Origin of the sequence: Pseudomonas sp. Hp2 (assembly GCF_006386585.1) — a bacterium.
GTDB lineage: Bacteria > Pseudomonadota > Gammaproteobacteria > Xanthomonadales > Xanthomonadaceae > Pseudomonas_S > Pseudomonas_S boreopolis.
Genome location: NZ_VAHJ01000004.1, coordinates 172,552 through 230,222 on the forward strand (window position 1 = coordinate 172,552; position 57,671 = coordinate 230,222).

At 68.5% G+C, this 57,671-nt stretch carries 48 protein-coding genes and 1 CRISPR repeat array (2 of these 49 only partly in view); of the genes, 28 read left to right on the forward strand and 20 right to left on the reverse strand.

All coding sequences use genetic code 11. The features are described 5' to 3' along the window. From FD678_RS13815 to FD678_RS13825, 3 genes are all read right to left on the reverse strand, one after another. Positions 1–975: the 5' portion of a TldD/PmbA family protein gene (locus tag FD678_RS13815; RefSeq protein WP_140724658.1), read on the reverse strand. The gene continues 360 nt to the left of window position 1, outside the view; 975 of the gene's 1,335 nt are visible here — the first part of the coding sequence; its start codon is at positions 973–975; its stop codon lies beyond the left edge, outside the window. A 20-nt stretch (positions 976–995) separates the two neighbouring features. After that, a complete protein-coding gene (locus FD678_RS13820; RefSeq protein WP_177497798.1) occupies positions 996–2,630 on the reverse strand; it encodes a TldD/PmbA family protein in 1,635 nt (544 codons plus the stop codon). Between the two features lie 168 nt (positions 2,631–2,798). Beyond that, positions 2,799–3,746: a LysR family transcriptional regulator gene (locus tag FD678_RS13825; RefSeq protein ID WP_140724661.1), complete on the reverse strand. Its 948-nt coding sequence runs from the start codon at positions 3,744–3,746 to the stop codon at positions 2,799–2,801. 120 nt (positions 3,747–3,866) lie between these two features. Here FD678_RS13825 and FD678_RS13830 point away from each other — a divergent pair, with 120 nt between their 5' ends. After that, positions 3,867–4,640, forward strand: a complete 774-nt coding sequence (locus FD678_RS13830; RefSeq protein WP_140724664.1) for an SDR family oxidoreductase — start codon at positions 3,867–3,869, stop codon at positions 4,638–4,640. A gap of 52 nt (positions 4,641–4,692) precedes the next feature. Here FD678_RS13830 and FD678_RS13835 read toward each other — a convergent pair whose 3' ends face one another. After that, positions 4,693–6,318: a TldD/PmbA family protein gene (locus tag FD678_RS13835; protein WP_177497800.1), complete on the reverse strand. Its 1,626-nt coding sequence runs from the start codon at positions 6,316–6,318 to the stop codon at positions 4,693–4,695. Between the two features lie 473 nt (positions 6,319–6,791). Between FD678_RS13835 and FD678_RS13845 the strand changes: the two genes are divergently transcribed. Beyond that, the gene (locus FD678_RS13845; RefSeq protein ID WP_140724669.1) at positions 6,792–7,427 is read left to right on the forward strand and encodes an XAC0095 family protein; all 636 of its coding nucleotides are present in this window, start codon (positions 6,792–6,794) and stop codon (positions 7,425–7,427) included. 231 nt (positions 7,428–7,658) lie between these two features. Here the strand turns inward: FD678_RS13845 and FD678_RS13850 are convergent, their stop codons facing one another. The 5 genes from FD678_RS13850 to FD678_RS13870 form a co-directional block, all read right to left on the reverse strand. After that, positions 7,659–8,084 (reverse strand): hypothetical protein, encoded by a 426-nt coding sequence (locus tag FD678_RS13850; protein WP_140724671.1) that lies wholly within the window; start codon positions 8,082–8,084, stop codon positions 7,659–7,661. Between the two features lie 58 nt (positions 8,085–8,142). After that, complete coding sequence (locus FD678_RS13855) at positions 8,143–8,601, reverse strand: hypothetical protein (protein ID WP_140724673.1); 459 nt, start codon at positions 8,599–8,601, stop codon at positions 8,143–8,145. A gap of 66 nt (positions 8,602–8,667) precedes the next feature. Next, a complete protein-coding gene (locus FD678_RS13860) occupies positions 8,668–9,411 on the reverse strand; it encodes a hypothetical protein (protein WP_140724675.1) in 744 nt (247 codons plus the stop codon). Positions 9,412–9,647: 236 nt separating this feature from the next. Beyond that, complete coding sequence (locus FD678_RS13865) at positions 9,648–10,658, reverse strand: class 1 fructose-bisphosphatase (RefSeq protein ID WP_140724677.1); 1,011 nt, start codon at positions 10,656–10,658, stop codon at positions 9,648–9,650. Between the two features lie 505 nt (positions 10,659–11,163). Then, positions 11,164–12,366, reverse strand: coding sequence for an amino acid aminotransferase (locus FD678_RS13870; RefSeq protein WP_140724679.1), 1,203 nt, complete (start codon positions 12,364–12,366; stop codon positions 11,164–11,166). Between the two features lie 161 nt (positions 12,367–12,527). Between FD678_RS13870 and FD678_RS13875 the strand changes: the two genes are divergently transcribed. The 3 genes from FD678_RS13875 (at position 12,528) to FD678_RS13885 (ending at position 15,710) form a co-directional block, all read left to right on the forward strand. Then, positions 12,528–14,663 carry a TonB-dependent receptor family protein gene (locus tag FD678_RS13875; RefSeq protein ID WP_140724682.1) on the forward strand — a complete coding sequence of 712 codons (2,136 nt, stop codon included), beginning with the start codon at positions 12,528–12,530 and terminating at the stop codon, positions 14,661–14,663. A gap of 191 nt (positions 14,664–14,854) precedes the next feature. Then, complete coding sequence (locus tag FD678_RS13880) at positions 14,855–15,412, forward strand: flagellar basal body L-ring protein FlgH (protein WP_177497802.1); 558 nt, start codon at positions 14,855–14,857, stop codon at positions 15,410–15,412. A gap of 79 nt (positions 15,413–15,491) precedes the next feature. Continuing rightward, positions 15,492–15,710, forward strand: coding sequence for an SHOCT domain-containing protein (locus FD678_RS13885; RefSeq protein WP_140724688.1), 219 nt, complete (start codon positions 15,492–15,494; stop codon positions 15,708–15,710). Between the two features lie 150 nt (positions 15,711–15,860). On the opposite strand, the gene FD678_RS13890 is transcribed toward FD678_RS13885, so the two are convergent. Continuing rightward, positions 15,861–17,741: a sigma-54-dependent Fis family transcriptional regulator gene (locus FD678_RS13890; RefSeq protein ID WP_140724692.1), complete on the reverse strand. Its 1,881-nt coding sequence runs from the start codon at positions 17,739–17,741 to the stop codon at positions 15,861–15,863. A 237-nt stretch (positions 17,742–17,978) separates the two neighbouring features. Between FD678_RS13890 and adh the strand changes: the two genes are divergently transcribed. The 3 genes from adh (at position 17,979) to FD678_RS13905 (ending at position 21,169) form a co-directional block, all read left to right on the forward strand. After that, a complete protein-coding gene (gene adh, locus FD678_RS13895; RefSeq protein WP_140724695.1) occupies positions 17,979–19,508 on the forward strand; it encodes an aldehyde dehydrogenase in 1,530 nt (509 codons plus the stop codon). Between the two features lie 151 nt (positions 19,509–19,659). Further along, complete coding sequence (adhP, locus tag FD678_RS13900) at positions 19,660–20,688, forward strand: alcohol dehydrogenase AdhP (protein ID WP_140724698.1); 1,029 nt, start codon at positions 19,660–19,662, stop codon at positions 20,686–20,688. A gap of 79 nt (positions 20,689–20,767) precedes the next feature. Further along, positions 20,768–21,169, forward strand: coding sequence for a DUF779 domain-containing protein (locus FD678_RS13905; RefSeq protein WP_140724701.1), 402 nt, complete (start codon positions 20,768–20,770; stop codon positions 21,167–21,169). A 22-nt stretch (positions 21,170–21,191) separates the two neighbouring features. On the opposite strand, the gene FD678_RS13910 is transcribed toward FD678_RS13905, so the two are convergent. Then, entirely contained in the window at positions 21,192–21,587 is a 396-nt protein-coding gene (locus tag FD678_RS13910) for a hypothetical protein (RefSeq protein ID WP_140724704.1), read from the reverse strand. Between the two features lie 147 nt (positions 21,588–21,734). Between FD678_RS13910 and FD678_RS13915 the strand changes: the two genes are divergently transcribed. From FD678_RS13915 to ligD, 3 genes are read left to right on the forward strand one after another with little or no spacing between them, the layout of a single operon-like run. Beyond that, complete coding sequence (locus FD678_RS13915) at positions 21,735–22,130, forward strand: hypothetical protein (protein WP_218569728.1); 396 nt, start codon at positions 21,735–21,737, stop codon at positions 22,128–22,130. Then, positions 22,130–23,038 (forward strand): non-homologous end joining protein Ku, encoded by a 909-nt coding sequence (ku, locus tag FD678_RS13920; protein ID WP_140724707.1) that lies wholly within the window; start codon positions 22,130–22,132, stop codon positions 23,036–23,038. Before FD678_RS13915 ends, ku begins: the two co-directional genes overlap by 1 nt. Before the next feature lie 3 nt (positions 23,039–23,041). Beyond that, positions 23,042–25,585, forward strand: coding sequence for a DNA ligase D (ligD, locus tag FD678_RS13925; protein WP_140724710.1), 2,544 nt, complete (start codon positions 23,042–23,044; stop codon positions 25,583–25,585). A gap of 312 nt (positions 25,586–25,897) precedes the next feature. Here ligD and dld read toward each other — a convergent pair whose 3' ends face one another. The 7 genes from dld to FD678_RS13960 form a co-directional block, all read right to left on the reverse strand. Further along, positions 25,898–27,616 (reverse strand): D-lactate dehydrogenase, encoded by a 1,719-nt coding sequence (gene dld, locus FD678_RS13930; RefSeq protein WP_140724714.1) that lies wholly within the window; start codon positions 27,614–27,616, stop codon positions 25,898–25,900. Between the two features lie 20 nt (positions 27,617–27,636). Next, the gene (lldD, locus tag FD678_RS13935) at positions 27,637–28,797 is read right to left on the reverse strand and encodes an FMN-dependent L-lactate dehydrogenase LldD (RefSeq protein WP_140724717.1); all 1,161 of its coding nucleotides are present in this window, start codon (positions 28,795–28,797) and stop codon (positions 27,637–27,639) included. Further along, complete coding sequence (gene lldR, locus FD678_RS13940) at positions 28,794–29,618, reverse strand: transcriptional regulator LldR (protein ID WP_140724720.1); 825 nt, start codon at positions 29,616–29,618, stop codon at positions 28,794–28,796. The genes lldD and lldR overlap by 4 nt, the downstream gene beginning before the upstream one ends. Positions 29,619–29,729: 111 nt before the next feature. Continuing rightward, positions 29,730–30,185: a DUF2214 family protein gene (locus FD678_RS13945; RefSeq protein ID WP_140724723.1), complete on the reverse strand. Its 456-nt coding sequence runs from the start codon at positions 30,183–30,185 to the stop codon at positions 29,730–29,732. Next, on the reverse strand, positions 30,185–30,760 hold the full coding sequence (locus FD678_RS13950; RefSeq protein ID WP_140724726.1) for a methyltransferase family protein: 576 nt from the start codon (positions 30,758–30,760) through the stop codon (positions 30,185–30,187). Before FD678_RS13950 ends, FD678_RS13945 begins: the two co-directional genes overlap by 1 nt. Before the next feature lie 17 nt (positions 30,761–30,777). Next, positions 30,778–32,304, reverse strand: a complete 1,527-nt coding sequence (locus FD678_RS13955) for a carotenoid oxygenase family protein (RefSeq protein ID WP_140724729.1) — start codon at positions 32,302–32,304, stop codon at positions 30,778–30,780. A 14-nt stretch (positions 32,305–32,318) separates the two neighbouring features. Next, positions 32,319–32,735 (reverse strand): DUF2141 domain-containing protein, encoded by a 417-nt coding sequence (locus FD678_RS13960; RefSeq protein WP_140725313.1) that lies wholly within the window; start codon positions 32,733–32,735, stop codon positions 32,319–32,321. Positions 32,736–32,880: 145 nt separating this feature from the next. On the opposite strand from FD678_RS13960, the gene FD678_RS13965 reads away from it, so the two are divergent. From FD678_RS13965 to FD678_RS14030, 14 genes are all read left to right on the forward strand, one after another. Beyond that, a complete protein-coding gene (locus FD678_RS13965) occupies positions 32,881–33,987 on the forward strand; it encodes a histidine kinase (protein WP_218569729.1) in 1,107 nt (368 codons plus the stop codon). Beyond that, positions 33,984–34,619 (forward strand): response regulator transcription factor, encoded by a 636-nt coding sequence (locus FD678_RS13970; protein ID WP_140724736.1) that lies wholly within the window; start codon positions 33,984–33,986, stop codon positions 34,617–34,619. Before FD678_RS13965 ends, FD678_RS13970 begins: the two co-directional genes overlap by 4 nt. A gap of 167 nt (positions 34,620–34,786) precedes the next feature. Then, positions 34,787–37,513 (forward strand): CRISPR-associated helicase Cas3', encoded by a 2,727-nt coding sequence (gene cas3, locus FD678_RS13975; protein WP_140724739.1) that lies wholly within the window; start codon positions 34,787–34,789, stop codon positions 37,511–37,513. After that, positions 37,510–39,057 (forward strand): type I-E CRISPR-associated protein Cse1/CasA, encoded by a 1,548-nt coding sequence (casA, locus tag FD678_RS13980; protein ID WP_140724742.1) that lies wholly within the window; start codon positions 37,510–37,512, stop codon positions 39,055–39,057. Before cas3 ends, casA begins: the two co-directional genes overlap by 4 nt. Before the next feature lies 1 nt (position 39,058). Then, positions 39,059–39,580: a type I-E CRISPR-associated protein Cse2/CasB gene (gene casB / locus FD678_RS13985; protein WP_140724745.1), complete on the forward strand. Its 522-nt coding sequence runs from the start codon at positions 39,059–39,061 to the stop codon at positions 39,578–39,580. 12 nt (positions 39,581–39,592) lie between these two features. Continuing rightward, a complete protein-coding gene (gene cas7e / locus FD678_RS13990) occupies positions 39,593–40,756 on the forward strand; it encodes a type I-E CRISPR-associated protein Cas7/Cse4/CasC (protein WP_140724748.1) in 1,164 nt (387 codons plus the stop codon). 2 nt (positions 40,757–40,758) lie between these two features. Beyond that, positions 40,759–41,421: a type I-E CRISPR-associated protein Cas5/CasD gene (gene cas5e / locus FD678_RS13995; RefSeq protein WP_140724751.1), complete on the forward strand. Its 663-nt coding sequence runs from the start codon at positions 40,759–40,761 to the stop codon at positions 41,419–41,421. Further along, on the forward strand, positions 41,396–42,007 hold the full coding sequence (gene cas6e, locus FD678_RS14000; RefSeq protein ID WP_140724754.1) for a type I-E CRISPR-associated protein Cas6/Cse3/CasE: 612 nt from the start codon (positions 41,396–41,398) through the stop codon (positions 42,005–42,007). The genes cas5e and cas6e overlap by 26 nt, the downstream gene beginning before the upstream one ends. Positions 42,008–42,038: 31 nt before the next feature. After that, on the forward strand, positions 42,039–42,926 hold the full coding sequence (gene cas1e / locus FD678_RS14005; protein ID WP_140724757.1) for a type I-E CRISPR-associated endonuclease Cas1e: 888 nt from the start codon (positions 42,039–42,041) through the stop codon (positions 42,924–42,926). Next, positions 42,926–43,225: a type I-E CRISPR-associated endoribonuclease Cas2e gene (gene cas2e, locus FD678_RS14010; protein WP_140724760.1), complete on the forward strand. Its 300-nt coding sequence runs from the start codon at positions 42,926–42,928 to the stop codon at positions 43,223–43,225. Before cas1e ends, cas2e begins: the two co-directional genes overlap by 1 nt. 63 nt (positions 43,226–43,288) lie before the next feature. Next, positions 43,289–45,027: a CRISPR direct-repeat array (repeat unit 29 nt; unit sequence GTGTTCCCCGCGCATGCGGGGATGAACCG). 223 nt (positions 45,028–45,250) lie between these two features. Beyond that, the gene (locus tag FD678_RS14015) at positions 45,251–45,994 is read left to right on the forward strand and encodes an endonuclease/exonuclease/phosphatase family protein (RefSeq protein ID WP_140724763.1); all 744 of its coding nucleotides are present in this window, start codon (positions 45,251–45,253) and stop codon (positions 45,992–45,994) included. Beyond that, the gene (clsB, locus tag FD678_RS14020; RefSeq protein ID WP_140724766.1) at positions 45,991–47,205 is read left to right on the forward strand and encodes a cardiolipin synthase ClsB; all 1,215 of its coding nucleotides are present in this window, start codon (positions 45,991–45,993) and stop codon (positions 47,203–47,205) included. The genes FD678_RS14015 and clsB overlap by 4 nt, the downstream gene beginning before the upstream one ends. Then, positions 47,202–48,167, forward strand: coding sequence for a lysylphosphatidylglycerol synthase domain-containing protein (locus FD678_RS14025; protein ID WP_218569730.1), 966 nt, complete (start codon positions 47,202–47,204; stop codon positions 48,165–48,167). Before clsB ends, FD678_RS14025 begins: the two co-directional genes overlap by 4 nt. Before the next feature lie 80 nt (positions 48,168–48,247). Next, positions 48,248–49,900 carry an amidase gene (locus FD678_RS14030; protein ID WP_140724772.1) on the forward strand — a complete coding sequence of 551 codons (1,653 nt, stop codon included), beginning with the start codon at positions 48,248–48,250 and terminating at the stop codon, positions 49,898–49,900. A gap of 3 nt (positions 49,901–49,903) precedes the next feature. Here FD678_RS14030 and FD678_RS14035 read toward each other — a convergent pair whose 3' ends face one another. After that, positions 49,904–50,926 (reverse strand): sugar kinase, encoded by a 1,023-nt coding sequence (locus FD678_RS14035; protein ID WP_140724775.1) that lies wholly within the window; start codon positions 50,924–50,926, stop codon positions 49,904–49,906. Between the two features lie 70 nt (positions 50,927–50,996). Further along, positions 50,997–51,194, reverse strand: a complete 198-nt coding sequence (locus FD678_RS14040) for a hypothetical protein (protein WP_140724778.1) — start codon at positions 51,192–51,194, stop codon at positions 50,997–50,999. 21 nt (positions 51,195–51,215) lie between these two features. On the opposite strand from FD678_RS14040, the gene FD678_RS14045 reads away from it, so the two are divergent. The 3 genes from FD678_RS14045 to FD678_RS14055 form a co-directional block, all read left to right on the forward strand. Beyond that, positions 51,216–53,981 carry a TonB-dependent receptor gene (locus tag FD678_RS14045; protein ID WP_177497804.1) on the forward strand — a complete coding sequence of 922 codons (2,766 nt, stop codon included), beginning with the start codon at positions 51,216–51,218 and terminating at the stop codon, positions 53,979–53,981. Positions 53,982–54,163: 182 nt separating this feature from the next. After that, entirely contained in the window at positions 54,164–57,352 is a 3,189-nt protein-coding gene (locus FD678_RS14050) for a TonB-dependent receptor (RefSeq protein WP_140724781.1), read from the forward strand. A 227-nt stretch (positions 57,353–57,579) separates the two neighbouring features. Next, a protein-coding gene (locus FD678_RS14055; protein WP_218569731.1) for a pectate lyase family protein crosses the window boundary here: on the forward strand, positions 57,580–57,671 show its start. The gene runs 2,041 nt beyond the window's last position; the window shows 92 of its 2,133 coding nt (coding positions 1–92); the start codon lies at positions 57,580–57,582; the stop codon falls past the right edge of the window.

The following is a 57,671-nucleotide window of genomic DNA, read 5'->3' on the forward strand; positions in this document are numbered from 1 at the left end:
GCGCTTGCCGTTCTTCTGCGCCCAGTAGCGCGAGTAGTTGAGGTTGACCACCTTGCCGTTCTCGACGATGGCCATCTTCTCGCGCGGCAGGCCCTCGTTGTCCCACGGCATCACCGGCGCGCGCGGGTCCCATGGGTCGGCGGTGATGTTCACGCGTGGGTCGTAGACCTGCTCGCCGAGCTTGTTGCCGCCGCCCTTCTTCGACAGGAAGCTGCGGCCCTCGTCGGCCATGCGCGCGTCGAAGAAGTTCATCATGAAGCTGATCAGCCCGGCCGCCGCGGCCGGCTCCAGGATCACCGTGTACTTGCCCGGCTCCAGCGCCTTGGCCTCGGCCGATTCGCTGGCCTTGCGCATGGCGATGCGGATGTCCTGCTCGGCCTTGAAGTCGGCCGCGTCCTTCAGGTTGCGCCCGACCCAGCCCGAGCCGCGCCCGTCCTCGGTGCGCACCGTGCAGGTGTAGTCGAAGCGGGAGCCGCGCTGGTAGCCGAAGTTGCCGTTGCTGTTGGCGAAGGCCTCGAAGTTCTGGCCGTCCTCCAGGAAGCCGGCGGCGATCAGGCCGTTGCCCTTGCACGGGCCGATCGAGTCGGCCGCCACCTGGGCGCGGAACTCCGGGGTGATCGCGGCGGTGGACTCGCTGAAGGTCGGGCTGGGGGTGTAGGTCTGCTTCGGCACCGCCGGCACGAACTCCGGGTTCTCCGGCGCCAGCCGCGCCAGGTCCTCGGCGCGGCGCACCACGCGCTCCAGCGAGGCGTCGTCGAACTCGTTGATGGTGGCGGTGCCCACCCGCTTGCCGAACGCCACCTGCACCGCCAGCTCGGTGTTGTCGACGATGCCGCTGGTGGAGACGTTGTTGAGGGCGAAGCGGATGTTGCCGTCGATCGAGCCGGACAGCGAGGCCGTGCACTCGTCGGCCTTGGACAGCGCGACGACCTTGTCGAGGATGGCCTTGGCCTGCGCTTCGGTGAGGATGCTCATGGGATATCTCCTTGCGCCGGTCAGCCCAGCGAACGGGCGGTGTTGATGACGTTGATGCCGTTGAAGCGGGCCGTGGACGAGCCGTGCGAGACCGCCGAGACCTGGCCCGGCTGGCCCTTGCCGTCGAAGAACGAACCGCCCAGGCGGTAGTCGCGCTCGTCGGCCACGGCCACGCAGGCGTTCCAGAACTCCGGCGTGCGGATCTGGTAGGCCACGTCCTCCAGCATGCGGGTGATCTGGCCGTTCTTGATCTCGTAGAACAGCTGGCCGCCGAACTGCGCGTTGTAGCGCTGCTGGTCGATCGAGAACGAGCCGTCGCCGATGATGTAGATGCCGTTCTCCACGTCCTTGATCATCTCGGCCACCGACAGCGGCGTCTTGCCCGGCGCCATCGACACGTTGGCCATGCGCTGGAACTGCACGCTGCTCCAGGAGTCGGCGTAGCAGCAGCCGTCCGACTCGGTCTTGCCGAGGATGTGGGCCTGGTCGCGGATGGTCTGGTAGTCGACCAGCTTGCCGTCGCGGATCAGGTCCCACTGCTTGGTCTTCACGCCCTCGTCGTCGTAGCCGACCGCGCCGAGGCTGCCCGGCTGGGTCTTGTCGGCGAAGACGTGCACCTTGTCGCTGCCGTACTGGAAGTGGGACTTGAGCTTGTCCAGCGTGGCGAAGCTGGTGCCGGCGTAGTTGGCCTCGTAGCCGAGCACGCGGTCCAGCTCCAGCGGATGGCCGATCGACTCGTGGATGGTCAGCCAGGTGTGCGACGGGTCGAGCACCAGGTCGTACTTGCCCGGCTTGACCGAAGGCGCCTTGAGCTTCTCCTGCGCCTGCCGCGCGGCGGCGACGGCGTCTTCCTTCATGTCGTAGGACATGCCGTAGTTGACCACGCCGTTGGGCGTGACGACCTTGCCGGACGCGTCGCCGTCCAGGTACTCGTAGCCCAGGCCCATCGGCGCGGACAGGCCGTCGCGGGTGCGGAACTTGCCGCTGGCCTTGTCGATGGCGGTCACCGTCATCGGCGCCCAGATGCGGTGCACGTCCTGGTCGATGTAGGAACCGTCGGTGCTGGCGAAGTACTTCTGCTCGTTGACCAGGAACAGCATCGAGTTGACGAAGTTGGCGCCGGCGTTGATCGCCGCCGCGTTGACCCCGAGCAGCAGCTCGACCTTGTCCTTGATCGGCACCTCCATCGCGTTCTTCTTGATCGGCGTCTTCCACGACACCTCGCCGTAGCCCGTCGCCTTGGCCAGCTGCACCGGCGCGGTCTGGATCCTGGCGTTGGCCTTGGCGATCGCCGCGGCCTGCTGCGCGGCGCGGGCGATGCCCGCCTCGGTGAGGTCGTTGGTCGCGGCGAAGCCCCATGCGCCGTTGGCGATCACGCGCACGCCGGCACCGGTGGACTCGGTGTTCACCACGTTCTGCACCTTGTCCTCGCGGGTGATCACGAACTGGCGCAGGTAGCGGCCGATGCGCACGTCGCTGTAGCTCGCGCCGGCCTTGCGCGCCGCGTCGAGCGCGGCATCGGCCAGGCGCTTCTTGACCGCCGGGTCCAGCGTGGCCAGCAACTGCTCGGCCGCGATGGCCTTGCCGAAGAAGGACGGCACCATCAAGCCGCCCGCGGTCAGCCCGGTCAGGGCCAGGAAATCACGTCGATGCACGGCGATACTCCCCTTGGTTCCGCACGGACGCGCGGAAGGTTGGTCGGGCGCGCCGCACACGCGGAGCGCGATCCCGATTCTTGCGGTGCGCGGAATCGACCGTCAAATGACTTTAGGCATGGTCCGGCACGATTCCGTTCGACGGATCCGCGCAGCGCACGGTGCGGATCAGGCGCGCGGCGCCATGCGGCGCGTCTTGCGGACGCCGGCCGGCGGCGATGCCGTCTCGCGCTGCAGCAGCGCCTGCAGCCAGTCGATGAAGACCTGCAGCCGCCGGGAGAGATGGCGCCGGTGCGGGTACAGCAACGTCATCGGCAGCGGGTCGGCGCGGTGCCCGGGCATCACCTCCACCAGCCTGCCCTCCTCCAGCTCGCGCCGCACGTCGTAGGCCGGGACCTGGATCAGGCCGAGCCCGGCCAGGCAGCAGGCGATGTAGGCCTCGGCGCTGTTCACCGTCACGCGGCCGTGCAGGGAGCGGGTGCGCAGCTCGCCGTTCTCGCGCCATTCCCACGGCTCGATCCGCCCGCTGCCGGGCGAGGCGTACAGCACGCCCCAGTGCGCATCCAGCATCGACGGATGCGCGGGGGTGCCGTGCCTGCGCAGGTAGTCCGGGCTGGCGACGTTGACCAGCGGCAGCTGGCCCATGCTGCGGCCGACCAGGCGCGAGTCTTCCAGCGGCCCCACCCGCAGCGCGCAGTCCACGCCGTCCTCGACCAGGTCGATGGTCCGGTCGGTCATGCCGAGCTCGATGTCGACCTGCGGGTGCCGGCGCAGGAATTCCGGCAAGGCCGGCGCCACGATCAAGCGCCCGATCCGGCCGGGCACGTCCACCTTCAGCCGCCCGGACAGGGCCTGCGGCGCCTGCCGGAACAACTGCTCGGCCTCGTCCATGTCGACGATCAGCTGCTGGCAGCGCGCATGGAACAGCAGCCCGTCCTGGGTGGGCGACACGCGCCGGGTGGTGCGATGGAGCAGGCGCGTGCCCAGGCGCTGCTCCAGCACGCGCACCGCCTCGGACACGGTCGAGCGCGGGATGTTCAGCTGGTCGGCGGCGCGGGTGAAGCTCGCGCAATCCACCACGCGGACGAAGATGCGGCACAGCTCGATGCGGTCCATGGCGCGGATTATCCGGGCCCGCCGACAAGTGAAGTCAAGGCGGCCGTCTTTATCCGGGATTCCCAGTCGATACGCTGGCCCTCACCACGGCACGCACGCCGTTCCAACAGGAGAACCGTCATGACCGACCACCGCATCCAGGGCAAGACCGTGCTGATCGCCGGCGGCGCCAAGAACCTCGGCGGCCTGCTCGCACGCGACCTGGCCAAGCAGGGCGCGGCCGCCATCGCCATCCACTACAACAGCGACGCCAGCCGCGCCGACGCGGAAGCCACCGCGGCCGCGGTGCGCGAGGCCGGCGCCCAGGCGCACCTGTTCCAGGCCGACCTCACCGCGGCCGCCGCGGTGGAGAAGCTGTTCGCCGACGCCAAGGCCGCGCTGGGCCGCATCGACATCGCGGTCAACACGGTCGGCAGGGTGCTGAAGAAGCCGATGGTGGAGATCGGCGAGGCCGAGTTCGACCGGATGGACGCGGTCAACAACAAGACCGCCTTCTTCTTCCTCAAGGAAGCCGGCCGCCACTTGGCCGACAACGGCAAGGTCTGCACCCTGGTGACCTCGCTGCTGGGCGCGTTCACGCCGTTCTACTCCAGCTACGCCGGCACCAAGGCGCCGGTGGAGCACTACACGCGCGCGGCCGCCAAGGAGTTCGGCGAGCGCGGCATCTCGGTCACCGCGATCGGCCCCGGCCCGATGGACACGCCGTTCTTCTACCCGGCCGAGAGCGACGACGCGGTGGCCTACCACAAGACCGCGGCGGCGCTGTCGCCGTTCTCCAGGACCGGCCTGACCGACATCGAGGACATCGTGCCGTGGATCCGCTTCCTGGTGTCCGAGGGCTGGTGGATGACCGGCCAGACCATCCTGGTCAACGGCGGCTACACCACCCGCTGAGGCGCGAAGGCCTCGCGGCGGGGCACGGGCGCGCGAAGGCGCGCCCGCGTCCTCATCCCAGCGAGCGCGCCGTGTTGATCACGTTCACCCCGTCGAAGCGCGTCGTCGCCGAGCCGTGCGACACCGCCGAGACCTGGCTCGGCTGGCCCTTGCCGTCGAAGAACGAACCGCCCAGCCGGAAATCGCGCTCGTCGCAGATCGCGCTGACCGAGTTCCAGAACTCCGGCGTGCGGATCTGGTACGCGCCGTCCTCGACCAGCCGGGTCACCTTGCCGTGCTCGATCTCGAACAGCAGCTGCCCGCCGAACTGCGCGTTGTAGCGCTGCTGGTCGATCGAGTACGAGGCGCGGCCGTGGATGTACAGGCCCTTCTCCACCCCGGCGATCATCTGCTCGACCGACAGCGGCGCCTTGCCCGGCATCAACGATACGTTGGGCATGCGCTGGAACTGCACGTTCGACCAGGCATCGGCGTAGCTGCAGCCGTCCGAAGCGGTCTTGCCGAGGATGTGCGCCTGGTCGCGCGTGCACTGGTAGTCGACCAGGATGCCGTCCTTCACCAGGTCCCATTGCTTGGTCTTCACGCCCTCGTCGTCGTAGCCGACCGCGCCGAGGCTGCCGGCGCGGGTCTTGTCGGCGACGAAGTTCACCGGCGCGCTGCCCCAGCGGAAGCTGCCGCGCTTGTCGAGCGTGGCGAAGCTGGTGCCGGCGTAGTTGGCCTCGTAGCCGAGCACGCGGTCCAGCTCCAGCGGGTGCCCGACCGACTCGTGGATGGTCAGGAACAGGTTGCTCGGGTCGATCACCAGGTCGTACTTGCCCGGCTTCACCGACGGCGCGGCGAGCTTGGCGCGCGCCTGCTTCGCCGCGGCGACCGCGTCCTCGCGCGGATCGTAGGACAGCCCGTAGCCGACCACGCCACCGGGAAGGTGGTGCTTCTGCGACGCATCCCCGTCCAGGTACTCGTAGCCCATGCCGACCGGCGCGCCCAGCCCATCGCGGGTGCGGAACCTGCCGCTGGCCTTGTCCACCGCGGTGACGGTGAACGGCAGCCACAACCGGTGCACGTCCTGGTCGATGTAGGAACCGTCGCTGCTGGCGAAGTACTTCTGCTCGTTGATGCAGAACAGCCGCGAGGCGACGAAGTCGGCGCCGGCGTTCTGCGCGGCGGCGTTGATGTCCATCAGCAGCGCGACCTTTTCCTGCAGCGGCACCTCCATCGCGTTGCGCTTGATCGGCGTGCGCCAGCTCGCCTCGCCCACGCCCTCCAGCGGCGCCAGCTGCACCGGCGTCGCGGCGAGCTTCGCGTTGGCGCGCGCGATCGCCAGCGCCTGGCGCGTGGCGGCCGCCACGCCGTCGGAGGTCAGGGTATTGGTCGCGGCGAAGCCCCAGGCGCCGTCGGCGATGACCCGCACGCCCACGCCCATCGACTCGGCGTTGACCACGTTCTCCACCCGCGCCTCGCGCGTGATCACGAACTGGCGCAGGTAGCGCCCCACGCGCACGTCGCAGTAGCGGGCGCCGGCGGCCCTGGCCGTGCTCAACGCGGTATCGGCCAGCCGCCGGTTGCGCGCGGCATCGGCCGGCACCAGCAACTGCTCGGCCGCGACCAGGCGCGTATGCGGCAGCAGCAGCCCGGCCGCGCCGAGCCCGGAAAGCGTGAGGAAAGTGCGGCGATCCACGTGGACGAGTCTCCCATCGGGGCGCATCCACCCCGATGCGGCGCGCCAGGAACGGGACCATCGTTCCCCGCGGGCGATCGGGTCAAGTGACCATGGTCATGCGGCGGCGGCCGGCAATGTCCTAGTTGTCGAAACGGAGCCATGGAATCGCCCCGGCATGTTGGCCGCAAGGCTTTCCAGGTAGGCACGGCATACCGTCCTGCTGTTGACGCCGCGTTCCCGCGGTAGCATTCTCGCTTCCAAGGAGCGTCGAAACTCCTCACACAGCGGTACCCACCTCCGACAAACCGGTGGGTTTTTTGTGCCTGCATGTTTCCTGCAGGCGCAACCGACGCGATGCCTGCGTCGGGAGGGCGGCTAATACAACACCCGCAAGGGGAATACGCCCGCCGTCTGTGTGCGGTTTCGAACCTCCCGACTTCCCGTCCGTCCTTTGCGACGGACGGGCCACTCTAGGGAATGAGGAGGCGACGATGTCAGAGCATGCGTACGACGATAGGGATATGCCGGGTTATTTCCTGCCCGAGGACAGCCAGTTGCGGCTGGTGAGGCTGAGCGATTACGTGAAGTTCCTGGGCAGGCTGGCGCAGCCGCGCACGGCGAATGAGCGCGATGTCGCGCCGGAAATCGGCATGGACGAGTTGGCATTCTGCATGGAGCTGCTGGCGGAACAGATGGACCTGGTGCTGGACGAAGTGTCCTGGCCAGCACGGCGCACCGAGAGGAAGAACAAAGCCGAGCGAGACGATCTGCACGAAGGGGAATCGAAAGAACCCGATGAGAAAAAGCCTGGCGAGAAAGCGGATGCGGCTGATTTCGCCTTCGGACTCACGACGGACCAGTTCGACGCGCTCGACCGCCTCATCCAGACGATCTCGGCCCACGGCGACGTCGTGGCAGCCAGCGACACGGCCGAGTTCGCAGACGGCACCTTGCCTCTGGTCGGCCATGCGATCTTCGACGCCGTGGAGACGGTACGTGGCCTGTTGGACCAGATAGAGGCCCAGTCGCTTGGGAACGGTGCTTCCCGCCGATCCGGCGTAAGCGAGGAACGAGCGGTCTATGCAGTGGCACGAGCAGAACCGTTGCACCGCTTGTCCATGCACTGATGCTGGCTTTTGCTGGATTGTGCAGGCGCGCTACCAGCTCGGTGGCGCGCCTGTATCACCGAGAGAGCCAATGTTTCAGCACAGACGCTGCGACCTGCCGGCGTGTTTGGAGCCGTTCTGCCTGGGTATCGCGCCGAATCAGGCGTGACTGCCGTAATGGTCGTCCAATGCCCGAATTAAACCGAGCCGCGAAGCGGGTTCGGCTTGAATGAACTGTTAGGCGGCAACCGACTAGTGCCGCAATGCGCCGCTAACCTTGCCATGCTCTATGCCGCCAAATAGGCCATAGGAGACATGAGAACCCTCGAAGCTCGCGCCGGAAACGCTACCGATGAACGAAGTGTAGGCGTCGCATAACTCCGAAGAAAGAAGAATCTCAAGCTTGCCGGATTGGTATTGATAGGCCGATCGGGACACCGAACCCTTTGGAGCAGAGAGCGGCTGTGCTTGGTACCAAGTGCCCGATATGCAAGTCTCGGCGGGAATATCCGTGAGGGAAAAACTGAACGACTGGGGTGCGCCCTTGCCGGCAACAACAAAGTCCCATGTGCCTGTTACGAGGTCAGGAGCCGGAGACGTGACGGTGCCAGTTTGCACCGGTGCTGAGGCACAGCCTGATACGAGGACGGCAAAGAGGGCAGTTGCGAGAACTTTCATTGCGGCCTAACGCCTGAATTAAGCCGAGCCGCGAAGCGGCTTCGACTTGAGTGAATTGTTAGGGCGCAACCGGGATACGAAACATCTCGAGAAGACGCCAGCCAACGAACGCGATAAGTCCTGTGGCCAAGAGCCAGAACTGAAGCTTGAGATAGAAGGAGGAGCTCTTGATATTGCCCAATGCATCATTCTGCCTCCCCTCAATAGCGTATTGGGTTTCCGCTGAGGTCTCTGGCTGATGGGAGTGGACCCCGCGCTGCAGCTGAAGATAGTCGTAGTTGGCATGAATGGCCCGATGAGCCCAGGTGATTCTCTTGCAGCCGGCATAGAAGCTAGTAAGCCAGCAAAGGACCGAAAATATGCCTGGAGCAACCCACCAAGTCATGGCAAGGCCGTCGAGCTTTTGTAGGGCATAGCCGAGAGCGGCACCTGTGGCGCCCATGAGAAAGTACGCGTACTTGCTATGGCTCTCGAAATAGAGCTTTTGCAGTTCTAGAAGGTCGCGATTGTCTGCCATATGCGCCCTAACGCCTAAATTAAGCCGCGCCGCGAAGCGGTGTCGGCTTGAATGAATTGTTAGCTGTTAGTCCGGAAATCCACGTTCTCGGGATTGATGTATTGCCGCAACATGCTCGATGAACCTAGTTACTGTGCCAATAACCTCGTTCTTTGAGGTGTCAACGTTCACCGTTTTTGCAGATAGAGTCACGTGCTCGATACCAGCAGGAATGTTATCTTCTTGAACTTTGATTTCACGTTCGGCCTCCGCCTTTACGTGGTCTGCAAACTTAGACTGAAGCGTGTCGTCGAGGTGGCGTATTGCCGAAAAAACCTTCTCCGCAAAGTTCAATGCCTCGGCTTCTCGCACGATCTTGCCGCGATGAACTACCTTGTTCCTTACCTCAGTCACTAAGGGGTCCAGCGTAAACGGGAGCTGATTATCTTGGAGGTATAGGAACTGGAACGCGCCGAATTGCCGCTCTGACTGGGCAGCTACGCTTTTCCAAGCTGCGTCGACTCTCTCTTGAGCTAAATCTTTGGCTCGACAGGACACTCGGATGTAAAACTCGTAAGCCCGTTCCAAGGCGGACGACATGACAGCAACAACTTCGTTGGTATAGCCGTCTAGAAACGCGCGTGCCGCAGACTTTACTAGCACCTCATATCTTCGAGAGTTATACAGAACGACGCCGTAGTGCTTCCTATCGCAGGTTACATGGATAGTGCCGTTATCATCCAACTCTCCAACGATTGGGTTGAAGCGCGGCTGCTTTCCTTGCTTCGTCTGATCAAGGATGCATTGCGGACACATCGCCATTACTTTCATAGCAGCTAACACCTGTTGGACCGCCCAATTGCGGCCTAGTGCGATGCTCGCCGCTTATGATCGTTACGTCAATTTCCCGTAACTGATTGATGGGGTTGGAAATTCCATGAGCCACCGGGGAAGCTGGATACCTGCGTTACACCATGTTTCTGCGGCCGTAATAGTTACACCCGCTTGGAAGCGGGTGTAACGGAGAAACGTCTGATTGTCGAGCCGATAGAAGCGGCGGCTCGTTCCTACTTGCGATCATGTTCCAAGTGATACCGCGTCGCCTCGGCCACTTCGTTCTTCGACCCGAGGAATACCGGGACGCGCTGGTGCAGGCCGGTGGGTTGGATCTCCAGGATGCGTTCGCGGCCGGTGGTGGCGGCGCCGCCGGCCTGTTCGACCAGGAAGCCCATGGGGTTGGCTTCGTACATCAGGCGCAGCTTGCCGGGCTTGCCCGGGTCCTTCTTGTCCCAGGGGTAGATGAAGATGCCGCCGCGGGTGAGGATGCGGTGCACGTCGGCGACCATGCTGGCGATCCAGCGCATGTTGAAGTCCTTGCCGCGCGGGCCTTCCTTGCCGGCCAGCAGGTCGGCGACGTAGCCCTGCATCGGGGCTTCCCAGTGGCGCTGGTTGGACATGTTGATGGCGAATTCCCTGGTGTCCTCGGGAATGCGCATGTCCGGCTGGGTCAGCAGGAAGCTGCCTTCCTCGCGCTCCAGGGTGAAGGCGTGGGTGCCGTGGCCGAGGGTCAGCACCAGCATCGTGCTGGGGCCGTAGATGCAGTAGCCGGCCGCGACCTGGCGCGTGCCCGGTTGCAGGAAGTGTTCGTCGCCGGGCTTCTCGGTTCCGGGCGGGGCGCGCAGCACGGAGAAGATGGTGCCGACCGAGACGTTGACGTCGATGTTGGAGCTGCCGTCGAGGGGATCGAACAGCAGCAGGAAGTCGCCGCGCGGGTACTGGTCCGGCACCGGCTGGCTGTGCTCCATCTCCTCCGAGGCGCTGGCGGCGAGGTGGCCGCCCCAGGCGTTGGCCTCGATCAGGATGTCGTTGCTGAGCACGTCGAGCTTCTTCTGCGCCTCGCCCTGCACGTTGCCGGTGCCGGCGTCGCCGAGCACGTCGCCCAGGGCGCCCTTGCTCACCGCGATGGAGATGCGCTTGCAGGCGCGGGCGACGATGCTGATGAGCTGGCGCAGTTCGGCGTCGATGCGGCCGGCGTGTTGTTCTTCGATCAGGAATCGGGTCAGCGAGGTGCGCGACATGGGGAGCGGTGGCCTTGCGTAGGAAGTGGACCGCTATTGTCGCGGGTGTGGCGTTAGATTTCGATGCGAGGGGATGTCCGATGGGTGGCCTGGGGCCGTCGGCGGCGATGGAGCTTTCCCCGCAGTGGATGGGGGATAGAGAGCCTTTGTGGGAGGGACTTCAGTCCCGACAGGCTTTCCCGGTAAAGCCCGTCGGGACTGAAGTCCCTCCCACAGGGATGCGGTGGGGTGGCTTCTGTGGGAGCGGGTCTATGTGGCCTAGGGCCATCAGCCGCGATGGGGCCTTCATGCAGATTCTTCTGCAACAGCCTGCGCATCCATGTGGGGGGCAATGAGAAAGCCCCATCGCGGCTGAAGCCGCTCCCAGAAAAGCCGCTCCCAGAAAAGTGGCTCCTAGAAAAGTGGCTCCCGCAACAGCGGCTCCTGCAGGGAGATGGCGGGTGGAAGGCATGAAAAAAGCCGGGAGGCTTGCGCGCTCCCGGCTTCGTTCTCGATCGCGCGGCGATCAGCTCTTGCTGACCGTCGCCACGGCCTGGGCCACGTACTCCAGGTTGTTCTGGTTCAGCGCGGCCACGCAGATGCGGCCGCTGCCGACGGCGTAGATCGCGAACTCCTCGCGCAGGCGGTCCACCTGCGGCTTGGTCAGGCCGGAGTACGAGAACATGCCCGCCTGCTGCTGGATGAAGGCGAACTCCGGCGCGCCCAGGTCGGCCAGCTTCTGCACCAGGCCGGCGCGCAGCGCGTGGATGCGCTCGCGCATCTCGGTCAGTTCCTGCTCCCACACCTGGCGCAGTTCGGCGCTGGTCAGCACGCCGGCCACCAGTTGCGCGCCGTGCGTGGACGGGCTGGAGTAGATCGTGCGGATGATGCGCTTGATCTGCGACTGCACGGCCTTGGCGTCGGCGGCGGTCGGGGCGACCACCGACAGCGCGCCGACGCGCTCGCCGTACAGCGAGAACGACTTGGAGTACGAGCTGGCGACCACGTAGCTGTCGATGCCGGCCTCGCCCAGCAGGCGCACGGCGTAGGCGTCCTCGGCGATGCCCTTGTCGAAGCCCTGGTAGGCGATGTCGACGAACGGGAACAGCTGGCGCTCCTTGAGCACTCCGGCGACCTGCTGCCACTGCTCGCGGGTCAGGTCGGCGCCGGTCGGGTTGTGGCAGCAGGCGTGCAGCAGCACCACGGTGCCCGGCTCCAGCTTCTGCAGGTCGGCGAGCATGCCGGCGAAGTCCAGCCCGTGCGAGGCCGCGTCGAAGTAGGTGTAGTCCACCACCTCGAAGCCGGCGGCGCCGAACACCGCGCGGTGGTTCTCCCAGCTCGGGTTGGAGATGGCGACGGTGGCCTTGGGCAGCAGCTTCTTGAGCAGGTCGGCGCCGACGCGCAGCGCGCCGGAGCCGCCGATGGTCTGCGCGGTGGCGACGCGGCCGGCGGCCAGCAGCGCGGAATCGGCCCCGAACAGCAGCTGCTGGGTGGCCTTGTCGTAGGCGGCCAGGCCGTCGATCGGCAGGTAGCCGCGCGGTTTGGCGTCCAGCGCGAGCTGCTGCTCGATCTGGTAGACGGAACGCAGCAGCGGGATGCGGCCGTTCTCGTCGTAATAGATGCCCACGCCCAGGTTGACCTTGTTGGGGCGGCTGTCGGCGTTGTAGGCCTCGGTCAGGCCCAGGATCGGGTCGCCTGGGACCAATTCCACGTTTGCAAAGAAGGACACGGCGGTACTCGTTGGGAAGCGGAGGTGGGGTGTTGCCGGCGCTCGCGGCCGCCTTGCGCGGCCGGAAAGCAGCCAATCGTAACAGGGCCGGCAGGCCCAGGTGGCAAGGCGTTTCATCGGAAACGGTGCGGCCTTGACGCCGCCCGGGCGAGAATGCGCGGATGCGATGCGCCCCTCTCCTCCCGCTGTGCGGCCTGCTGGCCGCCGGCCTCGCCCCGGTCGTCCATGCCGAAATGCCCGGCGACCGGCCCGCCACCCTTCCCGCCGTGCAGGTCGAGGCGGCGCGCGTGCAGGACGTGGACGATTTCGACCTGCCCGCCTCGCTGTCCTCCGTCGGCGTGGGCCGCGACCTGAACGGCCGCGCCGCGCAGGCGTCCGAGCTGCTCGACGGCATCCCGGGCGTGGTCGCGCGCGAGCGGCAGAACTACGCCCAGGACACCCAGCTGTCGATCCGCGGCTTCGGCGCGCGCTCGACCTTCGGCGTGCGCGGCGTGCGCCTGTACGTGGACGGGGTGCCGGCGACGATGCCAGACGGCCAGGCGCAGCTGTCGCACTTCAACGTGCTCGGCGCCGAGCGCATCGAGGTGCTGCGCGGGCCGTTCTCGGCGCTGTACGGCAATTCCTCCGGCGGCGTGGTGCAGCTGTGGAGCGCCGACGGCCGGCCCGGCGATCCTTGGCGGGTGCGTACCAGCTACGGCTCGTATGGCACTTCCAGCACCGGTGCGCAGCTGCTCGGGCAGCAGGGGCCGGTCCACTACAACATCGCTGCCAACCACTTCGAGACCGATGGCTGGCGCGACCACAGCCGCGCGCGGCGCGACTCGGCCAACGCCCGGTTCGGTATCGATCTGGCCGAGCGCAGCCGGCTCGACCTGGTGTTCAACTACCTCGACGCGCCCGACGCGCAGGACCCGCTCGGCTTGACCTGGGCGCAGGCGAAGGCCGATCCGCGCCAGGCCACGGCGGTGGCCTACCAGTACGACACGCGCAAGTCGGTGCGGCAGGCGCAGGCCGGCGCGGTGTTCACCCAGCAATTCGATACCCAGACGCTGCGCCTGATGGCCTATGCCGGCCAGCGCGAGGTCGAGCAATACCAGTCGATTCCGAAGGCGACCCAGGCTAATCCGCTGCATGCCGGCGGCGTGATCGACCTGGACGGCGACTACGGCGGCGCGGACGCGCGCTGGGCCTGGCAGGGCGAGCTGCTGGGCCGGCCGCTGGACGTGACCGCCGGCGCCAACGTGGACCGCCAGCGCCAGCACCGCCGCGGCTACGAGAACTTCGTCGGCGACACGCTCGGCGTGAAGGGCGGCCTGCGCCGCGACCAGCGCGATACCGTCGAGAACGTGGACCAGTTCGCCCAGGCCTGGTGGCAATGGAGCGAACGCTGGTCGGCGTTGTTGGGCGTGCGCCACAGCGAGGTGCGCTTCCGCTCGGTGGACCGCTACGTCACCGCGCGCAATCCCGACGACAGCGGCCGCCGCGATTATTCGGCCACCACGCCGGTGGCGGGCCTGGTGTTCAAGGCCAGCGACGACCTGCGCCTGTACGCCTCGGCCGGGCGCGGCTTCGAGACGCCGACCTTCAACGAGCTGGGCTATCGCAACGACGGCGGCGCCGGCCTGGCGCTGGACCTGGCCGCGGCCAAGAGCCGCAACTACGAGCTCGGCGCGAAGTGGCGCAACCAGGCCGGCGCGCGGCTGGAGCTGGCATTGTTCCGCGCCGAGACCGACGACGAGCTGGCGGTGGCGAGCAACACCAACGGCCGCAGCACCTACCGCAACATCGGCCGCACCCGCCGCCAGGGCGCGGAGATGGACTTCCTGCTGCCGGTCGGCCGCGACCAGCAGCTGCAGCTCGCCTACACCTTCCTCGACGCGACGGTGCGCGACGGCTACCGGGTCTGCGCCGCCAGCGGCTGCGCGGTGCCCGACGCGCTGGTCGCGGCCGGCTCGCGCCTGCCGGGCGTGCCGCGCCAGCAGCTGTTCGCGCGCTGGCAGTGGCAGCCGGCGGCGTGGCAGTTCGCGGTCGAAGGCGCGGCGTCCGGCGACACCCTCGCCAACGATCTCGCCACCGCCTCGGCGCCGGGCTATGCCCTGCTCAACCTGGAAGCGGCGCGGCGCTGGAACACCGCGCACGGCGCGGTGCGCGCGTTCGCCCGCATCGACAACGCGCTGGACCGCGACTACATCGGCTCGGTGATCGTCAACGACGGCAACGGGCGCTACTACGAACCGGGCCCGTCGCGGGGCTACACCGTCGGCTTGCAGTGGGAGTTCGGAGCCGGGCGCGAGTGAGCGGGCGCGCAGGTTCACGCTGAGCCGCGACGCGGCTCCGTGTGGCGGCGTTTGGCTGCGCCGGCAAACCCGGGCCATGCCCGGCGGCAACAATCGCGGGGGCCCGGTCGGGGATCGGGCGATGCCTCCCGATGCGCCGGCAGGCGGGTCTTCGGTCCCGCCGCGGGCGCGCTTGCCCTCCCGCTCCGCCCATGCCGATGAAGATTCCCGCGTTGCCGCTGGTGCTGTTGCCCGTGCTCTCGTGCAGCGGCTGCTATCCGCTGTACATGAAGTCGATGCAGTTGCGGCAGTCGATCGGCGATTACCGCGAACGGCGCAGGGAAGCCGGGCCGATGACGCAGACGGCGGTGGAATACGCGCCGGGACCGGTCGTGTCGAACGCACCACCGGCCGGACGGGAAGGCGTGGTCGGCCGGTGGCTGCATGTGCGCTTCGAGGACGCCGCGCGCGATGGCGCGCCCGGCAACCCGCTCGCCGGCTGGCTGCGGCGCGGCGATGGCGGCATGACGGTCACGGTGATCCGCCAGCTGTACGACGGCCGCTGGCTGGTGCGCGGGCAGAAGGCCCTGTCGGGCGCCGGTGGCTACGTGCAGCTCGAAGGCGTCGTCGATCCGCGCGACATCGACGGCGACGGCAAGGTGCCTTCCCCGCGCGTGGCCGAGCCGCGGCTCCGGTTGTCCGGCGGCCGCGGCACGACGGAGACGCAGGACCTCGCCGAGCTTGCGCGGTTCTTCCAGGGCGGCGGTTGAGGCCGGCGGGCGGCACGCGCGTTGCCGGCGGCGGCGCGCCGGCATAAGGTACGGCCGGTACGAAGGAGGGAGACAACGGATGGTCAGTACTTCGACGCTGCTGCTGCTCATCGCGCTCGTGCCGCTGCTCTTCGGCGCGGCGCTGGGAGCGTGGTGCGGCCATGCGATGGCGATGCGGAAAATGCGCGCGCGCGAAGTGCCGGCGCGATTGCGCCAGCTCGAGGAGCTGCATGACGCCGGCCTGATCGACGACGAGGAACGTGCCGCGCAGCGGCAGCGGATACTGGCGACGGTCTGAGCGCATGCGGCCGTGCGCCGCGCCTGCCGGCGTCATCGCGGCGATCGCCGCGTACCAGTCCGCGGGTATTGCCGGCGTCCGCCGGCGGCATGCGGAACGATGCCGCCGAGGATCCGCGGCAAGGCATGGCGCCATGCCGCGGCATGCGCGTCATGAAGCATCGGGTGCCGCTCGGCGCTGCCCCCCCGCTCCCAGCTTGCGATACAGCGTGCTGCGGCTGATGCCGAGCCGCTGCGCGGCGCGCGTGACGTTGCCGCCGCAGTCGGCCAGGGCCTGGCGCATCGCCGCTTCCTGCAAGGCGTCGAGCCGGCCGGCCTCCGCCGGCGCGAAGGCAGGGGAAGGCGCCGGTCGCCACGTGGCGAGGTAGGCCGGCAACGCGTCGCGCCCGAGCGTATCGCCCGGGTCGCTGAGCGCCACCAGCGTGCGCAGGCACGCCGCCAGTTGCCGCAGGTTCCCGGGCCAGCCGTAGCCGGCGAGCGCGTCGAGCGCGTCGGCGGAGAGGCGGCGGCCCTGCGCCAATTGCGCCCACAGCGCCTGGACCAGCGCGCCGCGGTCGGCATGGTCGCGCAGCGCGGGCAGCCGTACCACGTGGTCGGCGATGCGATAGTAGAGATCGGCGCGGAAGCGGCCTTCGGCGATGGCCCGTTCGAGGTCCTGGTGGGTGGCGCAGACCAGCGCGAAATCCAGCTTGACCGGCTTGCCGCCGCCGAGCGGCGACAGCTCGCGTTCCTGCAGCACGCGCAGCAGGCGCGGTTGCAGCGCCAGGGGCATGTCGCCGATCTCGTCGAGGAACAGCACGCCGCCGTCGGCCTGGCGCAGCAGGCCGGGGCTGCCCTGCTTGCGCGCCCCGGTGAAGGCGCCTTCCTCGTAGCCGAACAGCTCGGCCTCGATCAGCGTCTCGGGCAGTGCCGCGCAGTTGACCGCGACGAAGGCCTTGCCGGACCGCGCGCAGCGCCGGTGCAACTCGCGCGCGAACACCTCCTTGCCGCTGCCGGTCTCGCCTTGCACCAGGACCGGCAGGCCGGCGTCGAGCACCCGCCGGGCCCGGGCGAGCAGCGCTTCGCCGGCCGCGTCGAACAACGGCGCGACGCCACCGGGCGCACGCGAGCGTGCCGGCGCCGCGTGCGAGCGCCGGCGCGGCGCCTCGCCGTCGTCGACCGTGCCGTACAGCGGCCGGCCCTGGCGATCGAACAGGGCGCCGTCGCCGCGCAATCGCGAGAGCGGTTCCTCGAACAGCGCCTCGAAGCGCGCCCGGCCGATCTCGTGGCGATCCAGCCCGAACAGCTGCAGCCCGGCGCGATTGGCGGCCACCAACCGTCCTGCCCGGAACGCCAGCAGGCCCTCGTGGGCCGTGCCCAGCAGGGCCGGGTCGTGGTGGATGCGCAGCAACTCGGCGTCGGCGATGCCCTCGTCGAACCAGCGGTGCTCGATGCTGGCGACCGCGCGGCGCGCCAACCCGAGCGCGTGCAGGTGCGGGATGCGCGCGTCGCCGGAGATGTCCAGCACCCCGGCGACCCGGCCGTAGGGATCCAGGATCGGCGAAGCCGAGCAACTGAGGATGCCGTGCGGCGCCAGGTAGTGCTCGCCGCCGCGCACCTCGACCGACCGCGCCTCCACGATCGCCGTCCCGATCGCGTTGGTGCCCACCACGTGTTCGCCCCAGCAGGCGCCCGGCATCAGCGCGACCCGGCCGGCCTTGTCGAGGAAACCGGTGCTGCCTTCGGCGTCGAGGATCCAGCCGGCCTCGTCGGTGAGCAGCACGATGCTGCCGGCGGCGGCGGCATCGGCGGACAATCCTTCCAGTTCGGCGCGCGCCAGCCGCCACAGCCGTTCGTGGCGCTCGCGCATCTCGCGCAGGCGCGCGGGCGCGACCGGTTCGATGTCCGGTGCGCGTTCGGCGGCCAGGCCCGCGCGCTGGCAGCGCCGCCACGAGCGCAGGATGGTGTCGGGTACCTGCCCGACCGGGGCATTGCCGCGCTCGAAGAACGAGCGCCGCGCCTGGTCGAGCCTGGACTGCGATTGCACCGCCATAGCCGCCTCCCGCCGTCGCAAATTGCGACAGTCCGAACGATCACTGTCCCGATAAACATCACAACCGCCGACCGCGCGCAATCGCCGCGCGTGACGCGTCGCAACAGGGATCGTCGCCACCGCCCGCATTGGCGCGGCCGGCGGCGCTGATGCAATGCAGCAGCGCGAAGTTGGCATCGGTCTTGCGCCTGCAGGGAGCGCCCGCCAGGGCATCACTTCACAGCCGGAGCCCGATCCATGAATGCCGTCACGTCCGTCAAGTCGTTCGCCACCGATCCGCAGTCGATCTTCAAGCCGCGCTACGGCAATTTCATAGGCGGCCGGTGGGTGGAACCCAGGAGCGGCCAGTACTTCGACGACACCACGCCGATCACCGGCAAGGTCATCACCTCGGTCGCGCGCTCCAACGCCGACGACGTCGAGGCCGCGCTCGATGCCGCGCACGCCGCCAGGGACGCCTGGGGCAGGACCAGCGCGACCGAGCGCGCCAACCTGCTGCTGAGGATCGCCGACCGCATCGAGCAGAACCTCGAACTGCTCGCCTACGCCGAGACCTGGGACAACGGCAAGCCGGTGCGCGAGACGCTCAATGCCGACATCCCGCTGTGCGCCGACCACCTGCGCTACTTCGCCAGCGCGGTGCGCACCCAGGAGGGCGGCATCTCCGAGATCGACCGCGATACCGTCGCCTACCACTTCCACGAGCCGCTCGGCGTGGTCGGGCAGATCATCCCGTGGAACTTCCCGCTGCTGATGGCGTGCTGGAAGCTGGCGCCGGCGCTGGCGGCGGGCAACTGCGTGGTGCTCAAGCCGGCCGAGCAGACCCCGGCCTCGATCCTGGTGCTGCTGGAGCTGATCGGCGACCTGCTGCCGCCCGGCGTGCTCAACGTGGTGAACGGCTTCGGCCTGGAGGCCGGCAAGCCGCTGGCGTCCAGCCCCCGCATCGCCAAGATCGCCTTCACCGGCGAGACCACCACGGGCCGGCTGATCATGCAGTACGCCAGCCAGAACCTGATCCCGGTGACGCTGGAGCTGGGCGGCAAGTCGCCCAACCTCTTCTTCGCCGACGTGATGGCCGAGGACGACGATTTCCTCGACAAGGCGATCGAGGGCTTCGTGCTGTTCGCCTTCAACCAGGGCGAGGTCTGCACCTGTCCCTCGCGCGCGCTGGTGCAGGAATCGATCTACGAGAAGTTCATGGAAAAGGCCCTGGCCCGCGTGGCGGCCATCCGGCAGGGCAACCCGCTCGATCCGAACACCATGGTCGGCGCGCAGGCCTCCTCCGAGCAGCTGGAGAAGATCCTGAGCTACATCGACATCGGCCGGCAGGAGGGCGCCGAAGTGCTGATCGGCGGCGAGCGCAACCGGCTCGGCGGCGAGCTTAGCGGCGGCTTCTACGTCAAGCCGACCGTGTTCAAGGGGCACAACCGGATGCGCATCTTCCAGGAGGAGATCTTCGGGCCGGTGGTCTCGGTGGCCACGTTCAAGGACGAGGCCGAGGCGCTGGACATCGCCAATGACACCTTGTACGGGCTCGGCGCCGGCGTGTGGAGCCGCGACGCCTCGCGCCTGTACCGGGTGGGCCGCGCGATCCAGGCAGGCCGGGTGTGGACCAACTGCTACCACGCCTACCCGGCGCATGCCGCGTTCGGCGGCTACAAGCAATCCGGCATCGGCCGCGAGAACCACAAGATGATGCTGGACCACTACCAGCAGACCAAGAACCTGCTGGTGAGCTACTCGCCCAAGGCCCTGGGCTTCTTCTGAAGCCCGCGGCCTTCCCCTTCCCGGGGGCGGGACTCGCGTCCTCGCCCCCGGGGCGGGAGCGCCTTCCGCCCGGAGCGCGATTGATCCGGATCAACGCTTCCGGCCGCGCGCCGGCAGTACTTTCCCCAACGACACGACCTAGGAGCGCGATGTGAACAAGACGATGAAGGCCGCAGTGGTCCGCGAGTTCGGCAAGCCGCTGGCCATCGAGGAAGTCGAGGTGCCGCGGCCCGGCGCCGGCGACATCCTGGTCAAGATCGAGGCCTGCGGCGTCTGCCACACCGACCTGCACGCGGCCGAGGGCGACTGGCCGGTGAAGCCGAACCCGCCCTTCATCCCCGGCCACGAGGGCGTCGGCCACGTGGTGGCGGTGGGCGCGGGCGTCGGCCACGTCAAGGAAGGCGACCGCGTCGGCATCCCGTGGCTGTACTCGGCCTGCGGCCACTGCGAGCACTGCCTGGGCGGCTGGGAGACGTTGTGCGAGGGCCAGAAGAACACCGGCTACTCGGTCAACGGCGGTTTCGCCGAATACGCCCTGGCCAACGCCGACTACGTCGGCCACCTGCCGAAGAACATAGGCTTCGTCGACATCGCCCCGGTGCTGTGCGCCGGCGTCACCGTCTACAAGGGCCTGAAGATGACCGACACCCGTCCCGGCAACTGGGTGGTGATCTCCGGCATCGGCGGCCTCGGCCACATGGCGGTGCAGTACGCCAAGGCGATGGGCCTGAACGTGGCCGCCGTCGACGTGGACGACGCCAAGCTCGACCTCGCCAGGCGGCTGGGCGCGGCGGTGGCGGTCAACGCCGCGACCGCCGATCCCGTGGCCTACCTCAGGAAGGAGATCGGCGGCGCGCACGGCGCGCTGGTCACGGCGGTCTCGCCGAAGGCCTTCGAGCAGGCGATCGGCATGGTCCGGCGCGGCGGCACGATTTCGCTCAACGGGCTGCCGCCGGGCCAGTTCCCGCTGGACATCTTCGGCATGGTGCTCAACGGCGTGACCGTGCGCGGCTCGATCGTCGGCACCCGGCTGGACCTGCAGGAATCGCTGGAGTTCGCCGAGATGGGCAAGGTCAAGGCGACGGTGGCCACCGACCGGCTGGAGAACATCAACGACGTGTTCGGGCGCATGCACCAGGGCCGGATCGAAGGCCGCATCGTGCTCGACCTGGCCGCGTGAGCGAACCCGGCGTCGTGCCCGTGCCCTCCCGCGGGTGCGGCGCCGGGAGCTTGCGCCGGCCCTGCCGCAGGAGCGTGCCATGCACTCCCCCGATCCCGTGCCCGAAGCTCCCGTCCCGCCCCAGGTGGTGGCCACGCCCGCCGCGCTGGCGTTGATCGAACGGTTGCGCGCCCGGCATGGCCCCTTGCTGTTCCACCAATCCGGCGGCTGCTGCGACGGTTCGTCGCCGATGTGCTTCCCGGTGGGCGAGTTCGTCGTCGGCGACCGCGACGTGCTGCTCGGGCGGATCGGGGGCGCCCGCTTCTACATCGGACCTGCGCAGTTCGAGTACTGGAAGCACACGCAGCTGGTCATCGACGTGGTGGAAGGCCGCGGCGGCATGTTCTCGCTGGAGAACGGCGAGGGCATGCGCTTCCTGGTGCGCTCGCGGCTGTTCACCGAGGCCGAGCTCGCGGCCCTGCGCGCGGCGGGCCGGATCTGACCCGCCGCGCAGCCGGGCAGGCTCAATCCGGCGCCTTGGCCGGCACGAACGGCGAGGTCGGGTCGCTGGCGGGGAAGGTCTCTTCCAGCGCCTCGTCCTGGTTCTCGCTCTCGTGCTGCTTGCGGCGGGCGCGCTGCTCCGGGTCCTCGCGGGAGCCCGCGCCGGGCCGTTCCGGCGGGTCCTTGCGGTCGCGCGACTTGGCCGGGTCCGGGCCGGCCTCGGCGTCGACCGTCAGGCCGCTGCCGATCTCGCCGGCCACGCGGCCGGGCAGCCGCGCCGGGCGCTCGTCCTCGCCGGAAAGAGCCTCGCCCGGATCGCGCCCGGCACCGCGGTCCTCGGCCTCCTGGGTGTCGTGCTTGCCGCGCTGCTCGCCCGGGGGCGAGGGTTGTCCGCGGAGCGGATCGCGTGACCGTGACATGGCGTACCTCCATGCATGCAGCGGGGACGTGCAGTCCACCGCCATGCCGGTGAAAACCGCGCCAATGGCGCATGCCGGTTGTCACGCCTCGCTAACGGCGGCGGCGCTACAGCTGGACGCCCCTTCCGCCGATGCCGGAGCCGTGCCATGCGCACCTTCGAACGTCGCCCCGACCGCCGCCTGTTTGCCCAACTCGAACCGTCGTCGCCCGCGGCGCTGCCCGGCAGCCTGCCCCAGCCCGAACCCGGCGGGGTGGCCCAGGATTTCCGCCACTACAGCCTGGCCGACTACCGGCGCCGGCGCCGGCGCGGCGGGCCGAGCTGGCGCGACCTGTACCCGGCCTACGCCTTCGCCCTGCTCACCCATGCCGCCGACTGGCCCCGCGCGCCGCAGGACGGCGTCGAGGACGAGCTGGCCGCGCAGTGGGAGCGCATGCGCGGCTCCTCGCGGTTGAGCTGGCGGCGCGCCCGCCCGGTGGTGGAGGACGCGTGGCTGGCGCTGGACCACATCCCGGTCGCGGCCGTGCACGAGGCGCGGCACTGATGGCGCGGCCGATCTGGTCGGGGACCCTCTCCTTCGGCCTGCTCAACGTGCCGGTGTCGCTGATGAGCGGCGAGCGCCGCACCGACCTGCACTTCCGCATGCTCGATTCGCGCGACAACTCGCCGATCCGCTTCGAGCGGGTCAACGCCGAGACCGGCGAGGAAGTGCCCTGGAAGGAGATCGTCAAGGCCTTCGAGTACGAGAAGGGCAGCTACGTCGTGCTCGAGGAGGAGGACATCCGCGCCGCCGCGCCGGAAAGCCACGAGACCGTGGAGGTGGAGACCTTCGTCGACGCCGACGCGATCGACCCGCGCTACTACGAGAAACCCTACCTGCTGGTGCCGGGCAAGAAGGCCGAGAAGGGCTACGTGCTGCTGCGCGAGACGCTGCGCAAGGCCGGCAAGGTCGGCATCGCGCGGGTGGTGATCCGCACCCGCGAATACCTGTCCGCGGTGATGCCGCACGGCGACGCGCTGGTACTGCTGCTGCTGCGCTATCCGCAGGAGCTGGTCGATCCGGAGGAATACCGCCTGCCGGGCGAGAGCCTGTCCAAGTACCGCATCAGCGACAAGGAGATCGCGATGGCCTCGCAGCTGGTGGAGTCGATGTCCGGCGACTGGAAGCCCGACGACTACCACGACGAGTTCCGCGAGCGGCTGCAGGACATCCTGCGCAAGCGCATCAAGCAGAAGGGCGGCACCACGCGGATCGAGGACGAGCCGGTCGCGCGCGAGGACGCGGCCACCAACGTGGTGGACTTCATGGCGCTGCTGCAGAAGAGCCTGGACGCCAAGAAGCGCACGCCGGCGAAGAAGGCCGCGGCCAAGGAGCCGGTCCGGAAGGCGGCGAAGAAGAAGCCGGCCAAGGCCGCCAAGAAGAGCCCCCGGCGCGCCCGCAAGACGGGGTGAGCGGTGTCGCTGCGGGACTACCAGCGCAAGCGCCGCTTCGACCGCCAGGGCGGCACGCCCGAACCGAGCGGCGACGCCGCCGGCGCCCCGTCGCGGCGGCCGATCTTCGTCGTGCAGCTGCACCATGCCAGCACGCGCCACTACGACTTCCGCCTGGAGGCCGACGGCGTACTCAAGAGCTGGGCGGTGCCGAAGGGGCCTTCGCTGCGCGCCGGCGAGAAGCGCCTGGCGGTGCAGGTGGAGGACCATCCGCTGTCCTACGCCACGTTCGAGGGCGACATCCCGGAAGGCCACTACGGCGCCGGCCACGTCGACGTGTTCGACCACGGCACCTGGTCGTGCGAGGGCGACCCGCTGGAGGCGATCGCCGCCGGCAAGCTCGACTTCGTCCTGCACGGCGAAAAGCTGGAGGGCGGCTGGAAGCTGGTGCGCACCGCGCTGCGCGGCCGCCAGCCGCAATGGCTGCTGATCAAGCGCGACGACGGCACTGCCGCGGCGCTGGACGCCGACGACCTGATCGGGGCGCAGCCGCGGCGCAAGCCGCGCGCCGGTAGCGCGACGGCCAGCCGGAAGCAACGCGAGGGCGCCGGGGCGCCGGCCGCGCCCCGGCGCGCACGGCACGGCAAGGACGCCACCTGGCACGCGCGCGCGCTGGCCTTGCCGGGCGCGCGCGATCGCCCGTATCCGCCGGGCTTCACCGCCCAGCTGACGATGTCGCGCGCGCACGCGCCGCCGGGCGAGGACTGGCTGCACGAGATCAAATGGGACGGCTACCGGCTGCTGGCCGACCTGGTCGACGGCAAGGCGACCTTGCGCTCGCGCGGCGGGCTGACCTGGACCGACAACTTCCCGGAAGTGGTGAAGGCGATGGAGGCGCTGCCGGTCGCGGACGCGCGCCTGGACGGCGAGCTGGTGGTGCTCGACGCCGAGGGCCGCAGCGATTTCTCGGCGCTGCAACGGGTGCTGGACGGTACCTCCCGGCAGCCGTTGCGCTACCTCGTGTTCGACCTGCCGGGCGTGGCCGGGGTGGACCTGTCGCGGGCGCCGCTGGTCGAGCGCAAGGCGTTGCTGCGCCAGCTGCTCGGCAAGCGGCCCGGCACGCTGGCCTACAGCGACCACGTGGTCGGCCACGGCCCGGAGGTGTTCGCCGCCAGCGGCGAGAAGGGGTTCGAGGGCATCGTCAGCAAGCGCGTGGACGCGCACTACGTGAACGCGCGCAGTTCCGACTGGCTGAAGATCAAGCACGAGAGCAGCGACGAGTTCGTCGTGGTCGGCTACACCGACCCGAAGGGTTCGCGCAGCGGCTTCGGCTCGCTGCTGCTGGCGCGCCCGGAAGGCGCGGGCTGGCGCTACGTCGGCCGGGTCGGCAGCGGTTTCGACGACGCGATGCTGGCGCGGCTGATGCCGATGCTGGAGGCGCGCGCGACCGCCACCGCGCCGGTCGAGCTGCCCGCGCACGTGCCGTTCCCGCTGCGCACCGTGCACTGGGTCGAGCCGCGGCTGGTGGTGGAGGTCGCGATGCGCGGCTGGGCCAAGGAGGGATTGCTGCGCCAGGCCAGCTTCAAGCGCCTGCGCGAGGACAAGCCGCTGGAGGAGGTGGGGCCGGCGCCGGCGGCAGCGGCGGAAGCCAGGCCGCGCAGCAAGGCGAAGGCTCCCTCGCGGACGGAGGAACGCGGCATGGCGGAGGACGACGTGCGCATCACCCATCCCGGCCGCGTGGTGTTCCCCGGCTCGGGCATGACCAAGGGGCAGGTCGCCGACTACTACCGCGCGATCGCGCCGTGGCTGCTGCCGGAAGTCGCGCGGCGGCCGCTGTCCCTGCTGCGCTGCCCGGACGGCGTCGGCGGCGAATGCTTCTTCCAGAAGCACGAGAGCCGCGCGCTGGGCCCGCACGTGCATGCGGTCGCGCTGCGCCAGAAGAGCGGCGTGGAGGACTACCTCTACATCGAGGACGTGGCCGGCCTGCTGGAACTGGTGCAGATGAACACGCTGGAGCTGCACCCGTGGGGCTCGACGGTGGACGACCCCGAGCATCCGGACCGGCTGGTGTTCGACCTCGACCCGGGCGAGGGCGTGGGCTGGAAGGAGGTCAAGGCCGCCGCGCGCGACATCCGCGCGCGCCTGCGCGAAGCCGGGCTGGAGAGCTTCGTGCGGCTGTCCGGCGGCAAGGGCCTGCACGTGGTGGTGCCGATCGAGCCCGGCCCGGACTGGGCGCAGGCGCGCGATTTCTGCGAGGCCTTCGCGCAGGCGCTGGCGGGCACCGCGCCCGACCGCTACACCGCGACGATGAGCAAGCAGAAGCGGCGCGGGGTGATCTTCGTCGACTGGCTGCGCAACGGCCGCGGCAGCACCAGCGTGTGCTCGTGGGCGCTGCGGGCGCGCGAGCCGGCGGCGGTGGCGGTGCCGCTGCGCTGGGAGGAACTGGGCCGGATCGCCTCGCCGCGGGCGTTTCCGCCGGACAAGGCGCTGGCGCGCGCGAAGCGGCTGAAGGCCGATCCCTGGGAGGGGATCGCGCAGCTGCGGCAGCGCTTGCCCGCTTTCCGGTAGGAGTGGCTTCCGTTGCGATGGGGGTTTTCCGGGAAAGCCCGTCGCGACTGAAGTCGCTCCCACGAAAAGCGAACGCGGGAACCAAACTCAGGTGTAGGAGGGACTTCAGTCCCGATGGGGCTTTCCCTGGTCCCTCGGGGCGGGGAGGCCTGTGCAGCAGTCGCTGTCGGGACTGAAGTCCCTCCCACGGGGATCCCTTGCGGGGACGGGGATCGGGAAGGCTTCTTCGCGGCCGATGGCCCTAGGCCATCCAGAGCCGCTGCCACGGGGAGCAAGGCGAAGGAAGAAGCAAAGCGAAGACGGTGAGCGGCCTCAATGCCCGCCGCAGTGGTCGCCCCAGTGCTTCTGCCTGGAGGTCTGGCCGATGCCGGGGTTGAAGGTGTTGGTCGGGTCGAGCGCGCGGTAGTGCCGTTCCAGCGCCGGCTTGGCGCGGTAGAGATGGCCGACGTTGTGCTCGGCCGGGTACTCGGCGCCGCGCTGGTCGAGCAGTCCCCACATCGCGTGCTCGATCGCGAGCGGGTCGTGGCCCTTCTTCACGATGTAGTCCTGGTGGAACACGTGGCAGAAGAAATGCCCGTAGTACAGCTTGGCCACCAGCGCGTCCTCGATCGCCGGCGGCAGCGTCTCCACCCAGTCGCGGTCGTTGCGGCGCAGCGCCACGTCCAGCGCGACGATGTCCTCCACGCGGTCGCGATGCACCTCGCGGTAGCGCACCGCCGCTCCGGCCACCGCGAAGCGGTGCAGGAAGGCCTTGCGGCCTTCCCCGGCGTCGCACCGGAAATACGCGCCGGTGCCGCTGCCGGCGAAGTGTCGCCGGAGGAAGGCGTCGGTCCAGGGCGCGTCCTTGGCCGACACGCGCAGCAGCAGGTGGTGCTCGAAGCGGTCGCGGTACTCGCGCATGCGCCGCGGCAGGTGGCGGGGCAGCAGCGCCACCAGCGCCTGCAATGCCCTGTCGGCGACCCCGTGCAGGCCCAACGCCTCGAAGAAGCCGTCGACGCGGCTCTTCAGCGCGAACGCCCGGGGCACCACGTCGGTGCCGAAGCGGTCGATCAGCAGGAAGGTGTCCTTGCCGTACTTCTCGCCGATGTCGAAGGCGTCGCGGTGGATGTACTCGCCGGCGATCGGCAGCTCGGCCAGCGCGGTGAGCAGCTCGCGGCGGATCGCGGTGAGGTCGGCCGGATCGTTGCTGCCGACGTAGAAGACCGTGGAATCCTCGCGCGGGAAGGTGTCCAGCCGCACCGCGAACACGCACAGCCGGCCGGCCGAGCCGGAGGCCTCGTAGAGGCGCGCCGGGTCGGCGTTGAAGCGCGCCGGGGTGGGCGCGTCGACGTCGCGCACGTGCTGGGCGTAGAGCGGGTCGGACGCGGCCAGCGCCGGGTCGTCGACGATGTCGGCCTCGTCGTAGTCGCCGGCCTGCAGGCGCGCAAGGATCCGCTCGGGCGTGTTGCCGAGGCGGATGCCGAGGTGGTTGACCAGGCGCAGCACGCCGTCCTCGCCGACCTGCGCGTACAGCGCCAGCTGCGTGTAGGCCGGCCCGCGCCGCACCAGCGCGCCGCCGGAGTTGTTGCAGATCCCGCCGAGCACCGAGGCGCCGATGCACGAGGAGCCGATCACCGAGTGCGGCTCGCGGCCGAGCGGGCGCAGCGCCCGTTCCAGCCGGTCCAGTGTCGCGCCGGGCAGGCAGACCACCTGGCGGCCGTCGCGGATCGGCCGTATGCCCGCCAGGCGCAGCGTGCTGACCAGCACGATCTCGCGGTCGTAGTCGTCGCCGTCCGGGGTGGAGCCGCCGGTCAGGCCGGTGTTGGCGGCTTGCATCAGCACGATGCGACCGGCCGCGACGATCGCCTGCAGGGCGGACCACAGCTCCAGCAGCGTGCCGGGCCGTACCACCGCCAGCACCGGCCCGTCGCCGAAGCGGTAGCCCTTGCGGTAGCGCCGCGTGGCCTTCTCGCCGGTCAGCACGTGCGCGGCGCCGACCGCTTCGCGCAGTTGCCGCAGCAGCACCCCGGACGGGACGGGAGAAGCGTTCATGGCGGTCTCGCGACGGCGCGCTAGGGCGAGACCGTGTTCTCGCGCGTCACCCGCGCCAGCGAATCGCGGCCGATCTCGCCGATCGACCGGGCGCCGGTCAGCGTCATCGCCACGCGCATCTCCTTCTCGATCAGGCCCAGCAGGTGCTCCACGCCGGCCTGCCCGGCCGCGGCCAGCGCGTAGACGAAGGCGCGGCCGAGCAGCACCGCGTCGGCGCCGAGCGCGAGCATGCGCACCACGTCCAGGCCAGTGCGGATGCCGGAGTCGGCCAGGATCTTCAGCTCGCCCTTCACCGCGTCGGCGATCGCAGGCAGCGCGCGCGCGGTGGACAGCACGCCGTCGAGCTGGCGCCCGCCATGGTTGGAGACCACGATGCCGTCGGCGCCGAAGCGCACCGCATCGCGGGCGTCGTCCGGGTCGAGGATGCCCTTGATCACCATCGGGCCCTTCCAGAACGCGCGGATCCACTCCAGGTCCTTCCACGAGATCGACGGGTCGAAGTTGGCGCCGAGCCAGCCGATGTAGTCCTGCAGGCCGGTCGGGTGGCCGCGGTAGCGGGAGACGTTGCCGAGGTCGTGCGGGCGTCCCCACAGGCCCACGTCCCAGGCCCAGCGCGGGTGCGCCACCGCCTGCAGCATGCGCCGCAGCGAGGCGTTCGGGCCGCTCATGCCCGAGTGCGCGTCGCGGTAGCGCGCGCCGGGCGTGGGCATGTCCACGGTGAACACCAGCGTCGAGCAGCCGGCGGCCTGCGCGCGTTCCAGCGCGTTCTTCATGAAGCCGCGGTCCTTCAGCACGTACAGCTGGAACCACATCGGCCGTTCGATCGCCGGCGCCACTTCCTCGATCGGGCACACCGACACGGTGGACATCGTGAACGGGATGCCCTTGCCGGTCGCCGCCTTCGCCGCCTGCACCTCGCCGCGGCGCGCGAACATGCCGGTCAGGCCGACCGGCGCCAGCGCCACCGGCATCGCCAGCGTCTCGCCGAACAGCTGCGTCCGCAGCGACAGGTCCGAGACGTTGCGCAGGATGCGCTGGCGCAGCGCGATGTCGCCCAGGTCGGAGACGTTGCGCCGCAGCGTGTGCTCGGCATAGGCGCCGCCGTCGATGTAGTGGAACAGGAACGGCGGCAGCCGGCGCTGCGCCGCGGCGTGGTAGTCGGTGGGCGAGGAGATGATCATGGGCGGTGTACGGGAGGCAGGCGCGAGGCGCGCGCTCGCCGCGCCTCGTCATCGTCGAGCGTGCGCAGCGAGGTATGCACGAATTCCAGGTGGGCGTGCGCGGCATCGCGCGCGCGTTCGGCATCGCCGGCGAGGATCGCGTCCATCAGCGCGCGGTGCTGCACCGCCAGCGGCTCGGACGTGCGCGGCGACAGGAACAGCTTCTGCCGGCTCTGCGAGATGTTGGTCTGCAACAGCTCGAACAGGCCGCGCATCACCTGCAGCAGCACCAGGTTGTGCGCGGCCTCGGCGATGGCCAGGTGGAAATCGGCATCGGCGCGCGCCTCGCCGGCCGGGTCGTTCCTGCCGTGCGCGGCCTGCAGGGCCTGGAACGCCGTGCGGATGCGCGCGTGGTCGGCCTCGGTGGCGCGCTGCGCGGCGTGCCAGGCGGCGGCGCCTTCGAGGGCGTGCCGGATCTCCAGCACGTCGAAGCGGTACTCCGGGTCGGCCTGGAACAGCGACAGGTACGGCGCCATCGGCCCGGCCAGCACCTGCTCGGGCGAAGGCGGGCCCTGCACGTAGGTGCCGCCGCCGACGCGGGCGCGCAGCAGGCCCTGGCTGGACAGCTGCGCGATCGCCTCGCGCAGCACCGTGCGCGAGACGCCCAGCGCGAGCGCGAGCGCGCGTTCGGCCGGCAGGCGCGCGCCAGGCTGGAGCCCGCGCTCGGCGATCAGGTTGCGCAGCTGCTCGGCCACCCGGTCGGACAGGCGCGGCGTCGCGCTCCCCTGCCCGTCAGCGGACTGCGTCGGTGTATGCGTGGCCATGCTCGCGATGAATGACATTGGTATTACCAATGTTCGGAATCATGGCGGCAAGTATGGCACCCCTCGAGCTTGATCGCCAGGGAATCCTTTCGTGGCGGCCATGTCCGAAGGCTAAATTGGTATGTCCAATCAGAATAGCCCATGGCGCGCCATCAGCGCCGCGGCGACGAACAGCAGCGGCAGCAGCGCCAGTTCCAGCGCGACGCAGCGGCGTACCGGCAACAGTTCCTGCGGGTCCGGCGCGAAATCCGGGCTGAGCCGCTGCACGCGGCGCCAGCGCAGCAGCGCGATGGTCGGGTAGATCGACACCAGGCCGATCGCCGCGAACAGGCCCAGCTTGGTCCAGAACCACGGGTTGTGCAGGTAGTAGCCGGCGCCCTTGAGGCCGTAGGCCACGCGCAGCGCGCCCACCGCCAGCACCGCCACGGCCGACAGCCCGTACAGCGCGTCGATGCGCCCGAGCCGGGCCAGCGCCTCGCCGCGCGGCACCGGCCGCAACAGCACCCATTCGGCCACCAGGCTCGCCACCAGCAGCAGGAAGGCGAGATGGTGCAGGCAGGCCAGCAGCAGGTCGCGGCCTCCCATCACCACACCCCCGGCAGCAGGCGCCAGCGCGTGGCGGCATAGGCGTCGTAGCGCGCGCCGAACGCCTCGCGCAAGGCCGCTTCCTCGACCCGGATGCGACGCAGGAACGCCCAGGTCGCCGCCGGCACGATCGCCAGCACCGACAGGACGCTGCCCAGGCCGAGGGCGAGCCCGCAGAACGCCAGCAGCGCGCCGGTGTAGGAGGGATGGCGCAACCGGCGATATGGCCCGTACTGGATCAACGGCTGGTCCTGCTGGATCGTCACGTCGACGGTGAACCAGCGGTCGAGCGTGCGGATCGCCCAGATCCGGAACGCCAGGCCGCCGGCGACCAGCACGCAGCCGCTCCAGCGTAACGGCTCGATCCATGCCGCGGGGAAGCGCCCGGAGCGGAGGAAGGACACGGCCACGCCCAGCGCGATCGCGCCGTACAGCACGCGCCACAGCAGCTTCAGCGTGCCCTGGTCGCGCGCGCCGCCGTCGGCCGCGCGGCGGCGGTGGCCGAGCAGGATCTCGTAGCCGCCCCAGGCGAGGTTGAGGAGCAGGAACGGGAGGTGGGGCGAGAGTGCGGGCATAAGGGGCTCCGGAACGATCAGGCGCGGGCGAAGTGGCCATGGAAGCCGAGCGGTACCGCGTACGGTAGCCATGCCGTCGCCAGCGGGCCATCGTCGATATGGCGCGCGTCGAGCACCGCGATGCCGCTGCGCTGGCGGTCCGCGTCCAGCAGCGTGCCGACCAGCCAGCCGTCGTCGGGACGGTGGCTGCCCGGACGCGGCACGAACACGTGCTCCTCGGCCATGATGCCGCTGCCGTAGCGGTGCACCTGCCTGCGGCCGCGCTCCAGGTCGTAGCCGGCCACCGCGTTGAAGTACGGCGTGTCGTGGCGGCCTTCCATGCACGGTGCATAAAGGCGCGCGCCGCGGTCGCCCGGCGTGCGCGGGTCGAACAGCGGGAACTCGATGCCGGCCACGTCGTGGTCGCGCCAGCGCGCCGCGCCGTGGCGCAGGTCCAGGTGCAGCGTGCGCACGCGCGCCTGCGAGTTGCGCGCATCGCCGCTGCCGTGCATCGCCGCCTGCATCGCCGCCTGCATCGGCGAGCGCGCCTCGTCGATGTCGGTGTGCTGCACGGCGCGCACCACGATCTCCCCGCCGCGCTCGTAGGCGTCGGCGAAGTGGTAGACCGCGGCGAAATCGGCCTCGGACCAGCGCGGCGCGTCCAGCGCATCCTTGGGCACCACCGCGATCCGGCACGGCGCGTCGGGCGTGAAGCGCAGGCGTTGGAAGAACGCGCCGCTGCCGGCGTAGCGGAACGGCATCAGCACGAACACCAGGTAACGGTCGGTCATCGCGAAGCTGTGCAGGTAGCCCTGCACCGGCGTGTCCAGCACCTGCGCCTGGCGCAGCGTGGCGTCCGCGCCGATCCGCCAGAGCATCAGGCCGGTGCCGCCCATCAGGCCGATCGAGCCGAAGTTCCACAGGCTGCCGTCGCGGTCGGCCAGCGGGTGCGCCGAGAACGGCACCGCGGCCAGGTCCGGGCGCCAGGTGACCGGGCCGAGCGTGCCGAGTTCGTCCGGGTCGAGCTCGAACGCCGAGCCGGCCTCGCTCATCGCGAACAGGCGGCCGCCGATCGTGATCACCGACGTGTTGGCGACATTGGCGTCGTCGTTGTTGCGGATCGGCTGCATGTCCGGCACCACCGTGCCGGCGGTGGGATACAGGAAGCGCCCGGCGGCCTGCTCGCGCACGAACTTGGGCGTGGCGACCATGCGCGCGCGGTGGGTCAGCGTGCCGTCGCCGCCGAAGTGCCAGCCATGCACCATGCCGTCGCCGTCGAACCAGTGGTCGTAGCGGAAGCCGGCGCGCTCGGTCCAGGCCGGGCCGTTGCGGTACAGCGTGCCGGCGAAGCCGGCCGGCAGCCGGCCCTGCAACGCCACCGTCGCCGGCCCGAGCGTCTCGCTCCGTACGCTGCGCCAGCCGACCAGCCACGGGTGTTCGCGCAGGCCGGCGGCGAAGCCGGCGCTGTCGCCGGCCTGGGCTGGCGCACTGCGCAGCAACGCGCCGCCGGCGGCAAGCCCGGCCCCGCCGGCCAGCAGGGAGCGAAGGAAACGGCGACGGTCCACGGCGGCCTCCGGTCTCAGCGCAGCGTGATGGCGATGGACGTACCGGTCGCCGGCAGCGCGAAGCGCGCCTCGTCGAAGGTCGGCTTGCGCATCACCTTGGGATCGTTGCTGAAGCCGTAGCCTTCCAGCGGCATGCCGAGCATGTTGGTGTCGAGCTTGCCGTTGCCGTTCTCGTCGTGCATCACGCGGACCGCGTACTCGCCGGCGGGCAGGTCCTTGAACTCGACATGCGCGTCCGCACCGGACGGCGCGACCGCGGCGGCGCGCAGCGGGGCGCCCTGGCCGTCCCAGCCGGCGGCGTCGACCAGGGCGACGTGGAGCTGGCCGGCCTGGGTCCGCACGCCGTGCAGGTCGATGCCCAGGTCGGCGGCGTGGACGGCGGAACATGCGGTCAGGGCAAGCAGGGCGAGCAGCGGCAGGCGGGTGGTCATGGCGGCGTCCTCCGGGTGGGTGGCGCCAGTCTTGCCGCCCATGCCGGGCCGATCAGCTGCCGCAGGTCATCGATCCGACCTGCCGGAAGTCACTTTCGGCGGCGGCCCCATTGCCGGAGGCCGCGCCTGCGGTCAGCATCCGCACATGCCCCGTTTCCTGCGCGAACTGTTGGAGCCGATGAGCCTGGCCGGCCTGTGCACGGTCGCCGCGGTCGCGTTGTCGTTCGGGGTCGAGGCGTCCCCGCATGGCGCGCTGCGCTGGCTGCTGCTGGGCGCGTTCGCGGTACTGTTGCACGTCCACGAGCTGCTGCCGTCGCGCTGGCACCTGCGCCATGCCGCGCTGCTGGTGCAGGGCGCGGCGGCGGTGGCGCTGATCTGGCTGGAGCCGCGCGCCGGCACCGCGCCGGTGTTGCTGGTGGTGCTGGTCGCCCAGGCGGCGATGCGCTGGCCGCGCTGGGCGGTACTGGCCTTCGCGGTGGTGCTCAATACCGGGATGTATGCCGCGCTCGCCCATGCCGGGTTCGAGCGGAAACTGCTGATCGTGGCGATCTACAGCGGCTTCGAGGGCTTCGCCGCGCTCGCCGCCCACTACGCCGTCACCGCCACCCGCGCCCGCGACGCGCTCGCCCGCGTCAACGCCGACCTGCTCGCCACCCGCGCCCTGCTCGCCGACAGCGCGCGCGACGCCGAGCGCCTGCGGCTGGCGCGCGAGCTGCACGACGTGGCCGGCCACAAGCTCACCGCGATGCGGATCAACCTGCGCATGCTGGCCGCCGATCCGGAACTGGCCGGGCGCGCGGAGATCGCCGCGGCCGAGAGCCTGTCCGCCGAGCTGCTCGCCGACATCCGCCGCGTCGTACAGTCGCTGCGCGACGACGACCGCGGCCTCGACCTGGAGACCGCGCTGCGCGCGCTCGCCTCGCCGTTCCCGCGCCCGCGCCTTCAGCTGGCGATCGCCCCGCAGGTGTGCGTCACCGATCCGGCCGTCGCCGAGACGGTGCTGCGGCTGGTGCAGGAGGCGTTGACCAACGCCGCGCGCCATGCCGACGCCGCGCAGGTCCAGGTCCGCATCGCCCGCGAGGACGGCCAGCTGCGCATCGACATCGAGGACGACGGCCGCGCCGCCGCCACGATCCGCGAGGGCAACGGCATCGCCGGCATGCGCGAACGCCTGGCGGCGCTGCGCGGCCGGCTCGAGCTCGGCCGCACCGCCCGGGGCGGCCTGCATCTTTCCGCGAGGCTGCCTGCATGACCGCTGCGACCACCGTCGCGCTCGCCGACGACCAGGTGCTGGTCCGCGCCGGCCTGCGCGCGCTGCTGCAGAGCCAGGGCATCCGGGTCGCGCTGGAGGCCGACGACGGCGAGGCGCTGCTGGCCGGGCTGCAATCCACCGCGGTGGACGTGGTGCTCAGCGACATCCGCATGCCCGGCATGGACGGCATCGCCGCGCTCCAGGCGTTGCGCGCGCGCGGCGACCGCACGCCGGTGCTGTTGCTGACCACCTTCGACGACAGCGACCTGCTGCTGCGCGCGACCGAGGCCGGCGCGCAGGGCTTCCTGCTCAAGGATGCGGCGCCGGAGGACCTGCGCGAGGCGATCGTGCGCGTGGCCGCGGGCGAGACGCTGCTGCAGCCGGTCAGCACCGATCCGGTGCGCTCGCGCTATCAGTACCGCGACCAGGACGCGCCGCGCGACACCTTCGGCGAGCGCGAGGTGGCGATCCTGCGGCTGCTTGCGGGCGGCTATTCCAACAAGGAGATCGCGCGGACGCTGTTCCTGGCCGAGGGAACGGTCAAGAACTACGTGTCGACGATCCTGGAAAAGCTGGGGACGCGCGATCGCACGCGGGCGGTGTTGAAGGCGATCACGTTGCGGGTGATTTGAGGGGCGGGTGTTTCATCGGAGCATGGCCACCTTACAGTAGCCAGCAGGCGCGTCTGCATGCCCCTGGAATGTCGTAAGGGGAAAGATGACCGTTGAGTGGCATTGAACAGTCGTGGAGATGCGATACTTTTGATGCAGCGGATACAGGGGATGCGGGGACGGAAGGCATGGAAGGCCGGGGCGGCAAAGTCCATTCAGTAGCGGAAGGTATTGCAGATGGCGTCCGGTTTTCGTCGGTTCTCGGGACAGCCAGGGCGATATGGGCCAAGAGCGGCGAAGGAGAGGGGCATCGGCTTCTGGCACACATGCTGGACGTGGCCGCGGTCGCCGAGGTCATACTGGAGCAGGAGCCATCTCACTCGCTGGACTGGGGAGCATCGGCGTGGGGATTGCCCCGTGGACATTGCCGGCGTTGGCTGGCTGCCCTGATAGGGCTGCACGATTTTGGCAAGGCGATTCCTGGCTTCCAGGCCAAGTGGCCGGAAGGCATGACAGCCAACCAGGCGCAAGGCCTGTCGTTCCCGCTCCATGCCTGCAGTGTTACCGATCACTCCTGTGCGACTGCGGCGTTGCTGGGCGGGCCGTTGTATCAGTTGACGAGCGCTGGGCCAGATTGGGTTCGTCATGCCGTCCAGGCCATCAGTGCGCACCACGGCTTCCATTTCGCGCCGGCACAGGTAAACAGTTCGCGGCCCAAGGGTGAACCACCGGCTTGGGCACAAGCTCGCCAGGCCATCCTCCATGCCTACTGGCAGACGCTCGCACCGCAGGGTACGCCCAGCCTGGAGGAAGTGAGCCTTCCTGCAGTGAGCTGGCTGGCGGGATTGACCAGTGCGGCGGACTGGATCGCCTCCAATCCCGACTGGTTCCCGCTGGGCGAGCGACACGACGATCTGGGTGTCTACTACGACCATGCGCGGAAACTGGCGGCGGATGCACTGCGTCACGTCGGCTGGAACCGCGCACAGGCGCTCCTGGATGCGCCAGCGGGGCTGGATGCTTTGCTGGCGCGCATCACGCAACGCCAGGACTTGCAGGCCCGGCCGCTGCAACAGGCCGGGGAGCGCCTGTTGAATGGTGCGAAAGGGCCGTCGCTGCTGCTGGTCGAAGCCCCAATGGGCGAAGGCAAGACCGAGCTGGCGTTCCTGTCCCACTTGCGGCTGCAAGCCGCCAACGGCCATCGGGGGCTGTATGTCGCCCTGCCGACCCAGGCCACCGGCAATGCGCTGTTCAAGCGCGCGCAGACGTTCCTCGAAGCCTTCGCTGCGGGTCCATTGGACGTGCAACTCGTGCACGGCGGCGCTGCGATGAACGAGGATGCGCAACGCCTCCGCACGGTCCACCTGCGCGGCATCAACCAGGACAGCGGCGAGGCGCTGGCGGCCTCGGCCTGGTTTTCCCAGCGTCGCCGGCCCCTGCTGTCGCCTTACGGCGTGGGAACGATCGACCAGGCGTTGTTCGCGGTGCTCAACGTCAAGCACCATTTCGTTCGCCTGTGGGGATTGGGCAATCGAGTCGTGGTGCTCGACGAAGTACATGCCTACGACACGTATACGTCCGGCCTTATCGCCACCTTGCTGCAATGGCTCAAGGCTTTGGGCAGTTCGGTGGTCCTGATGAGCGCCACCTTGCCCAAGGCGCGGCGGAACGAACTGCTGGCCGCCTGGGGCGTGGATGTCGGCACCGTACAGGAACTGCCCTATCCGCGCGTGCTGCTGGCCGATGACGATGGTCCGCGTGGCGAGCATTTTCCTGCCCGGCCCCTGCCGCCGATCCGGCTGGCAGGTCTGGGGGAGGGTCTGGAGGCACTGGCCGATCAGGCTGCGATATTGCTCGAAAGCGGCGGTTGCGGGGCCGTGATCGTCAACACGGTCGATCGTGCCCAGGCGCTTTATCGGCTGCTGCGCGATCGGGTGCAACCAGAGGTTCCGTTGCTGCTGTTCCACGCGCGCTACCCGATGGACGAACGTGGCGAGCGCGAGCGGCAGGTGTCGGCATGCTTCGGGCCAGGAGGCGACCGCCCCGCGAAAGCACTGATGATCGCCACGCAGGTGGCCGAACAATCGCTGGACCTCGACTTCGATTTCATGCTCAGCGACCTGGCCCCGGCCGATTTGTTGCTGCAACGCGCGGGTCGCCTGCATCGGCACGAACGCCCGAGGCCAATGGCGCACAGCGAAGCGCGACTGTGGGTGGCCGGTCTGGGGCCGGAGTTCCCCGACCTGAAGGCCACGGCCTGGGGCTTCGTCTATGACCCCTACATCGTGGGACGCACCTGGGCGCTGCTGGGATGCGAGACGGTACTGGACCTGCCCGGCGACATCGACCGGCTGGTGCAGGCGGTCTATGGCGACGAACCGCTGCCCGGGGATCTGGACGAGCAGGTGCAGAACGCCATAGAGATCGAAGCCTATGGCGAGTTCCGTGCCAAGGTGAACAAGGAGCGGCAGGAGTCGCGCAACATCGCCATCGATCCGCGGGCCGAGCCGCAATCCGCCTACAACGACAAGCCGCGCGGCAACGACGAGGACGACCTGCTGGGGTTGCGCAACGTTACGCGCCTGGGACGCGAGACCATTACCCTGGTGCCGGTGGATGTCGTCGAGGGTGGCTGGCGCGTGGGGGATTCGACGTTCGCACCGGATCAACCGCTGGATGATGCCGCTGCCCGTCGCCTATACGGACGTCAGTTACGTCTTACCCGCACGGCAGTGGTGAAGCACTTTCTCGGCGCGGAGCCCCCCATCGGATTCGCCGAGCATCCCCTGCTACGGAATTTCCGTCCGCTGCCGTTAACGCAAGGGTGCTACGTGAGCGATGGCGTACGGCTGCGATTGGACGCCGAGCTGGGACTGGTTTACGAGACGAAGGAATCGACCGGGGGCACCGAATGAACAAGGACTTCAATCTGCTAGACAAGCCATGGCTGCCGGTGCGCTTCGCCGACGGACATATTGAAGAACTAGGGTTGCTGGGTGCTTTCCGACGCAGCGACCAGATCGTGGCGCTGGCCGAAACAGCGCCGCCCAATCTGGTGGCGCAATACCGGCTGTTGCTGGCCATTCTCCATCGCGCCCTGACCCGCGCCTTTCCGGAGGGGTGGAAAGACAAGGACCGTGCCCGTTGGTATCGCGAAGGCTTGCCGGTCGAAGCCGTCGCCGACTACCTCGAGCACTGGCGCGAACGCTTCTGGCTGTTCCACCCCGAGTGTCCTTTCATGCAGGTGGCGGCGCTGGATGAGTGCGATGAGACACAATCGCTCTATCCGCCGAGTACGTTGTCCCTCGAACAATTTTATGGGACAGGGATGTTCAACCAGGAGGTTTTTAGGAATGACGCCTGGTGGCCGCGAGATGTCATCAAGTCAATGATGGGGTATTTCCAGTTCGTGCCAGGGGGGTTTTTCCCCGGCAAAAAGTTGAAAGTATCTGAAAAGGCCGGCGCACTAACCGATACTGCTGCCATTTTGCCGTTGGGCGCGAGTCTGGCGCAGACGCTGACGCTGTGCCTTCACGGCTGGCGTGGCGGCGATGATCTGCCCGCATGGGAGCGCGCGCGGCTGACCGTCTCCGAATTGCGTGGCGATCCGGTTCTGGCGACGGGTCCCAATGATCGTTACACCCGCCAGAGTCGTGCCGTATTGCTGCTTCGGGAACCCGATGGATCCATTCGATGGCTGCGTTTCGCAGCAGGCTTTGCGCTGGGGGAAGACGCCAACGCTCCCGATCCCATGGCGAGTTTTCGAGTAAGTGCAGACGGCACCAAGCTTGTGAGACTGAGCTTTGGCGAAGGCCGGGCGTTGTGGCGTGATCTGCCGGTGCTGGTGCCCAATCCATCGAGAGCTAGTCATCCCGCCGCGGTGATAAGCCATGCGCTTGAGCTGCATGCCCAACTCAATCCCTTCGAATCGGTGCACCAACCCTTGCTGGTCGCCGGATTGGCCAGCGATCAGGCCAAGTTGTTGCGCTGGCGTTCGGAAAGCATTGCCCTGCCCGTGGCCTTGCTGGAAAACGCGGACAAGGCAGGTTATCTGCGTGATCTGGTGGAAAAGGCCGAGGCGGTGTTCGGCGAAATACGCAAGCTGGCTGCACGCATGCTGGCCGAAACGCTGCCAGACGCGGCAAGCAAGGACACCTATAACCGGGCGCGCAGCATGCTCGACACCGGCCCGTTCACTACCAGCTACTACGCCACCGCCGAGCGCACCCTGCCCGAGCTGCTTCGCCTGCTGGGCGAAGGCGATTTCGTGCAGGCCACCACGCTATGGCACGCCACCCTGCGCCACAGTGCATTGACAGCCTGGGAACGCGCATCCACCGGGTTGGGCCGTTCGCCTCGGGCCCTGCGGGCAGACGCCAAGTTCCGGCCCCATTTCCATGGCCTGCTGAACAAGCACGTGCCTATCACCGAATCATCCACGACCGCCAAGGAGGCTTGACGTGAGCGAACACGCGGAAAGATTCATCGAGCACCTGAGTGCCTTGCGCGAGCGGGACACGGGTGCCATGGCCGCGCTGCGGCATAGCCTGACCTTCGATCCGGGGGCTTATCCCAGGGCATTCCCTTATGTTGAGCGATTCGTCGGTGCCGACCGACCCGCCACGGATGCGTGGCGGGTCGCCCTGTATGCCGTGGCGGGGCTATTTGCGCGATATCCCGAACAACAGGACCGCAGTTTCGCCGCCGCCTTCGGTAGGCTGCTCCGCGAGCGCGAGAGTCAGAGCATCGAACAACGCTTCATCGCCTTGCTCGAAGCCGATGCCGACAACATCCTCGACTACCTGCGCCAGGCCATCAGCCTGCTGGCGGCCGAGGGCATCGGGCTGGACTACGCCCGATTGCTGGACGATCTGGCCGTCTGGATGAACCCGAATGTAGACCATGACCGCTTGCGCCAGCGCTGGGCGCGCGACTTCTACCGCGCCGCCGAATTCCAGGCCGACTCTGACACCGCCTCGTAAAGGAAGACCCTCATGAGCACGTTCATCGAATTCCATTTGATCCAGAACTTCGCCCCGTCCAACCTCAACCGCGACGACACCGGGGCGCCGAAAGACGCCATCTTCGGCGGCCATCGCCGGGCACGGGTGAGCAGCCAGTGTCAGAAAAAGACAACAAGAGATTTTTTCAAAACTTCAGGATTGGTGGGTGAAGAGAATCTTGGTATTAGAACACGGCATCTGGATCGCGTCTTGTTGGGCGAGTTGAAGTCTGCAGGGTTGACAGATCCTTCGAAGTTCAATGAGATCATCAAACAGGCATTCAAGTCCAAAGACAAGAAGGATGAGAGTGGAAAGTCCGACGACAAAGAGATTGCGAGCTCTACTTTGTCCTATCTTCTGTTTGTGTCGGCAACTGAAATTGAAGCATTGAAACGTCTTGTCGGCGATCATGCCGAGATGCTCAAGGAGCTGAGCGAAAAGAAAAAGATCAAGCCTTCGGATGTGCAGTTAAGTTTCAGGGACGAGTTAAAGGCTATTTTACGCCGTAGCAAAGCAGTTGATGTGGCCTTATTCGGCCGCATGCTCGCGGATCTGCCGATAGGCAAACAAGACGCCGCCTGCCAGGTCGCCCACGCCATCAGCACCCATCGCGTCGAACGCGAGTTCGACTACTTCACCGCTGTGGACGACAAGGGTGACGAGGACGAAACGGGGGCGGGCATGATCGGCCAGGTGGAATTTAATTCCGCCACCTTCTACCGCTACGCCGTGCTGGACGTGAACAAGCTGTTCGACAACCTGCAAGGCGACCGCGAGCTGACGCTGTCGGCCATCGAAGCATTCACCCAGGCACTGGTGCGTGCCATTCCCAGCGGCAAGCAGAACAGCTTTGCGGCACACAACCCGCCGGAGTTCATCGGCATCAGCCTGCGCCATGCCACGCCGCTGAACCTGGCAAACGCCTTCGAGAAGCCGGTACGGCCCAAGCCCGAGGACTCCCTCACCGCGCAGTCGGTCGGTGCGCTGGCCAGCTACGAGGACAAGCTCGCTGCGATCTACGCCACGCCGCTGGACCAGTGGCTGTACCTCGACCTCACCGGCCGTTGGCCGCAAGGCAAGGGCGAGGCGCAGAAGTCGCTGCCCGAGCTGGCGCGGCGCGTGCGGGAACTGTCCGCCGCCGGCCTGGGGGAATGAGCGTGGCCACCTTGCTGTTGCGCCTACAAGGGCCGATGCAATCGTGGGGCACTACCAGCCGCTTCGACGAACGCGACACGCAACTGGAACCTTCCAAGTCCGGGGTGCTCGGGTTGGTCTGCGCCGCGCTGGGTCGCGATCGCAGCGAACCGGTCGATGACCTGGCCGGACTGCGCATGGGTGTGCGCGTGGACCGCGAAGGCGTGCCGATGCGGGATTACCAGACCGCCACCGGCGTGGTGAATGCCGCTGGCAAGGTGGAGAAGGAGCGCACCGTGGTCAGCCCGCGCTACTACCTTGCCGACGCCGTATTCCTGGTGGGCCTGGAAGGTGAGCGAGCCTTGCTCGAGCGCATCCACGAAGCGCTGCTTCGGCCTGCCTGGCCGCTGGCACTGGGACGCAAGAGCTTCGTGCCATCGGAACCGGTGCATCTGCCTGATGGATTGGTCGAAGCCGGGTTGGAGCAGGCATTGACCCAATGGCCCCCGCTGGCGGCGCATGGCGCAGAGGCGCTCCGCTTCGTGCTGGAAGATGACGCTGAAGGCGCGATCCGGCTCGATCAGCCGGTGGCGCCTTTCGCCGAACGCCGTTTCGGGCCGCGTTTCGTGAGATCCCTGGTGTTGCCGGCAGGAGGGGAGCATGCATCTGACACGACTGAGGCTTGATCCCTTCGCTCCGCGGGCACGGCGCGATCTGGCCGACCCCTACGAGATGCATCGTAGCTTGGTACGTGCATTCGTCGTGGACGAGACACAGACGCCACCGCGCTTCCTCTGGCGCCTGGAAACGCAGGCCGCATGGAGCGATCCGCAACTGATCGTGCAATCCAGCAGGCCAGGGAACTGGAGGTATCTGGATGACTCGGCTGGCTATCTGAAAGAGCCGGTGGAGACCAAGGCCGTCACCATTGAGGACCTGCTCAGGGTTGACGCCCGTTATCGCTTCCGCCTGCTGGCCAACCCCACGGTTGCCCGCGAGGGCAAGCGCTATGGACTGAGTTCGGAGGAGGCGCAGCTGGCATGGTTGTCCCGGCAAGGAGAGCGTGTGGGCTTCCGTGTCGAAATGGCCCTGGTGGCGGCCAGCGACGTTCTCACCAGCCGCAAGGGCGCGACACGCATCCACCTGCGGCGGGCATTGTTCGAGGGGATTCTCCGGGCAAGCGATGTCGCGGCATTGGGCAACGCCTTGCAGGCCGGCATCGGTCCCGGCAAGGCCTTCGGGTGCGGCCTGCTGAGCCTGGCGCGGATCTGAATCCGTGCTCCCCCCGCTCAAACCACTGCCGATGAAAGATCGCGTGTCGATGATCTTCATACAGTACGGGCAGATCGACGTACTGGATGGTGCTTTCGTGGTCATCGACAAGAACGGCGTGCGCACGCATATCCCGGTCGGGTCGGTGGCCTGCATCATGCTGGAGCCGGGCACGCGCGTCTCGCATGCGGCGGTGAACCTGGCGGCGACCGTGGGCACGCTGCTGGTATGGGTGGGAGAATCTGGCGTGCGACTGTATTCCAGCGGTCAGCCCGGCGGCGCACGCGCCGATCGCCTGTTGTATCAAGCCAAACTGGCATTGGATGATGAGCTGCGCTTGAAAGTCGTACGCAGGATGTACGAGGTCCGCTTCGGCGAACCCGCCCCGGCAAGACGAAGCGTGGAGCAACTGCGCGGTATCGAAGGTTCCAGGGTACGGGCCAGCTACAAACTACTGGCCGAGCAACACAAGGTGGATTGGCGTGCGCGCAATTACGATCGCAATCAGTGGGACGCGGCCGATATCCCGAATCGTTGCTTGTCTGCGGCGACCGCCTGCTTGTATGGCATCACCGAAGCTGCGGTTCTTGCTGCTGGCTATGCCCCGGCTGTGGGCTTCATCCACACCGGCAAGCCGCTTTCCTTCGTGTACGATATCGCTGATTTGTACAAGTTCGAGACCGTGGTGCCATTGGCCTTTCGTATCGCAGCCAAGTCGCCTGCTTTCCCAGAACGCGAGGTCCGTTTGGCGTGTCGCGATCTGTTTCGGTCGGAAAAGCTGCTTGGCCGAATTATCCCACTGATTGAAGACGTGTTGGCCGCTGGCGGTATTTCTCCGCCAGTGGCGCCGCCCGAGTCCGTACCCCCCGCCATTCCCAACCCCGACAGCCTGGGCGATTCTGGACATCGGAGTCGTTGATGACTTTCTTGGTCGTTGTCACTGAGAACGTTCCGCCACGTTTGCGTGGAAGGCTGGCGATCTGGCTGCTGGAAGTGCGCGCAGGCGTGTATGTCGGCGATGTTTCAAAACGTGTCAGAGAGATGATCTGGCAGCAGCTGGAAGCAGGTTATGAAGACGGCAATGTAGTGATGGCTTGGGCTAGCACAAGCGAGTCCGGTTTTGACTTCCAGACTCTGGGCGCGAACCGTCGCATGCCGATCGATTACGATGGGCTAAGGCTAGTGGCTTTTGAGCCACAGGCTGCCTCCGATCTTTGACAAAAAGCTGGTAGCTTGTTGACCTTCGTATTTTTTCTTTTGGGTCAATGGGTTGCATTTGGTGTGTTCCCCGCGCATGCGGGGATGAACCGGGCGAGACGGTGACCATGACCAGCTACTGGCAGTGTTCCCCGCGCATGCGGGGATGAACCGCCGCGCAGACCACCAGCGGCAGCGATGCAGCGGTGTTCCCCGCGCATGCGGGGATGAACCGCTGGAGACGGCCGGGCGGCTGCGCAGCATCATGTGTTCCCCGCGCATGCGGGGATGAACCGGTGGTCAACATGATCGACTCCGGCGACTTCGTGTGTTCCCCGCGCATGCGGGGATGAACCGATAGACTCCATTAATGGTGCTGATGGTGCCAGGTGTTCCCCGCGCATGCGGGGATGAACCGCCTGCGCCGCCGCCGCCAGTCGTGTCGGCCGCGTGTTCCCCGCGCATGCGGGGATGAACCGTCGATCTGCTCGACGACATCGGGCGCCGGAAGGTGTTCCCCGCGCATGCGGGGATGAACCGTTTAGTTGGATGGATTTCGCCACACTCCGGCGGTGTTCCCCGCGCATGCGGGGATGAACCGGGAGAAACAGGATGAGCACTGCTAAGCACACGGTGTTCCCCGCGCATGCGGGGATGAACCGCGGTCGAACTCGCCAGAGGCCTGCATCCGCTCGTGTTCCCCGCGCATGCGGGGATGAACCGCGATGAAGCAATTGGGCCAGGAACGCCGGGCTCGTGTTCCCCGCGCATGCGGGGATGAACCGAATCGATTCCAGACGTAGGCATTACAGCGGGCGTGTTCCCCGCGCATGCGGGGATGAACCGGTGCGATTCACTAAACTGCGAGGCTTCATCGAGTGTTCCCCGCGCATGCGGGGATGAACCGAGTTTTAGGCCGGAAAAAGGCCGAAAAATCAAGTGTTCCCCGCGCATGCGGGGATGAACCGGAGTTCCTGCGCTCGAACCCGAACTGGCTGGAGTGTTCCCCGCGCATGCGGGGATGAACCGATGCTGACCTTGTCCGTGATTTTGGCGTCAGCGTGTTCCCCGCGCATGGGGGGATGAACCGGGGCGGGTAATCAGCCCCGTGCAATCTGTTTCCGTGTTCCCCGCGCATGCGGGGATGAACCGCTATCGCCCTCCCGGACCACGTCGGCTCGCGCGTGTTCCCCGCGCATGCGGGGATGAACCGCTGTTGGCGGAGTTGGCTGCTCGTGTGGCCGCGTGTTCCCCGCGCATGCGGGGATGAACCGTGTCTGCGTCAGTTCCGTGACTGGGACGACAAGTGTTCCCCGCGCATGCGGGGATGAACCGACCGGTCTTCGCGGCATCACCGACGCCGAGATGTGTTCCCCGCGCATGCGGGGATGAACCGCGGCCGTCCTCAGTTCGGATGTACGGGCCATCGTGTTCCCCGCGCATGCGGGGATGAACCGGTGACAATAGAGCCCTTGGTGATGGTTCCGGTGTGTTCCCCGCGCATGCGGGGATGAACCGAGGGCCCGGCACCCGCTGACGTGGGCGGCGCTGTGTTCCCCGCGCATGCGGGGATGAACCGTCCGGCTTCCAGTTCTCGTGCCCTGGGCCGCCGTGTCCCCGCGCATGCGGGGATGAACCGCCACACCGAACGGAGCGCACGCATGGAAGACAGTGTTCCCCGCGCATGCGGGGATGAACCGTTTGGTTCAACGGAATGCCGGAGGTGCGGTGATGTGTTCCCCGCGCATGCGGGGATGAACCGACGGGTAGCATCTCGGGTAGGCTCTCCGGCCAGTGTTCCCCGCGCATGCGGGGGTGAGTCGCATGAGGAGCTCCTGCAGACTCAATCAGAGTCGAGTGTCGTCATGTCAATAATTCAACAAAAGGGAAGATGTCGAGGAGTCGATCAATGCTTTGATTGAGCCTCGGGTTGACACCGCATCGTTAAGCCCGCGTCGAAATCCCGCCTGGACAGATGCTCCTTCCGTCACGTCACGGTGCGTACACCCTCGGGACAATGCCATCGGTTCCAGGCGCCTGTGCCGCATGACTTCGATCAACGTCCTCACCGTCAACGTGCACAAGGGATTCAACCTGCTCGGCCGGCGTTTCGTGCTGCCCGAGCTGCGCGAGGCGTTGCGCGCGGTGTCGGCCGAGATGGTGTTCCTGCAGGAGGTGCTGGGCGAACACGCGCGACATGCGCGGCGCCATGCCAACTGGCCGGCCGAGCCGCAGTACGAGTTCCTGGCCGATACCTTGTGGCCGCAGTTCGCCTACGGCCGCAACGCGATCTACCCGCATGGCCACCATGGCAACGCGATGCTCTCGAAGTTCCCCATCGCGTCGTTCGAGAACCGCGACGTGTCCGTGCAGGGGCACGAGCAGCGCGGCCTGCTGCATGCGGTCGTGCAGGTACCCGGGCATGCCGTCGAGGTGCACACTATCTGCGTGCACCTGGGGCTGCGCGAGGCGCATCGCCGCCGGCAGATCGACCTGCTGTGCGGCATCGTCGCCAACGGCGTCCCCGCCGATGCGCCGCTGATCGTCGCCGGCGACTTCAACGATTGGCGCACGCGCGGCCATCCGCGCCTGCGTCGCTGCGGGTTGACCGAGGCCTTCGAGCATGCGCACGGGCGCGTCGCCAGGACCTTCCCTTCGCGCTGGCCGGCGCTGCCGGTCGACCGCATCTACCTGCGCAATGCGCGCATCGACGCGGCGCGCGTGCTGTCGGGCCGGCCGTGGTCGCACTTGTCCGACCACGTGCCGCTGTGGGCGAGGATCGCGCTGTGAGAGGCGGGCAGGACATCGGCGCCTGCTGGCGCGGCGGCCATCGCCTGCGCCTGCTGGAGAACGGCGACGCCTACTTCGCCAGGGTGTACGAGGCGATCGATGCGGCCCGGCGCGAGGTGTTGCTGGAGACCTTCATCTGGTTCGAGGACGAGGTCGGCATCCCGCTCAAGGACCGGCTGGTCGCCGCGGCGCGGCGCGGCGTGCACGTGCACCTGCTGGTGGATGCGTTCGGCTCGCCCGACCTGTCGCCGGCGTTCGTCGCCGAGCTGCTCGAGGCCGGCGTGGAACTGCGCATGTTCGATCCCCAGCCGAAGTTGTTCGGCATCCGGCTCAACGTGTTCAGGCGCATGCACCGCAAGTTGCTGGCGATCGACGAGACCCTCGGTTTCGTCGGCGGCATCAACTACTCGGCGGACCATCTGGCGGGCTTCGGCCCGGAAGCCAAGCAGGACTACGCGGTGGAGGTGGAAGGCCCGGTCGTGGCCGACATCGTCTCGTTCATGCGCCAGGCCATGGCCACGTACGGCACCGGCGAGCGGTGGGAGCCGGCCGCGACGGTCGATGCGCGCGCCGCCGGAAGCGCCGAGGCGTGCTTCCTGCCGCGCGACAACGCGCGCCGGTCCCGGAGCATCGAACGCGCGTACCGGCAGGCGTTCCGCGCGGCGCGCCGGGAGATCGTCGTCGCCAACGCCTATTTCTTCCCCGGCTATGGCTTCCTGCGCGACCTGTGCGATGCGTCGCGGCGCGGCGTCGACGTGCGCCTGGTCTTCCAAGGGCAGCCGGACACGCCGCTTGCGTTGATGGCCGCGCGGGCGCTGTACCGGCACCTGCTGGACGCGGGCGTGCGGATCTTCGAGTACTGCGAACGCCCCTTCCACGGCAAGATCGCGGTCATCGACGAGGCATGGAGCACGGTCGGTTCGAGCAACCTCGATCCGCTGAGCCTGTCGCTCAACCTGGAGGCGAACCTGTTCGTGCGCGACGCCGCGTTCGCCGGCGAGCTGCGCGGGCGCCTGGGCCGGCTGATGGACGCGCATTGCCGCAAGGTCGATCCGGCGAGCGTGCCGCGCGGACGCATCTGGCGCCGGTTCATGCAGCCGCTGCTGTTTCACGTGCTGCGCCACTTCCCCGAGTGGGCCGGCCGGCTGTCCTCGCGCAGGCCGCGGACCACGCTGGTGCAGGCGCCGCGCGCGCGCGGGCCGGCGCCATGAAGCCCGCGCGCGGCCGCCGCTGGCAGCGCGTGCGACGGATCGCCTTCTTCGTCTTCCTGGCGGGCGTGGCGTTGTTGCTGGTGCGCTACGGGCGCTCGGTGGACTGGGCGCAGGTCGGGGCGACGCTGTCCGGCTACTCCGCCGCCACGCTGGCGGCGGCGGCGGCCCTGGCCGCGTGCAGTTACCTGCTGTATTCCGGCTTCGATCTGGCGGCACGCCGTTACGCGCGCCACGCGCTGCCCGCGGCGAAGGTGATGGCGATTTCCGTCATCGCGTACATCTTCAGCCTCAACCTCGGCGCCCTGGTCGGCGGCGCGGCCTTCCGCTACCGGCTGTACGCGCGCGCGGGGCTCGGCGTCGGCACCATCAGCCGCATCGTGGGCTTCGCCATCGCCACCAACTGGATGGGCTACCTGCTGCTGGCGGGCGTGCTGTTCGTGTCCGGGCAGGTGCGCGTGCCGGCGAACTGGCCGGTCGGCGCGACGAGGCTGCCGTGGCTGGGCGCGGCCATGCTGTCGCTCGTTGCCGGGTACCTGGTCGCCTGCCACGTCGCGCGCGGGCGCGTGCTGCACCTGCGCCGGCGCCATTTCCGTCTGCCCTCGCCGGCGCTCGCCCTGCTGCAGCTGGTGCTGGCATCGGCGAACTGGGCGCTGATGGGGGCGCTGCTGTTCGTGCTGATGCCCTCCGGCGCGACCTATCCCGCGGTGCTGGCCGCCTTGCTGGTGGCCGCGATCGCCTCGGCGGTCGCCCACATCCCGGCCGGCGTCGGCGTGCTGGAGGCGGTGTTCATCCCGCTGCTGGGGCACCAGGCGCCGGCACCGCAGGTGCTGGCCGCATTGCTGGCCTATCGCGCCTGCTACTACCTGGGACCGCTGCTGGCGGCGATCGCCGGCTATGCGGTACTGGAGGCCCGCCGGCGGCGCGATGCGACGGCGCATGGCGATCCGCGGCCGGGACCGTAGCGGGCGTTCCGCCGTATGCTTCGCCGCGGCGCCACGAGCGAAGGCGATCGGCCGGAGACAGCGCCAGCGAGGTCGTCCCCATGCAGCTCCGCCGCGGTTCCGCGACGACATTGGCAGCGCTCCTGTCGCTGGCGTGCATCGCCGCGCCCGGCCGTGCGCAGACCGCGTTCGATCTCGAGACGGCCAGCATCGCCGACATCAACCGCGCGATCGACAGCGGGGCGCTGACGTCCGAACGGCTGGTGCAGTTGTCGCTGGCGCGGATCCGCGCCTACGACCCGCACCTGCACGCGATCATCGGCCTCAACCCGCACGCGCTCGAGCAGGCGCGCATGCTCGACGCCGAGCGGCGCAGCCAGGGACGCCGCTCGCCGCTGCACGGCATCCCGGTCCTGGTGAAGGACAACATCAACACGCGCGACCTGCCGACCACGCTCGGTTTCTACGGCCTGAAGGGCGCCATTCCCAAGGCCGATGCCACGGTGGTCGCGCGGTTGCGTAAAGCGGGCGCGATCATCCTGGCCAAGGCGAACCTGAGCGAACTGGCCTCCGGGCCGCCGCTGAGCTCGCTGGGCGGGCAGACGCGCAATCCGCACGATCCCGCCTACAGCCCGGCCGGTTCTTCCAACGGGACGGCGGTCGGCGTGGCCGCGGGATACGCCCCGGTCGGCATCGCCACCGACACCACCGGTTCGGCGCGCTGGCCGGCGGCGACCAACGGCGTGGTCGGCCTGCGCCCGAGCACGGGGGCGCTCAGCTACGCCGGCATCCAGCCGAACGCGCCGACGCTGGACACCGTGGGCACCATGGCCCGCTCGGTGGCGGACGCCGCGCTCGTGTTCGCTGTGCTGGAAGGAACCGATGGCGCGGGCGACGGGAACGGGCCGACGCCCACCGGCACCCTGCCCGGCCTCCGCGCGGACGCCTTGCGCGGGGCCCGCATCGGCTTCCCACGCCGCGACTTCTCCGGCGACGATCCCGCCGTGGACGCGGTCATGGGCGACGCCCTCGCCCAGCTCGAGGCCGCCGGCGCCACGGTGGTCGACGTCGAGCTGCCGTTCTGGCTGCCCCGCCTCGCGGGCGACCTGCAGTCGATCATCGTGCGGACCGAGTCCGCGCCCTCGCTCGATGCATACCTGGCGGCATCGTTCCCGCCGGGGTTCCCGCGCAGCCATGCGCAGATCCTGGCGATGAGCGAGGCCCTCAACGCCGCACCGCCCGCGGGCGCCACGCCCAACCCCGGGCGGCTGGACGGCTACCGCGACGAAGCCCGGGCGCCCGCGTCGACCGATGCCTACTACCAGGCCGCCGTGCGCGAGGGATTGCAGTTCGTCAGGGCGTCCATGCGTGCCGTCCTGGTCCAGAACCGGCTCGACGCGATCGTCTATCCGACCCAGACCATGCGCATCAACCGCATCGGGGAAGCGCCGGCGCGGAATTCGCGCGGGCTGTTCGGCAACCATGGCCCGGTCCTGGCCAGCCTGGCCGGCTGGCCCGAGCTGACCGTGCCGGCGGGCGCCACGCCGGAAGGCCTGCCCGTGGGCATCTCCTTCCTCGGGCCCGCCTCCAGCGAGTCCCGCCTGCTCGGCTACGGGTTCGCGTTCGAACAGAAGACGCATGCGCTGCGCCAGCCGGCGCAAACGCCGCCGCTTGCCGGCGATCGCTTCACGTATGCCGGGCCGGCGCAGGAAACGACGACGCAGGGATCGCGCGCGTCCCCGCAGCGTCCCTAGCGCCTAGCGCCGCACGTCGTAGCGGCCTTCCCCGACCAGCGCCTGCACCTCGGCCACCGATACCGGGTTGAAATCGCCGGGAACCGAGTGTTTCAGGCAACCCGCGGCCAGGCCGAAGCGCACCGTGGCCTGCATGTCCCAGCCCTCGATCAGCCCGTGCAGGATGCCGGCCGCGAACGCATCGCCGCCGCCGATGCGGTCGACGATCGGGACCAGCTGTTCCTCCGGCGCCACGGCTTCGCCGCCGTCGCGCTGCAGCAGCATCGCCCCCAGCGCGTGGTGGTCGACGTTGTGCGCGGTGCGCTGGGTGCAGGCCATCCAGCGCAGCTGCGGGAACGCCTCGAACGCCTGCCGCGCGGCGGCGCGCACGCGCTCGCGCGGATCGTCCTGCTCGAACCGCCCGCCCAGCACCACGCCGATGTCGCGATGGTCGGCGAACACGATGTCGGCGCAGGCGAACAGCTGGCGCAGGATCCCGGCCGCGTCGCCGCCCCAGCGCTGCCACAGCTTGGGCCGGTAGTTGCCGTCGAACGACACGCGCACGCCCAGTTCGCGCGCGGTGCGGGCCGCCGCCAGCGTGGCCTGCGCGACGTTGTCGCCCAGCGCCGGGCTGACGCCGGACAGGTGCAGCCAGTGCGCGCCCTGCAGCAGGCCGCGCCAGTCGTAGCCGGCCGGGTCGGCCAGCGCGAAGGCCGAGTCGGCGCGGTCGTAGACCACCTCGCTGGGCCGGTGGACCGCGCCGGTGGTCAGGAAGTACAGGCCCATGCGGCCCTCGGTGCGGCGCACGTGCCGGGTATCGACGCCATGCCGGCGCAACTCGCCGGCGACGTAGGCGCCCAGCGGATTGTCGGCCACGGTGCTGGCCATCGACACGGCATGGCCGAAGTGCGCCAGCGACACGCCGACGTTGGCCTCGGCGCCACCGGCGTGGACTTCCAGGCTGGGCGTTTGCAGCAACAGCTGGTGGCCCGGGGCCCCCAGCCGCAGCAGCAGTTCGCCGAAACAGACGATGCGGTGCGGGGTCATGCGTTGCGTTTCCTCGTTGTCGGGGCGCGAAACGAGGTGGGGACCCGTCGCGAGTGATTGGCCATCGGTGTCATTCTATCCGCGCCCCTCCGGCGTCCGGCAAGCCCCCGCGGAAGGTATTGTCGCCGGGACTGTCGCGGGACAAGTCGCTGATTCGGGGGGATTTCCTGCTGCGCTGCAAGATGTGACCACGTTCTTCACCTGCTACCGTCGTTTTGACCAGCGGTGTCATCCGCTGCAGACCAGCCTGGATATCAGCGTAGTTCATGTGCCCTTGGGAGGGGAGGACATGCAATCTCGTAGTCATCGCCGGAAGACACCGGTTACCTTGCTCGCGCTCTCGATCGGCCTGGCCCTGCAGGCCGGCCACGCTTTCGCCCAGGACGCCGCCACGCCGGCCGGCGCGGCGCCCGCGGCCCAGGATCCCACCGACCTCGACACCATCGTCGTGACCGGCTACCGCGCCAGCGTCGAGAAGGCGCTGGACATCAAGCGCGCCGAGAAGGGCATGGTCGACGCCATCGTGGCCGAGGACATCGCCAACTTCCCCGACCTCAACCTGGCCGAGTCGCTGCAGCGCATCCCCGGCGTGGTGATCACCCGCGATGCCGGCGAGGGCCGCAACATCTCGGTGCGCGGCCTGGGCCCGGACTTCACCCGCGTGCGCATCAACGGCATGGAGACGCTGACCACGGTGGGCGGTTCGGACCAGAGCGGCGGCTCCAACCGCAGCCGCGGCTTCGACTTCAACGTGTTCGCCTCGGACCTGTTCTCGCAGCTGATCGTGCGCAAGACCGCCTCGGCCGACGTCGAGGAAGGCTCGCTCGGCGCCACCGTCGACCTGCGTACCGCGCGCCCGTTCGACTACGACGGCTTCACCTTCGCCGCCAGCGGCCAGGCCAGCTACAACGACATGTCGCAGAAGGCCGACCCGCGCGTGGCCGCGCTTGTGGCCAACACCTGGGCGGACGGCACCTTCGGCGGCCTGCTGTCGGTGGCCTACTCCGAGCGCCAGCTGCTCGAGGAAGGCAGCAACAGCGGGCGCTGGGCCAACGGCCCGGCCAACAACGGCTTCAACCCGTCCTCGCCGTTCTCGCAGGCCAACAGCGCGGACGTGTTCAGCCCGCGCTTCCCGCGCTACACGCTGATGGAGCACGACCAGAAGCGGCTGGGCGTCACCGGCTCGCTGCAGTGGAAGGTCAGCGACGACACCGAGCTCTCGCTGGACGCGCTGTACTCCAAGATCGACGCCAAGCGCACCGAGAAGTACATCGAGGCGATCAGCTTCAGCCGCGGCCGCTCGCAGAACGGCAAGCCGGAGATGATCGTCAAGGACGGCTATGTCGATCCGTCGACCGGCGCGCTCCTGTACGGCGAGTTCGACAACGTCGACATCCGCTCCGAACAGCGCTACGACGAGTGGAACACCGTGTTCAAGCAGATCGGGCTCAGCGGCGAGCACCGCTTCAGCGACACGTTCAAGATCAACGGCCAGGTCGGCACCTCGAAGTCCAAGCACGAGAACCCGATCCAGACCACGGTCATCATGGACAAGTACAACGTGGACGGCTACAGCTACGACTATCGTGGCGACAGCCGCTTCCCGGCGTTCGACTACGGCATCAGCCCCACCGACCCGAACGGCTGGACGCTGGCCGAGATCCGCCTGCGCCCGCAGTACGTCGACAACGACTTCGACACCGCCAGCCTGGACTTCGACTGGAACTTCGGCCCGAACTTCACCCTGAAGGGCGGCGTGCTGGCCAAGAACTACAAGTTCGGCACCAAGGAATTCCGGCGGGCCTCGGAGGTCACCGTGCCGAACTTCGCCGACGGCACCAAGACCGTGCCGGCAGGCTATACCGAGATCGCCACCCTGGAGGGCATCACCGGTTCTCCCAACAGCTGGGTGATCCCCGACCTGAACGCCATCGCCGATGCGCTGGACATCTACAGCAACAGCGGCACCTTCGCCCTGGCCGAGCGCGCGGTGAACACGCGCAGCGTGGAGGAGAAGGATCGCGGCGCCTGGTTGATGGGCGAGTTCTCCTTCGACATCGGCTCGATCCCGTTCTCCGGCAACCTGGGCGTGCGCTACGTCAAGACCAAGCAGTCCTCGACCGGCTACGCCACCGTCAGCGGCTCGCCGGTGAACACGACGGTCGAGCGCGAGTACGACGACACCCTGCCCTCGCTGAACCTGGTCGCGGAGATCACGCCCGACTTCCTGGTCCGCTTCGGCGCGGCCAAGGTGATGGCGCGCCCGGGCCTGGGCAGCCTGACCCCGGGCGTGACCGTCAACGTCTCCGGCGGCGCGCGCACCATCAGCGGCGGCAACCCCAACCTGGACCCGATCCGCGCCAAGACCGCCGACCTGGGCTTCGAGTGGTACTTCCAGGAAGGCGCGATGCTGGGGCTGGCGCTGTTCTACAAGGACATCGAGAGCTTCGTGCAGACCGCGCGCACCGTGATGCCGTACTCGGCCAGCGGCCTGCCGCTGAGCCTGCTCGAGGGCACCGGCGCGGGCGCCAACGACGACTTCACCTTCAGCGTCCCGCTCAACACGCCCGGCGGCGACCTGAAGGGCGTGGAGGTCAACTACACCCAGCCCTTCACCTTCCTGCCGGGCAAGTGGAGCAACCTCGGCCTGCAGGTGAACTACACCTACGTCGATTCGAAGATCCAGTACCTGACCACCAGCGGCGCAAACTCGCTCAACACCGACCTGACCGGCCTGTCGAAGAACTCCTACAACGGCACGCTGTTCTACGAAGGCAAGAAGTTCAGCGGCCGCGTGTCCTACACCCACCGCGACAAGTACCTGACCCAGGTGCCCGCCACCGAGGCCGGCTTCGACGTGCACGGCATGAGCGCGGTCAACACCGTCGACGCGTCGCTGAGCTGGAAGATCGACGACCGCATCGAGCTGAGCCTGGAGGGCATCAACCTCACCAACGAGGCGTCCGACGAGTGGGTCGGCTCGGGATGGGAGTTGCCGCTGCAGTACAGCGAGACCGGCCGCCAGTACCTGCTGGGCTTCCGCTACAAGTTCTGAGTACCGCTCCACGCGAGCCTTCCGTCCGCCGGCCCCGCGCGCCGGCGGACGCTCCGGCCGGCCGCGATGCGGCACGGCCCTTGCCGGACCTCTGTCCGGATTTCATTGACATGCGCCAAGGCGGGCAACGCCCAGGGGGATGGAAGGGCCGGTCCGCCAGCGCGTCCTAGGGAGAGACATCGATGACCGTATCCATGCCGCGCGCCCCCGTGCCCGCCGCGTTCACCCTGCTTTCGCTGTCCATCGCCGCGGCCCTGCAGCTGGCGGCCGCGCCTGCCACCGCCCAGGAGCCCGTGTCCAGGACCGAGCAGGAGGTGCAGGACCTCGACCGCGTCGAGGTCAAGGCCAGCTACCGCGAGAGCCTGCAGCAGTCGCTGGACGAGAAGCGCTACAGCGTCGAGCAGGTGGACGCGATCTTCGCCGAGGACATCGGCAAGTTCCCCGACCTCAACCTGGCCGAGTCGATGCAGCGCATCGCCGGCGTGGCGATCGACCGCGACGGCGGCGAGGGCAAGCAGATCTCGGTGCGCGGCCTGGGCTCGGACTTCACGCGCGTGCGCATCAACGGCCTGGAGGCGCTGGCCACCGCCGGCAGCGGCACCGACGGCGTCAACCGCAGCCGCGGCTTCGACTTCAATACCTTCGCCTCCGAGCTGTTCAGCCGGGTCAAGATCAACAAGACCCAGTCGGCGCAGATGGACGAGGGCTCGCTGGGCGCGACGGTCGACCTGCGCGGCTCGCGCCCGTTCGACTTCGACGGCTTCCAGGCCGCCGGCTCGGTGCAGTACGGCTACAACGACCTGTCCGAGAAGAAGGACCCGCGCGTGTCGGCGCTGGTCAGCAACATCTGGGCGGACGGGCGCATCGGCGCGCTGATGTCGGTGTCCTACAACAAGCGACACCTGCGCGAGGAAGGCTACAACCCGGTGCGCTGGGAGCACGGCAACTACCGCAACTCCAACCAGTCCACCGCCAGCAACAACGGCACCTACGGCTTCTGCAGCCCGGTCGGCTACGACCCGCAGACGCCGCGCAACCCGCTGTCCAACGAGACGCCGGCCGGGGTCGGCTCGGCCGCCAACCAGGCCCGCAACAACGGCTGGGGCAGCTACGGCATCGACGCCACCCATTGCGGCACCGGCATCGACCGCCCGGCCAACACGCCGGAGAACATCGAGGCCTACGAGACCGCCACCAACGCGTGGATCCCACGCTATCCGCGCTACGTGCGCACCGAGCACGAGCTGGAGCGGCTGGGCGTGACCGGCTCGGTGCAGTTCAAGGTGAGCGACGACACCCGGCTCAACCTGGACATGCTGTACTCCAAGTTCGACAAGACGGTGCGCGAGGACTCGGTCGGCGCCAACCTGCACCGCACCGCCAACCTCGGCGGCAAGACCCAGATCGTGGTGCGCGAGGCGCAGGTCGACGACCAGAACCGGCTGGTGTACGGGGTGTTCGACAATGTCGATTTCCGCACCGAGTCGAGCATGATCGACGAGACCACCGAGTTCAAGCAGTTCAGCCTGGACCTGGAACACCGCTTCAACGACGCGGTGCGGCTCAACGCCGTCGTCGGGCACTCGCAGTCCGACTACGAGCGGCCGGTGTACTCGATGGTGAGCTTCGACAACACCAACCTCGACGGGTTCGTGCTGGACATGCGCAACGGCGGCGACTACCCGTCGATGACGTTCCCGTTCGACATGTCCAACCCCGGCAACTGGGCCTGGCTCGGCTACGGCGCGGTGCCGGTCAACGCCAACGGCACCGCGCGCGGCACCAACATCAGCGAGGTCCGGCTCAACCCGAGCTACGTCAACAACGCCTTCGACACGGCCAAGGTGGACCTGGAGTTCAACCTCAACCCGACCTTCACCCTCCGCTTCGGCGGGGCGTACAAGAACTACGACATGGACACGCAGGAGTACCGGCACATCGCCTACGGCCGGCTCGCGCAGAGCCTGCCCGAGGGGGTGACGGTCGGCGACCTCAGCACCACGCTCGGCGGCTTCGGCAGCAGCCTCGACGGCGTGCCCCGCAGCTGGCTGGTGCCGGACTTCGGCAAGGTCGCCGAATTGCTGAACATCTACTGCAACTGCGACACCGGCGTGCCCGGCGGCGACTACCGCCTGGCCGGCATCGGCCACTACGGCTCGTCCAACAACAACTTCGAGGTCAACGAGAAGAGCCTGGCCACGTACCTGCAGCTGGACTTCAACACCGACTTCCTCGGCCGGCCGCTGCGCGGCAACCTCGGCGTGCGCTACGTGGACACGCAGATCACCGCCTCGGGCTACACACCCTGCCAGGCCAGCAGCGCGGAGAACCGCTCGGCCGCCTGCGAGCCGTTCTTCGGCGTGGCCAGCGCCACCGACGCGGCGGGCGACCGCTGGCTCGCGCGCAGCGCGGTCACCCACTCGTACAAGGACGTGCTGCCCTCGCTCAACCTGTCCTGGGACGTCGCCGACGACGTGGTGCTGCGCTTCGGCGCGGCCAAGACGATGGCGCGCCCGACCCTGGCCTACCTGTCGCCGAGCATGAGCGGCGGCCCGACCCAGTACTTCGACGACGGCCGCTACTACTCGATCAACCTGGGCAACCCCAAGCTCGACCCGTACCGTTCCACCAACTACGACCTCAGCGCGGAATGGTACTTCCGGCCGGGCTCGCTGGTGTCCGCCGCGGTGTTCTACAAGGACATCGACAGCTACGTGCAGCGCACGCGCATGCTGACCACCTGGGAAGGGATGGGCTACTCGCTGGACCTGCTGCCGGTCGGCTTCACGCCGGACACGATCTTCAACGTGCAGAGCTACTTCAACACGCCCGGCGGCCCGCTCAAGGGCTTCGAGCTGACCTACCAGCAGGCCTTCGACTTCCTGCCCGGGTTCTGGCGCAACTTCGGCATCCAGCTGAACTACACGCAGGTCGATTCCAAGATCAAGTACCTGTTCAGCACCGCGGGCAACGGCAACACCACCATCACCACCTCGGTGACCGAGAAGGACCTGCTGAACCTGTCGCCGCACTCGTACAACGCCACGCTGTACTACGACGACGGCAAGTTCAGCGCGCGCGTGTCCACCAGCTACCGCGACGGCTACATCAACAACATCCTCTCGCAGGAGGACGTGTGGGACCTGGACGGCAACAAGCTGGCCACGGCGGACGTGACCGGCAAGTACAGCGTCGAGAACGTGGACTTCAACATGTCCTACCGGGTCACCAAGAAGCTGACGGTCACCTTCGAGGCCACCAACCTGCTCGACACGGCCGACCGCCGCTACGTCGATTCCACCCTGGAGCTGCCCGACAAGTACACCGTCACCGGGCGCCAGTACTACCTGGGAGCGCGCTACAAGTTCTGATCGACCCGCCGGCGCCATCCCTCGCTGCCGGAGCGGCGGGGTTGCGCCGGCGAAGGCCGTCTCCGCACGGAGGCGGCTTGCGCGCCGGGACGCGGCGCGCAGGTACGGGGGCGCTCCACGGGACGTGGAGCGGAAGTCGCCTGGAGGCACGGTTCCGGCTCAACCATACTTCGGAGGGATTTATGGATATGAGGTCATGTGCATCGCGTTGTCTGTTGGCAATGGCAGTGGCAATCGCGGGAACCGTGGCGGCGGGATCCGCCCAGGCGCAGAGCGGCGCCAACCTCAGCCTGGGCGCCTCGGCCGACGGGTCGAGCAA

Coding starts and splice junctions, on each gene's coding strand:
- FD678_RS13860 (WP_140724675.1), bottom strand. CDS start 9,411: ATGAAAGTAATGGCGATGTGTCCGCAATGCATCCTTGATCAGACGAAG.
- FD678_RS13825 (WP_140724661.1), bottom strand. CDS start 3,746: ATGGACCGCATCGAGCTGTGCCGCATCTTCGTCCGCGTGGTGGATTGC.
- cas6e (WP_140724754.1), top strand. CDS start 41,396: ATGCATCTGACACGACTGAGGCTTGATCCCTTCGCTCCGCGGGCACGG.
- FD678_RS13905 (WP_140724701.1), top strand. CDS start 20,768: ATGCACTCCCCCGATCCCGTGCCCGAAGCTCCCGTCCCGCCCCAGGTG.
- FD678_RS14030 (WP_140724772.1), top strand. CDS start 48,248: ATGCAGCTCCGCCGCGGTTCCGCGACGACATTGGCAGCGCTCCTGTCG.
- FD678_RS14040 (WP_140724778.1), bottom strand. CDS start 51,194: ATGAACTACGCTGATATCCAGGCTGGTCTGCAGCGGATGACACCGCTG.
- FD678_RS14045 (WP_177497804.1), top strand. CDS start 51,216: ATGCAATCTCGTAGTCATCGCCGGAAGACACCGGTTACCTTGCTCGCG.
- FD678_RS13830 (WP_140724664.1), top strand. CDS start 3,867: ATGACCGACCACCGCATCCAGGGCAAGACCGTGCTGATCGCCGGCGGC.
- FD678_RS13890 (WP_140724692.1), bottom strand. CDS start 17,741: ATGGCGGTGCAATCGCAGTCCAGGCTCGACCAGGCGCGGCGCTCGTTC.
- lldD (WP_140724717.1), bottom strand. CDS start 28,797: ATGATCATCTCCTCGCCCACCGACTACCACGCCGCGGCGCAGCGCCGG.
- cas7e (WP_140724748.1), top strand. CDS start 39,593: ATGAGCACGTTCATCGAATTCCATTTGATCCAGAACTTCGCCCCGTCC.
- FD678_RS13915 (WP_218569728.1), top strand. CDS start 21,735: ATGCGCACCTTCGAACGTCGCCCCGACCGCCGCCTGTTTGCCCAACTC.
- ku (WP_140724707.1), top strand. CDS start 22,130: ATGGCGCGGCCGATCTGGTCGGGGACCCTCTCCTTCGGCCTGCTCAAC.
- FD678_RS13875 (WP_140724682.1), top strand. CDS start 12,528: ATGCGATGCGCCCCTCTCCTCCCGCTGTGCGGCCTGCTGGCCGCCGGC.
- adh (WP_140724695.1), top strand. CDS start 17,979: ATGAATGCCGTCACGTCCGTCAAGTCGTTCGCCACCGATCCGCAGTCG.
- FD678_RS13885 (WP_140724688.1), top strand. CDS start 15,492: ATGGTCAGTACTTCGACGCTGCTGCTGCTCATCGCGCTCGTGCCGCTG.
- FD678_RS13865 (WP_140724677.1), bottom strand. CDS start 10,658: ATGTCGCGCACCTCGCTGACCCGATTCCTGATCGAAGAACAACACGCC.
- FD678_RS13850 (WP_140724671.1), bottom strand. CDS start 8,084: ATGAAAGTTCTCGCAACTGCCCTCTTTGCCGTCCTCGTATCAGGCTGT.
- FD678_RS13960 (WP_140725313.1), bottom strand. CDS start 32,735: ATGACCACCCGCCTGCCGCTGCTCGCCCTGCTTGCCCTGACCGCATGT.
- casA (WP_140724742.1), top strand. CDS start 37,510: ATGAACAAGGACTTCAATCTGCTAGACAAGCCATGGCTGCCGGTGCGC.
- FD678_RS14050 (WP_140724781.1), top strand. CDS start 54,164: ATGACCGTATCCATGCCGCGCGCCCCCGTGCCCGCCGCGTTCACCCTG.
- FD678_RS13965 (WP_218569729.1), top strand. CDS start 32,881: ATGCCCCGTTTCCTGCGCGAACTGTTGGAGCCGATGAGCCTGGCCGGC.
- FD678_RS13855 (WP_140724673.1), bottom strand. CDS start 8,601: ATGGCAGACAATCGCGACCTTCTAGAACTGCAAAAGCTCTATTTCGAG.
- cas3 (WP_140724739.1), top strand. CDS start 34,787: ATGGAAGGCCGGGGCGGCAAAGTCCATTCAGTAGCGGAAGGTATTGCA.
- FD678_RS13880 (WP_177497802.1), top strand. CDS start 14,855: ATGCCGATGAAGATTCCCGCGTTGCCGCTGGTGCTGTTGCCCGTGCTC.
- cas1e (WP_140724757.1), top strand. CDS start 42,039: ATGAAAGATCGCGTGTCGATGATCTTCATACAGTACGGGCAGATCGAC.
- cas2e (WP_140724760.1), top strand. CDS start 42,926: ATGACTTTCTTGGTCGTTGTCACTGAGAACGTTCCGCCACGTTTGCGT.
- FD678_RS14035 (WP_140724775.1), bottom strand. CDS start 50,926: ATGACCCCGCACCGCATCGTCTGTTTCGGCGAACTGCTGCTGCGGCTG.
- FD678_RS13970 (WP_140724736.1), top strand. CDS start 33,984: ATGACCGCTGCGACCACCGTCGCGCTCGCCGACGACCAGGTGCTGGTC.
- FD678_RS13845 (WP_140724669.1), top strand. CDS start 6,792: ATGTCAGAGCATGCGTACGACGATAGGGATATGCCGGGTTATTTCCTG.
- FD678_RS13910 (WP_140724704.1), bottom strand. CDS start 21,587: ATGTCACGGTCACGCGATCCGCTCCGCGGACAACCCTCGCCCCCGGGC.
- dld (WP_140724714.1), bottom strand. CDS start 27,616: ATGAACGCTTCTCCCGTCCCGTCCGGGGTGCTGCTGCGGCAACTGCGC.
- FD678_RS14015 (WP_140724763.1), top strand. CDS start 45,251: ATGACTTCGATCAACGTCCTCACCGTCAACGTGCACAAGGGATTCAAC.
- lldR (WP_140724720.1), bottom strand. CDS start 29,618: ATGTCATTCATCGCGAGCATGGCCACGCATACACCGACGCAGTCCGCT.
- FD678_RS13945 (WP_140724723.1), bottom strand. CDS start 30,185: ATGGGAGGCCGCGACCTGCTGCTGGCCTGCCTGCACCATCTCGCCTTC.
- FD678_RS13950 (WP_140724726.1), bottom strand. CDS start 30,760: ATGCCCGCACTCTCGCCCCACCTCCCGTTCCTGCTCCTCAACCTCGCC.
- FD678_RS14025 (WP_218569730.1), top strand. CDS start 47,202: ATGAAGCCCGCGCGCGGCCGCCGCTGGCAGCGCGTGCGACGGATCGCC.